The organism is Luteibacter sp. OK325, assembly GCF_003050935.1.
Taxonomy (GTDB): domain Bacteria; phylum Pseudomonadota; class Gammaproteobacteria; order Xanthomonadales; family Rhodanobacteraceae; genus Luteibacter.
Genome location: NZ_QAOX01000014.1, coordinates 1 through 55,146, shown reverse-complemented (window position 1 = coordinate 55,146; position 55,146 = coordinate 1). Strand labels below are relative to the sequence as shown.

Sequence of the window (55,146 nt, the reverse complement as noted above, 5' to 3'; positions counted from 1 at the left end):
TGGATCGCGCTCCGTGTAACTCAGGCGCCGCGTGCCACCCGCCGCATCGATCGGCGTTCTATGCAATGTGTCGAATTCATCACCGCTGAGGAACTCGATCAGTGAGGCGTCCGGAGCACTCGGATCGGGTATGACGGTGAGTTCGAGCGTGTTCCTGCGCGTTGTGAAAATGACGGCAACCTCGTTACCCACCGACAAGTCACTGGTCAGGACATGATCGGTGGGTTCGCCGCCTTCTGCTCGTGCGACTTTGATTGCACCTTCCCCGACGATGATGAAGTACTTCGGCTGGACGATCAGGTCGGGTACCGCGCCGAGTGCGAGTTCGTCGAAATCGACCTCCTCCACGCTCGAGTCGACCGGCGAAAGCATCTCGATGTCGTCAACATATGTCCCGAGAGGCATCTGCAGGGACACCCCATCGAACGCACCGCCCGAGGGCAGGCTCATCCCGAGACGGACCCGCTGTCCGCTTCGGTCGTGGTACACCGTGAGCGCCATGAGTGAGGCGCTGTCTGCACCGAGTAATGTGGCGACGGTCACGGTGTCGGCGAGGCCGGGCGGCGCTACGAGGGTGAACGTGATGCTTTTCCTCGGCCGCTTGAACCAAAGCGAAAGCGAGGTCGTTCCGTCACCTTTGACGATCCCAAGGTGGAGCCCCAGCGTGGGAATGGCCGGGTTCTCGTAAGCGAATGCCGCCGTCGTATGAGCATCTGTCTGCACGCGGAAATAGGTCCGATCCCTGGTTTCTCCGGGTGCGATTTCACCGGGGCTGGCATCGTCGAAGTCATCGATGTCCGGATCTTCGGCGGGACGCAGTACCTTGATTAGTGACGCTATCCGCTTCAATGAGGCGGACGATGTTCTTGGTGAATGGGTCATGTCGTTCATCCATGAGGTGGAGAGTATCTTGCTAAGGCGTTAGGCTGATCCGCGAGATCTGCAGCAAGCCGCCGCGCCAGAGAATGCCTTGGACCTCGTTCAACGGATCGGCGTGGTAGTCCAGGGTTGTCGAAAACCCACCGGCATCCCCACGTAGTCCTTGCAAGGGGCGGCAAAGGTTGAACGAGTGAAGTTCCCCAAGGCCCGGCGATTTCTGGCGCGGCGAACTGAGGAACGTGATGCGGGATTCCGCTGCCCCATTGGGAACGCGTACATCGCAGCGCACGCGTCTAAAGGCATGGTGGAAGATGAGTCGGCATTCGTTATTCCTTCCGAGCGTACCCGTCACCATGAAGCCCTTGTTGGTCTGCTCCAGGATGACATCGGCGCTCGCCGCCAGGATCATCATTCTCGGCAGCTCCAGCATCTCGCCGGCCCTGATCGTGCCGGGAGAGGCATCCAGGAAGACATCGTCCAGCGGACCCGGTGCAAGAGCCCCGAGTTCGACGCTATCGCCTTTCGGCGTCGTCATGAACGCCAGCAGGCGCTCGGTCTCGCGCGCCGGCCCAGGGCGAGGCCGCCTTCCGGGCAGGGACGGGGGTGTGGATTGAACGGCTGGTGCAGCGGATGTAGCGGACATCTGCGACGTCATGTCACGGCCCTCCAGGATGGATGGGCGCCGAGTTCCGGTCGGCGCGATGTCCTGCCAGAAAGCAACAAAAGGCTCCGCTTGGCAATATAACTTTCGTTGTAGGCGTCGCTTGCGGGGCTGCAGGGTGCCCTGTGGGAGCCGCTTCAGCGGCGAAGAGACCTCGGCGTCGCCGCTACGTTGGCTTCTCGCCGCTGAAGCGGCTCCCACAGGAGGGCGGCGTTATTCGCCGATGGTCAACAGCGAGGCATTACCACCGGCAGCCGTGGTGTTGATCGTGAGCGTGCGCTCACCGGCGAAGCGAAGCAGGTAGTGCGGGCCACCGGCCTTCGGGCCGGTGCCGGAGAGACCTTCGCCGCCGAACGGCTGCACACCGACCACCGCGCCGATCTGGTTGCGGTTGACGTAGCAGTTGCCGACGCGTGCGCGGCTCTGGATGTAATCGATGGTGTCGTCGATGCGGCTGTGGATACCGAGCGTGAGACCGAAGCCGGTCGCGTTGATCTGCTCGACCACCTTGTCCAGCTCCGAGCCCTTCCAGCGGATCACGTGCAGCACCGGGCCGAACACTTCGCGGGTGAGTACGTCGAGCGAGGGGATCTCATAAGCGCGCGGACCGAAGAACGTACCGTTCGCGGTGGCGTCGTTAAGCGGCACTTCGCCGATCTTCTTCGCTTCGACGTCCATGCGCGCGGCGTGGTCGACGAGGATCTGCAGTGCGTCGTTGTCGATCACCGGGCCGACGTCGGTCGAGAGCAGACCGGGGTCACCGATCTTCAGCTCGGCCATGGCGCCGGCGAGCATCGCGGTGACCTTGTCGGCGATATCTTCCTGCACGAACAGTACGCGTGCGGCCGAGCAACGCTGGCCGGCGGACTGGAAGGCCGAAGCGATCACGTCCTTGACGATCTGCTCGGGCAGCGCCGACGAGTCGGCGATCATCGCGTTCTGGCCACCGGTCTCGGCGATCAGCGCAGCGATGGGCGCGTTGCGTGCGGCGAGCGCGCGATTGATTGCCCAGGCGGTGTCGGTCGAACCGGTAAAGGCGACGCCAGCCACGCGCGGATCGCGCGTGAGTGCGGCACCGACGGTGGCGCCGTCGCCCGGCATGTACTGCAGGACGTCGGTCGGCACGCCGGCGGCGTGCAGCAGCTTCACGGCGGCGTAGCCGATCAGCGCGGTCTGCTCGGCCGGCTTGGCGATGACGGCGTTACCGGCGGCGAGCGCCGCAGCCACCTGGCCGAGGAAGATCGCCAGCGGGAAATTCCAGGGGCTGATGCAGACGAACACGCCGCGGCCGTTGAGGAACAGCTGGTTGCTCTCGCCGGTGGGGCCGGGCAGCTGTTCGGGCTGGCCGAACAGGCGGCGCGCCATGGTTGCGTAGTAACGCAGGAAGTCGGCGGCTTCGCGGATTTCCGCGATGGCATCGGGCAGGCTCTTGCCGGCTTCGCGCACGCACAGCGCGATGAACTCGGCGCGGTTGTGCTCAAGCTGCTCGGCGGCGTGCTCGAGAATCGCCGCGCGGCTGGCGGCCGGCAGGCGGTCCCAGGCGGGCTGCGCCTTCACCGCGGCCGAGAGGGCGCGATCGACCAGGGCCGGGTCGGTGTTCTCGACCGTGCCGACGATGCGGCGGCGATCCGACGGATCGGTCACTTCGACCTTCGTCCCACCTGTGGCTCCACCGGCGACCAGCGGGGCGGCGGTCCACGGACCGCTGTGACGGTTGACGGCGTCGGCGAGCTCGTGGAGCTCGTTGTCGTTAGCGAAGTTCATGCCCATGGAGTTCTTCCGAAGTTCACCGTACAGATTGACCGGCAGGGGGATGCGGGGATGGGGGATGGAGGCGAAGGCACGCACCGTCTCGCACGGATCGGCGACGAGGTCGCGCACCGGCACGCTCTCGTCGACCACACGGTTGACGAAGCTGGTGTTGGCGCCGTTCTCGAGCAGGCGACGCACGAGATAGGGCAGGAGGTCTTCATGCGTACCCACCGGCGCGTAGACGCGGCAGGGCACGTTGAGCTTGTCCTTGCCGATCACCTCGGCGTAGAGATCCGCGCCCATGCCGTGCAGGCGCTGGTTCTCGTACGGACGACCCTGGGCCAGGTGGTTGATCGCGGCAATCGTATGCGCATTGTGCGTGGCGAACTGCGGGTACACCGCGTCGCCGCCGGCAGCGAACAGACGACGTGCACAGGCGAGGTAGGAGACGTCGGTATTCGGCTTGCGCGTATACACCGGGTAACCGGTCAGGCCGTTTTCCTGTGAGCGCTTGATCTCGGCGTCCCAGTACGCCCCCTTGACCAGGCGCACGAACCAGCGACGGCCGGTGGCGCGGGCTTTCTCGGTGACCCAGTCGATGACGAAGGGTGCGCGCTTCTGGTACGCCTGGATGACGATGCCCAGGCCGTTCCAGCCGTCCAGCGACGCGTGCTCGAAGACATCACCGATGATGTCGAGCGAGAGCTCGAGGCGGTCGGTCTCTTCGGCGTCCACCGAGAGCGCGATGCCGTTCTTGAAGGCCAGCTGCGAGAGCTCGAGCAGCTTGGCACCGAGCTCGATGCGTGCGCGGGCACGGTTGGCCACTTCGTAGCGCGGGTGCAGCGCCGAGAGCTTCACCGAGATCGACGGTGCTTCGAGATTGCTCTTGAACGGGCCGCGGGCACCGAGTGCGTTGATCGCGTCGCGGTAGTCCTGCTGGTAGCGCTCGGCCGTTTCCTGGGTGAGCGCCGACTCGCCGAGCATGTCGTACGAGTAACGGTAGACCGCGTGTTCCTTCTCGGCGGAACGGTCCAGCGCTTCCTTGATGGTGCGGCCCATGACGAACTGATGGCCCATGATCCGCATGGCCTGGCGCACGGCGAGGCGCACGACCGGCTCGCCCGCGCGGCCAACGAGGCGGCGCAGGGCGGAAGTGAAGTCGTGGCGGGTCTCTTCGGCCAGGTTCACCAGATGGCCGGTGAGCATCAGGCCCCAGGTGGACGCGTTGACGAACAGCGACTCGCTCTGGCCCAGGTGCTTTTTCCAGTCGGCCTCACCCAGCTTGTCACGGATGAGTTTGTCCGCCGTTGCTTTGTCGGGGATGCGCAAGAGCGCCTCGGCCACGCACATGAGCAACACGCCTTCCTCGGAGGAAAGATCGTACTGGCGCATGAAGGACTCGACCGCGCTCTGGTCCTTGGCCCGCGCGCGGACGCGCGAGACCAGGCCGGCGGCGACATCGATGACGTGTTCGCGCTCGGTCGGGGGCAGGGTGGCCTGGACCAGGAGGTCGTTGACGGCCTCGGTTTCGTCGCGCAGCCAGGCGGCCGTGATACGCGCGCGCGCCGGCTCGGCGCCGGTCGGGAGTTCGGGACGGAGGATCGATGGGTTCACGGGGAGGTGGGCGACGTGGGAAGACCTCCCATTGTAGGGGAGCGCGGCCCCGGGTGCGTGTTGCATAGCGGGAGGGCGCCCCGCGCTGCGCCGCCTGCGACATCGCGTCCCTTTCCAACCTTGCCGCTTTTTGACCAGCGCCCTATCATCCGTCGGGTTCCAGGCACGCTGGACTTTCCATGAACGTGCTTCGACCGACCGTCGCGGGTCAGCCGCGCGTGTTGTGGCTCAAGCCCAACCGCGCGCTGGACAAGCTCGGTCTGCGTCGACTGATCATGGGTCTGGCGGTGATTGCCCTGGCGACGGCGTCGTTTGGCGCGTGGCAGGGGAATGTCTTCGCTCCCGTGTTCGCCCTGATCGAAACCTTCGTCGTGGGGTTCGCGCTTGGCGCGGCCTGGAAGGCTGGCGACAGGGGTGAACGTATCGCCATCGGGCCGGATACGCTGGAGGTGAGGGTCGTGCCCGGACGCCGGGTACAGCGCTTCCAGACGTATTGGGTCCGGGTGGGTCTGGCGCCGGGGGACGGACGCCAGCGTCTGTTGCTCAAGTCACACGGCAGCGAGCTCGAAATCGGCGCCTTTCTCGGGGAAGAGGAACGGGTCGAGGTGTCAAGGAAACTCATGGTGCTGCTGGCCGAGGTCTCAAGCCAGTCGCGCAGGTAGGTTCATTAAAGGTGCAAGACATGACATCTGGCGGCATCGGACGATCGGTTTCAGCATGGGCGGCAGGCGCGATGGCGCTGTTCGGTGGGGAGGCATGGGCCAATCCCGTCGCCAACCAGATGAACATGACCAAGGGTGTGAGCGAGTGGTCGCCCTATGCGATGCACATGGTCGCGCTGTGGGTTTGCGTGGTCATCGGCGTCCTCGTCTTTGGCGCCATGTTCATCGCGATGTTCCGCTTCCGTAAGTCGCGCGGCGCCGTCGCCGAGAAGTGGGCGCACAGCACGAAGCTGGAAGTCGTCTGGACGGTCGTCCCGGTCATCATCCTGATCTTCCTGGCAAACCTCGCCACGGGCGGCCTGACCACGTTCGCCGATACCACCGGCGCCGACATGACCATCAAGGTCACCGGCTACCAGTGGAAGTGGCGTTATGACTACGTCGACTACAAGGGTAAGGGCGTCGACAAGGTCGGCTTCGTATCCAAGCTGGAAGAGTCTTCGGACCGCACCCGCCAGCTCAAGTCCAACCTCGATCCGGAGAAGATCCAGGTCGAGGGCTACAACACCTATCTGCTCGACGTCGACAAGCCCCTCGTGGTGCCGGTCGGGGTCAAGATTCGCTTCATCATCGTCGGCGGCGACGTCATCCACTCCTGGTGGGTGCCGGCACTGGGCTGGAAGATGGACGCGATCCCGGGCATCGCCAACGCGGCCTGGACCAACATCAAGGAGCCCGGTGTCTACCGCGGCCAGTGCGCCGAACTGTGCGGCCAGGACCACGGCTTCATGCCGATCGTCGTGAAGGCCGTGCCGAAGGCCGAATTCGAACAATGGCTGGCGACCCAGGAAGACGAGGCCAAGATCCAGAAGGCCGCGCAGACCGCCCAGAACGCTCCCGCCCCGGCCCCCCAGGGTTAACCGAACAAGTTTGCAGGTAGAGGTGCAAGGCCATGGCGCACGCAGCCACCCACGACCACGACGATCATCACGGAGCCCCGAAGGGCTTCTTCCAGCGATGGGTGATGTCCACGAACCACAAGGACATCGGCACGCTGTACCTGATTTTCTCGCTGACGATGTTCTTCATCGGCGGCGCCTTCGCGATGGTCATCCGCGCGGAGCTGTTCAAGCCGGGCATGCAGCTGGTGCAGCCGTATTTCTTCAATGAAATGACGACGATGCACGCGCTGGTGATGATCTTCGGCGCGATCATGCCGGCCTTCGTCGGCCTGGCCAACTGGATGGTTCCGCTCATGGTCGGCGCGCCGGACATGGCGCTGCCGCGCATGAACAACCTGTCGTTCTGGATCCTTCCGTTCGCCTTCTTCATGCTGCTGTCCACCCTGTTCATGCCGGGCGGCGGCCCTGCTGGTGGCTGGACGATGTACCCGCCGCTGTCGTTGCAGGGCGAGTCGGTCGCTTACGTGATCTTCGCGATCCACCTGATGGGTATCAGCTCGATCATGGGCGCGATCAACATCATCGCGACCATCCTCAACATGCGCGCACCGGGTATGGACCTGCTGAAGATGCCGGTCTTCGTCTGGAGCTGGCTGATCACGGCCTTCCTGCTGATCGCGGTGATGCCCGTGCTCGCCGGCGCGGTCACCATGCTGCTGACCGACAAGTACTTCCACACCAATTTCTTCAACGCCGCCGGTGGCGGTGACCCGGTCCTGTTCCAGCACATCTTCTGGTTCTTCGGGCACCCCGAGGTCTACATCATGATCCTGCCGGCCTTCGGGATCATCTCGGAAATCATCCCGACCTTCGCCCGCAAGCCGATCTTCGGCTACCGCGCGATGGTCTTCGCGATCGCTTCCATCGCCTTCCTCTCCTTCATCGTCTGGGCCCACCACATGTTCGCCGTGGGCCTGCCGATGGGCGCGGAGATCTTCTTCATGTACGCGACGATGCTGATCGCGGTGCCCACGGGCGTGAAGGTCTTCAACTGGGTGTCGACGATGTGGGGCGGTTCGATGACCTTCGAGACCCCGATGCTGTTCTCGATCGCCTTCGTGATCCTGTTCACCATCGGCGGCTTCTCCGGCCTGATGCTCGCCCTGGCTCCGGCGGACTTCCAGTACCACGACACCTACTTCGTGGTCGCGCACTTCCACTATGTACTGGTGACCGGCGCCGCTTTCTCGATCATGGCGGCTGCGTATTACTGGATCCCGAAGTGGTCGGGTCACATGTACAGCGAGACCTGGGGCAAGATCCACTTCTGGTCCAGCGTGATCTCGGTCAATGTGTTGTTCTTCCCGCAGCACTTCCTCGGATTGGCGGGCATGCCTCGACGCATCCCGGATTACAACGTCGCCTTCGCCAACTTCAACATGATCAGCTCCATCGGCGGCTTCTGGTTCGGCGCCTCGCAGCTGATCTTCCTCGGCGTCATCATCCACTGCGTGTTCTTCTCGAAGAAGAAGGCAGCGGACCGCTCGTGGGAAGGTGCCAAGGGTCTCGAATGGACCGTGCCGTCGCCGGCACCGTTCCACACCTTCGACGTGCCGCCGGTCATTCACGACGACGAGCTCGCCCACGGCAATACGGACCACTGATCGATGCAGGACATGACGGACATCGGGATGGCGGCGCGCCGCAAGCGCGCTCGAGTTACCGCACTCATCGCGGGCGGCTTCGCGGTGTCAGTTTTCCTTCTCTCGATCGTGCAGATGCTGAACGTCTGATCGGCTAAACCAAGCGACATCCACGGGAAACCACCATGGGTCACCAGCAACAAGACGTCTATTTCGTACCGAGCAAGAGCTATTGGCCCATCGTCGCGGCGATCTCCATGTTCGTCACCGTGTACGGTGCCGCGCACTGGCTGAACTCGCAGCCGGGCGATAGCAGCGCCTTCGGCAAGCCGATGTTCTGGCTTGGCTTTGCCATGATCCTGGGCATGTTCTTCGGCTGGTTTCGCTCGGTCATCCGCGAGTCCCTTGCGGGCAGCTACAACGGCCAGGTCGATCGCTCGTTCCGCATGGGCATGATGTGGTTCATCTTTTCCGAAGTCATGTTCTTCGGTGCGTTCTTCGGCGCCCTGTTCTACGCGCGCATCTTCTCCGTGCCCTGGCTGGGCGGCGAAGGCCACGGCGTACTCACCCACCAGTTCGTCTGGCAGGGTTACGAGGCCTCGTGGGGCGCGAACGGCGGCGGCGGTCCGCAGAAGATCGGCGGTTCGTTCCAGACCATCGCGGCGTGGGGCCTGCCACTCCTCAACACGCTGATCCTGCTTTCGTCGGGCGTGACCATCACCATCGCGCACCACGCGCTGAAGGCCGGTCATCGCAAGGCGCTGCTGATCGGTCTCGGCGCCACCGTGCTGCTCGGCTGCTGCTTCCTGTGGTTCCAGGCCCATGAGTACGCCGAAGCGTACGAGCACTTCAACCTCACGCTGGGCAGCGGCGTCTACGGTGCCACGTTCTTCATGCTCACCGGCTTCCACGGCATGCACGTGACGTTGGGCACGATCATGCTGGCGATCATCTGGATCCGCTGCGCCAAGGGCCACTTCACCAAGGACGACCACTTCGGTTTCGAAGCCGTCGCCTGGTACTGGCATTTCGTCGACGTGGTATGGCTGGCGCTGTTCCTGTTTGTTTACGTGCTTTGACCTGACGTAGTCGACAGCTATGTAAATCGAAGAACCCGCTGTGAGGCGGGTTTTTTTTGGTTCATCGCTGAATTCCGGGGGCGCTGAACGCGTCGGACGTCGCGGCGCAGAGCCTTCGGTGCCCACCCTCGCTGCTCAGGCAGTCCTCCGCGTTTCGTATCGGAAAGTCCGCTGCGCGGACCATGTTCTTATTTGGCCTACGGCCGCTCCACTTGTGCGGAACTCGCCTCGAGGGTGGGCACCGAAGACTCTTCCCATCCCTGAGGTTCGTGTGGGCCGAGCCGACGAAGCGCCGCTGCTTCGGCTGCTGGCTCGTCGCCATCGTCATCGCAAGACGGTCACCCGCGTCGCGCCAGTCGCGATCGTCCTCGCGAGGCAGCGCAGCAGCTACGAAGGCGCTGACGGAGCCGGAAATGATGTGCCGGCAGGACCGCCGTAACGGTCCGCTTCGGCAACCACACCCACGCCAACGGCTCGCCTTACAGCTAACCGTCTCGTCGTGAGAGACCTGGGTGCCCACCCTCGAGGCGAGTTCCGCACAAGTGGAGCGGCCGTAGGCCAGATAGATACATGGACTGCGTTAGCGGTCTTTCCGGTACGAAACGCGGAGGACTGTCTGAGCAGCGAGGGTGGGCACCCAGGTCTCCCCCGCGAAACGCTCAAGTGTAGAGAGCGACGGCGAAGCCGAGCCCACGAGGCCGAAGGCGAGCGCCCGGACCCCGGTAATCCGCGATGAACCTTTTTTTGGCTCAAGCTTTTTTTGGGAGCCGCCGCCTTCCCACCGTGTTGAGCCGCGCCCACTGACCTTGCGCCTTGCGGGTGCGGATCCTTCCAGACGCGCAATTCGCGCGAGCTGAGGAGGGATCATGGAACACATCGTCCTGAGGAGTACGCCATTGACGCATGTACGTCAGGGGCGTACCTTCGTCACGTGATCTTCGTCGAAACGCCCGTCTTCACGAGGCGGATCACCGAGTTACTCGAAGACGACGACTACGCCCGACTCCAGTGCTATCTCGTCGAGCACCCGGAAGTCGGCGATGTGATGGAGGGTACGGGCGGACTCAGAAAGGTTCGCGTTGCGATGGCGCGTGGCGGCAAAAGTGCCGGGGCGCGGGTGATTTACTACCACTTCGTTCCCCGCTCTCACATTGCGATGCTGCTGATATTCGCAAAGAACGAGCGGGAAGACCTTTCAGCAGAACATCGGAAGGCACTCCGAAAGATCATCGAGACCTGGAAGCGACACTATGAGCAAGTTTTTTAAAGACCTGATGGCGAGCGTCCAGGAAATGGACGAGATCCTTCGCGGCGAACGGCAGGCATCCCGTGTGTTCTGGGTCGACCCGGCTGCTATCAAGGAGCTCAGGGAAACGACCGGCCTTTCGCAATCGAAGTTCGCTCTTCTTCTCGATGTCGACGTGGGCACGCTGCGCAACTGGGAGCAGGGCAGGCGGGCGCCGACAGGGCCGGCTCGGGCGCTTCTGCGTGCCATTCGTAAAGACCCCAAGCACGTGCTTGCTGCCCTGGCCTGACTTACCCGCGGGCAAGTGAGCCTATTCGCTCGTCGAGCGAGCCACTGATTCGTCGCTGCGCTCACGCGTCAGTTGCCAGATCCCAACGACGACAAGGAGCCCGTCCATGCCGGCGATCCACACGCCGAAGATGACGCGCTGATACATCGCAGGCGCGAGGCACGCGTATCCAACGAGGAACAAGGCCATGAACAGGACACACGCGTAGGGTCGACGGCCCCGGGCAAGCAGGGCGCCGGCTGCCATCGTGGCTGTGATGCCCCAACCGATAAGTAGCGCCGGCGACGCGTCGTGGAAGCTCTTCAGAGCAGCTGCGAAGCGAATGGGGAAGATGCCGAACACCCCTTCCAGTCCCGTCGCGACGACGGTGACGCCCAGCCAGGCAACAGGAATCAGCGCGAGGGATAGCGCTGTTGGCAACGGTTTGTGTGTCGCTGACGTCATCCCTGTTTCCCCCTATCGCTGCTCCACGGCACCAAATGCCGCACCGCGCCTTGGCCTCCCGGCCGGGCGCGTTAGAATTGGCCGACCCCATGGGGATGCAGCCAGCCCATGAAGATGCCCAGCGCGACCATGGCGATGAGCAGCAATGACAGACCAATGCGACGGGTAAGCGCCCACACGGTGCGTTTGCTCTGGCCTTTGTCGGTCATCATGAAAAACAGGGCCTGGCCGAGGTTGAAGAGCACAACCAACAGCAGGATCACCAGCGCGTACTTATAGATGGTTTCCACGTGACCCTTCCGCCTGATATCGACAATCCGAGTATAGCGGTGGCCGTGGGGCGTCTGGCATGAGCTTCTTGCGTCGTCCGACGTGGTTCGCTGTCGCACTCACCGTGGTGGGCGTGCTGGCCTTCGCGCGCCTGGGTGTCTGGCAGCTGGACCGCGCCGACGAGAAGGACGAGTTGCTGCGGCGCTACGCCGCATCCGCCGCCGCGGCGGTGGAGGACTTCGGCATGATCGCTGAAGCGCCACCAGTGGATCGCTACCCCCGCGTGGCCCTGCGTGGCCAGTTCGTGCCCGGGCACACCTATATCCTCGACGACCAGACCCACGCGGGACAGGTCGGTATCCACGTCTACGTGCCGTTCTCGCCGCACGGACTGGTTCCCTACGTGCTGGTGGACCTCGGTTTCCTGGCCAAGGAATCGGGCGCCAACCCGCGCCTGCCGCCGCTTCCGAAGGGCGAGACGAGCATCCGTGGTTTGTACGTGCCGTCGCCGGGTGTTGGTGTCCGCCTCGGCGGCAACCGCCTGCCGGAACAGCACGGTGCGGAGAAGTCCATGGTCTATGTCGACCTCAAGGAGATCGGCGCCGATGTCGGCCGTGCGCTGTATCCTCGCGTGTTGCTGCTCGATGCCGATCCGGCCAGCATCTACACGCGTGAGTGGACGCCCGGTTTCATGCCCCCGGCGCGGCACCGCGCCTACGCCTTCCAGTGGTTCACCTTTGCGCTTGCCGCAGTGGTGATCTTCGTCCTTCTGCATCGCCAGCGACGCCCGAAGCGGCCCGAGTAACCATGACCGATCCGAACGTCTCCACCAAGAACCTCCGTAGCAGCCGCCTCAAGCTGATCCTGATCATGCTGGTGTTCCTCGCGCCGATCATCGCCGCGGGTTTGCTTACCCTCAGCGGATGGCAGCCCGAGGGCAAGGGCAATGGCCGGCCGATCGTGCCCCAACGTAGCGTCAACGACGTGCGCGTCGATGTGGACGGCAAGCCCTGGGTGTGGCGTGACAGCGAGCCGCGCCTGACCCTCATTGCCCTGCCGGGCCCGGGCTGTGCCGACCATTGCCTGATGACGCTGGCACTGATGCGTAACGCGCGCATCGTGCTCAACGCCAATGCGGATCGCCTGCGCCTGCTCTATCTCGGAACGCCGCCGACTGCGCCGGGTGCCGACGGTGTGATGCCCTCCTGGAAAATAGGCAGCGACGCCGCCGACGCGTTCGGCGAGTTCCGTCCGACCGAGCCGGACAGCGTGTCTGCCGTCCTCGTCGAGTCCAACGGGACCGCGCTGTCCTACTATCCCGCCGGTTTCGACCCGAGCGGACTGCGCAAGGACATGCAGAAGGTGATCCGCTGATGCCACCGCGTACCGTGAAAATCCTGCGCACGCTCGCGCTTCTCGCCGCACTGTTCGCCTTCTGCATCGTGATGTTCGGTGCCTTCGTTCGCCTTTCCAACGCCGGCCTTTCCTGCCCGGATTGGCCCACCTGTTACGGCAAGGCCTCGTGGCCCGGACATGCGCAGGACATCGCGCAGGCGAACCAGGCGTTCCCGGATCGCCCCTACGAGACGCACAAGGCCTGGCGCGAGCAGGTGCATCGCTTCCTCGCCGGCGGCCTCGGCTTCATGGTCCTGGCGATCGCACTGATCTCGGCCTGGCGCCGGCGTGTGGCGGTGATTGCCGTACTGCTCGCTGCCGCGTTCGCGGTGGTCGGCGTGGTGATGTACATGCGCGGCGAGCATGTCGTCTCCTCATGCCTTTCCGCCTTCGCGATCGCCTTGCCGCTGATCGCCGCGGCAATGCTCGACCGGCCGGGCGCGTGGAAAATCGGTGTCGCGGCGCTGGCGGTGATCATCTTCCAGGCCATGCTCGGCATGTGGACAGTGACCCTGTTGCTGAAGCCGATCGTGGTGATGGGCCACCTGCTTGGCGGCCTGGCCACGTTCGCCTTGCTTGCGTGGGCGGCGCTGCGCTGGTGGCGCGTGGGTACGCTGGACGATCGCTTCGCGGCCCTGCGTACGCCGGTCGTCATCGGTATCGTCGTGCTGGTGTGCCAGATCGCCCTGGGTGGATGGACGAGCTCGAATTACGCGGCCCTCGCCTGCGGCACGGATTTCCCGAAGTGCCTTGGCCAATGGTGGCCACAGACCGATTTCCCCCAGGCTTTCGTGCTCTGGCGCGGCATCGGCGTTAACTATGAAGGCGGCGTGCTCGACATGGCCGCGCGCAGTTCGATCCAGCTCGCCCATCGCATCGGTGCCCTGGTCACGTTCTGCTATCTCGCCTGGCTGTCGCACAGGCTGGCACGCGCGGGGCTTCGCAGGATTGGCGTCGCCATCGGCGTCGTCCTGATCGCTCAGGTACTTCTTGGCATCGGCAATGTGCACCTCGGCCTGCCGCTGCCGGTGGCGACGGCGCACAATGGCGTGGCCGCGCTGCTTCTCTTCACCCTGCTCGCGGCCCTGGCCAGCACGCAGCGCCTGCCTGCGACGACGGAGTCACTGTGAGCAACCTCGGCCAATACTATGAACTGACCAAGCCGCGCGTCGTCGCGCTGCTGGTCTTCTGCGCGGTTATCGGCATGTTCCTCGCCGTGGATGCCTCCGGCCAGCGTGTGCTGCCAACCTGGCACGCGGCCGTCTTCGGTACGCTTGGTATCTGGCTGGCGTCAGCTTCCGCGGCGGCGTTCAACCACCTCATCGACCAGCGCATCGACAAGCTGATGGCGCGCACGTCGCATCGTCCGCTGGCCACGGGTCAACTCACGCCGATGCAGGTGTTCATCTTCGCGATGTCGCTTGGAATTGCGTCGATGCTGGTGCTCGTGTTCCTGGTAAACATGCTCACCGCGGTGCTGACGTTCTTCTCGCTGATCGGTTACGCGGTGATTTATACGGCGTACCTGAAGCGCGCGACGCCGCAGAACATCGTGATTGGTGGCCTCGCTGGTGCGGCGCCGCCCATGCTGGGCTGGACGGCGGTGACCGGTTCGCTGCATCCGTATGCGTTGCAGCTGCTGCTGATCATCTTTGTCTGGACGCCGCCGCACTTCTGGGCGCTGGCGATCTTCCGTGTCGACGACTACTCGCGCGCGCAGGTGCCGATGCTGCCGGTGACCCATGGCGTGGTCTACACGCGCTGGCACATCCTGTTCTATACGATTTTGCTTTGCGTGGTAACCCTGCTGCCGTTCTTCACCGGCATGAGCGGGCTGATTTACCTGTTCGGCGCGGTGGTCCTTGGCGCGGGTTTCCTCTGGTACGCCATCCGCATGCTCAACCCGCCGGATGAGTTGTTCGCGATGAAGATGTTCAACTATTCCATCGTGTACCTGATGGTGTTGTTCGCCTTCCTGCTGGCGGATCACTGGCTGGTGGATCCGATGGTGCAGCCGGCGTTTAGGCTGGATCCTGTGGTCTGACCGAAGAGCATCGCCGATGAATCGGCTCCCACAAACGGCACGGCAGACATGTGGGAGCCGCTTCAGCGGCGATGCCTCAAAGGCCCTGTGTAGGAGCCGATTCATCGGCGAAAGCTACAGCGCGCTACGCAGCCAACCGGCGACAGCTCCCGGATGCTCCAGATGCAAATGATGCCCCCCCTCCATCCGCGTCACGGTGATGTCGTCGACGCAGTCGATCCTCACCTGCAGCGCCTCGGGCTCCAGATACGGCGGATGCGGCCGCGCCAGTAACAGCGATGTCGGCGCTGCAAGACCGAGCAGTAGCGACATCACCTGCGTCTCGGCGAGGCGAATGGCCGTCGGCTTCGACAGGCGCGGATCGCTGCGCCAGCTGTACCCGCCCTCTACCTCGCGCAACCCGCGTTCGACGATGTGCCGGGCAAGCGAGCTATCCAGGCCGCTCGCCAGCGCGCGCGCGCGGGCAGCATCGTCGATCGACGGGAAGACGCGCAGAGGCCGGTTGCCGTCGTCCTTGATCGCCAGCGCGTCGCGGAAACGATCGAGCGTGCGCGAGCCGTCGTCGCCGAGCGGCCCTAGACCCTCGATCAGCGCTAGCGCGCGAATGCGTTCCGGTGCGGCGATCGCGACCATGGTTGCCACGCCTGCACCGAGCGAATGGCCGAGCAGGTGGAAGCGGGGCAGGGCGAGCGAATCCACCACTGCCAGGACGGCGCGGGTGTAGTCGACATGCTGGTAAATCGTACCCGCCGGCAGGTGGTCGGAATGGCCGTGGCCGGGCAAGTCCAGTGCGATGACATGGAAGCGCTCTGCCAGCAGCGGAGCCAGCAGCGCGAAGCTCGCCGCGTTGTCGAGCCAGCCGTGGATGAGTAGCAGCGGCGGTGCATCCGGTTCACCCCAGGTCAGGCCGGATAGCTCCAGTCCCGGAATGGAAATCCGCAACTCACGCATCGTCACGTACCTGTCGGGCGCGTTCGCGGCTGGCGGCAAGGCGCCGAGCTGCCTCGGCTGCGTCGTAATCCGCGGCGAACTCCGGCCAGCCCTGGGTATGGCGCAACACGAGATCGGCAATCGTCCCGACATGCGCAGGCGTCGCATTGAGGCAGGGAATGTAGTTCAACGTCTCGCCGCCGGCTTCCTTGAAGAAGTCGGCGTTCTGCATGGCGATCTCCTCGAGCGTCTCCAGGCAATCCACGGCGAAGCCGGGGCTGATCACGTCGATTCGCTTGATCCCATTGTTGCCGAACACTTTTACGGTCTCATCGGTATACGGATGCAGCCAGCGCTCGCGACCCACGCGCGACTGGAAACTGATCGGAGCCTCATCCTCGGACAACCCCAGTGCTTCACGCAGCAGGCGCGCGGTAGCGTGGCACTGGCAGAAATAAGGGTCGCCGTTACGCACGTAACGCTCGGGAATGCCGTGGAAGCTCATGAGCAGTTTCTCGCCACGGCCGTGGCTATTCCAGTGGGCGCGCACGCTGTCGGCGAGCGCGGCGATATAGCCGGGTTCCGCGTGGTAGTCGTTGATCTGGCGCAGCTCCGGCGGCCAGCGCAGGCTCTTGATCGCGTCCGCCACGGCATCGAAGACACTGCCGGTCGAGGTGGCCGAGTACTGCGGGTAGAGCGGCAGCACGAGCAGGCGGCGAACGCCTTCGCGTTGGAGCTGTGCGATCGTCTCGGCGACGGCCGGCCGACCGTAGCGCATGGCAAGCGCGACGCGGATCGGGCCGGGGCGACGTCGGCCCAGTTCGGCCTGCAGGGCGGCGGCAAGCGCTTCGCTGCCGACCCGTAGCGGTGAGCCCTGTTCCGTCCAGATGCGCGCGTAGGCGTGCGCAGAGCGCTTGGGCCGGACGCGCAGGATGACGCCGTGCAGGATCGCCAGCCAGAGCAGGCGTGGGTATTCGATGACACGCGGGTCGCCGAGGAACTCGGCCAGGTAGGGCCGCACGGCGGCGGCGGTGGGCGCTTCAGGTGTACCGAGATTAACCAGCAGCACACCGACCTGGGGCAGGGTGTCGTGGGAATACCCGGCAAGGCCGGTATAGTTTGGCGTACCTGGCATCGGCGTCGGGCACTCGCGGGAATTCCCGCAGTCTGCCATAGCGCGGTGTAACGCCGAAGCCGCCATGTGTATGAAAGGAGCCACGCGATGACCCCACGTCTTTCCCGCCTGCTTGTTCTCGGACTTCTTGCCTTGCTGCCCGTGTCGGCGGTCCAGGCCGCGGACCCGCCGAAGGAGCAGGCAGAAAACGCGGTGCGCGTGCTCAAGGAAATCATGGACGACGCGCCGGACAAGCAGCTCCCGGCCGACCTCCTTAAGAACGCGCGGGCGATCGCCGTCCTTCCCGACATGGTCAAGGGCGGCTTCGTCTTCTCGGGGGCTAAGGGCGAAGGCCTGATCTCGATCAAGAGTCCCGACGGCACCTGGTCCAATCCCAACTTCATCTCCATGGCGGGTGCCGGCGTAGGCTTCCAGATCGGTATCCAATCAGCCGACGTGATCCTGGTTTTCCGTACCGATCGGGGCGTGCAGGGCATCATTGACGGCAAGTTCACGCTGGGCGCCAACGCCTCCGCCGCCGCCGGCCCGGTGGGCCGCTCAGCCACGGCGGCCACCGACGGCCAGCTGAAGGCCGAGATTTATACCTATTCGCGCGCGCGGGGCCTGTTTGCCGGCGTGGCACTCGATGGCACCCATTTCAGCATCGATGACGACACCAACAAGCAGGTTTACGGCCCGGGCATCACACCCCGCCGTATCTTCGAGACAGGCGGTATAACTAACGCTCCAGCCTATGTCGTCAATTTCCGTGACACGCTGGAGGAGTACACTAACCGCTGAATCTGAACCATCCGGCGTCATGTAGGGCGCCGGTCCGTCCCATCGGTGCCCTGGCGGGCGCCTGCGAGGTTTTTCATGAGCATTACCCATATCGTCCTCCTGCTGCTCGTCGTCGTGCTGATCTTCGGCACGAAGAAGCTGCGCAACATCGGCTCGGATCTGGGCGGTGCCATGCGCGACTTCAAGAAAGGAATGGACGGCGACGAGGAGGCCAAGGCCGCCCGTGACCGCGAAGAGAAGCTGCGCGCCGATCCCCCGGTGACGGGCCAGGTGCCGCCGACCCATACCGAATCCACCGAGCCGCGCGACCGCGCTCCGTGATCCTGGCGGCGCCATGATCGAGATCAGCTTTGGTAAATTGCTGCTGCTCGCGGTGGTGGCGCTCATCGTTCTCGGCCCCGAGAAGCTTCCGCACGCCGCCCGTACCGCCGGGCTCCTGATCCGGCGCATGCGCAACGGCTGGGACAACGTGAAGGCCGAGGTCGAACGCGAGATCCAGGCCGAGGAAATCAAGCGCACGCTCCGCGAGACGGCCGAAACCGCCCGCTCCGCCCACGACAGCGTCCGCGCTGAGATCCGTGGTGCCGGCCAGGACATCCGGGACACCGGCGATCGCGTCCGCGACACCTTTACCGAAACGCAGACGGCTCGTATCGAGGGCCGTGAGCCCGACCCGGCACGCGACATGCTGCCGCTGGCCCACGGCGTGACCCCGCCGCCCACGGATGAACCGCATGACCGCAGCTGACCCCGATCCGTCCGCCGACGACGCGATCGAAGAGGGCCTGTTTTCCCACCTGATCGAACTGCGCACCCGGCTCCTTCGCGCCGTAGTCGTCCTGCTGCTGGTGCTGCTGGCCCTCGTGCCCGTCGCCAACCACCTCTACGCCGAACTGGCTAAGCCGCTGGTGGAGCGCATGCCGCAGGGCGCGCACCTGATCGCGACCGAAGTAGCCAGCCCGTTCGTTACGCCGCTGAAGCTCGCCTTCTTCGTCGCGCTTTTCATCAGCATGCCGATGATCCTCTACCAGCTCTGGGCCTTCGTCAGTCCCGGCCTGTACAAGAACGAGAAGCGCCTGGCGCGGCCCTTGCTGGTCGCCTCGCTGGTGCTGTTCTACTCCGGCTGCGCGTTCGCCTATTTCGTGGTGATGCCGGCGGCCTTCAAATTCCTCAACGCCGTCACGCCCGAAGGCGTCGCGATGATGACGGACATCACGCATTACCTCGATTTCGTCATGCTGATGTTCTTCGCGTTCGGACTCTGCTTCGAAGTGCCGGTGGCCGTGGTGATCCTGGCTGCGATGGGCATCGTCGACGCCGAGAAGCTCAGCAAGGGCCGTGGCTACGCCATCGTCGGCGCCTTCGCCATCTCCGCTTTCATCACCCCGCCGGATTTGTTGTCCATGGTGATGCTCGCCGTGCCAATGTGCCTGCTTTACGAAGTGGGCCTGCTGTCGGTGCGCTTCCTGCTGAAACCACCCGAAAGCGAGTGATGCCATGGGCGTGTCGATCGGCTGGCTGGCGGTAAGGGGCAAGGACGCGGACACCGTGCTAGGTGCCCTGGATCTCGTGCGCAACGGATCCACCGAATTGCACCCGCGCCGCGGCTTTGCGATCACCCTGCCGTCCGGCTGGTTTGTCGTGGTGACACGTTTCGCATCGCCGCTGATCGCCGAGGAATCGCTGCGGCCCCTGTCACGCGGTTGCACCGTCGTCACCTGTGAACAGGACGACCAGCAGCTGGTCAGTACGGCCGCGTGCTATGTGGACGGACTGCGCAGCTGGAGTGTCGAGCACGATGGCCAGCAGGACGACACGCGTCACCTTGCTTCCAAGGGCGGCCTCCCGCTCGCCTTCGACGCCATCCACGCCCGTATCGAAGCCCTGCAGGATCGCGCCGATGCGGAAGGCGACGATGTCGACCACTTCTATTTCCTGCCGCCCGAGCTCGCGCATAGCGTCACTACGTTCGACGAGGCGCTACCCGCCAGTGCATATGGCGTGGCGGCTTTCGACGGTTGGACACCGGCCGAGGCGCTCAAGCCGGGCCGAAAGGCGGAGCTGCCGTGGAGCGTCCGGCGGGCCATGGTGCAGGCCCGCGCGGATCGGCCATGGTGGAAGTTTTGGTGATCGTCGCTTAGCGACGAGACGCTACTTGTTCGCAGCCTGCCGATTCAGCGCCATCCCCTTAAGAACATTCAACGCCTGCGACAACGCGTAATCCTCGATCGCCAGCTTGCCATCATCGTCGGACGCATTCTTGTCGTCCTTGTCAGCCTTCTCGTTGACCAGGTGATTCGGCAGGTCAGCTTCCGAGCCAATCAGCTGCGGTGCTGTGTCGCTCTTGTTCACCGCAAGATCGGCAAGCGAGATATCCGGCTTGATGCCTTCGGCCTGAATCGACGTACCGTTCGGCGTGTAGTAACGCGCCGTGGTGATCTTGACCGCGTGGTCCTTGTCCAGCGGCAGCACGGTCTGCACGACGCCCTTGCCGAAGGTGCGGCGACCCATGATCAGTGCTCGATGGTTGTCTTTCAGCGCACCTGAAACGATCTCGGCGGCCGAGGCGGTGCCGTTGTCGGTGAGGATCACCATCGGTGCGCCCTTGAGCAGGTCGCCGGGGTGCGCATCGAAGTTGAGGTTGGCGTCCTGCAGGCGGCCCTTCGTCGTGACGATGACGCCGGAATCGAGGAAGGCATCGGCCACGGCAACCGCTGTGGTGAGCAGGCCGCCGGGGTTGGAGCGCAGGTCGAGCACGGCGCCCCTGGGCGCGCCGTTCTTCTTGATGAAGTCGCTGAGCTTCTTGTCCATGTCCGTTGCCGTGTCCTCCTGGAACTGGCTCAGGCGGATATAGACGTAGCCCGGATCGAGCTGGCGCACCTTCACGCTGGTGACGGCGATGCGCTCGCGCACCAGCGGCATGTCGATCGGCTTATCCGACTTCTCGTGCAGGATGGTGAGGGTGATCTTGCTGCCGGGGTCGCCACGAAGCTTCTTGAAGGCCTCGTCGATGTTCTGGCTGTCGACGACCATGCCGTCGACCTTGAGGATCGTGTCGCCCGGCTTGATACCCGCGCGAGACGCCGGTGTGTCGTCGATCGGCGAGACGATCTTCAGTGAGCCTTCCACCTGCAGCACTTCGATACCGAGGCCGCCGTACTGGCCGGTGGTGTCTTCGTCGAGTTCGTCGAGGCCTTCCTTGTCCAGGTATTCGCTGTGCGGGTCCAGGTTCTGCAGCATGCCGCTGATGGCGGCCTTCATGATCGTCTTGTTGTCGAGCTTCTCGACATAGGCCTGGCGGACGATCTGGTAGACCCGCGTGAAATTGCGAATGTCGTCGAGGTCGACGGTGTCGTCCGCCTTGCTGGCGATGGCCGCCGCTGACGTCGACGACGCGGCGGGTGCATCGGGCTGCTTCAGCGGCTTTTGCTGGGCCTGGGCGGTGGGAACCGCCGCGACCGTGCCGAGTGCCAGCGCGAGTGCGAAGCGAAGGGGGTGCTGGCGCATGCCTGTCTCCGGGGTCAATGCCGTTTACCGAGCCAGCCGCGCGCATCGATGGGTTTGCCACCCTGGCGCAGCTCGAAATAGGCGCCGTTGTCACCGGCGGGCGCCGCGGCCGTGCCGACGGTTTCGCCGGCCTCGACCATGTCGCCCACGCCGTGCAGCAGCGTTTCGTTGTTGCCGTACATGCTCATGAAGCCGTTACCGTGGTTCACGATGATCATCATGCCGTAGCCGCGCAGAAAGTTGGCGAAGACGACGCGGCCACGTGCAACCGCTTTCACTTCGCTGCCGCGCGCCGCGACGATGATCACGCCGCTGCCGTACGTATGCACCGGGCCGTTGGCCGGCCAGGGCAGGTTGCCGCGCAGGTTGCCCAGGGGCGCCGTGGGTGGCGTGCCCTTCGGCGCGGGTGCGGGTTCGGCGGCCTTGGCTGCCTCGTCGATCACCTTCTGCAGCCGGGCGACCAGGGCGTTCATGTCCTGCTCGTTCTGCTTGAGCGCGGCGATGCGTTGGGCCTGGTCCTTGTATTTGGAGTCCGCTTCGGCCACCAGTTTCTGCTGCTCGCTACGCTGTTTTTCCAGCTCGCCCGTACGTTTCTCGCGTTCGGCCCGGGTCGCCTCGAGCTTGTCCTGCTCGGCGGTGATGGCGGATTCGACCTCCTGCAGGCGGGAAAGATCCGCGAGCAGGCCGCGGATGCGCTCGACCCGGTTCTCCTGGAAGTAACGGGAGTAGGCCAGCGCTCGGGAAATCCGGTTGACGTCTTCGTCGCCGAGAAGGAGCTGGAGGTCGGAGCCGCGGCCGAGCGTGTAGGTGGCGCGGAGCAGATCGCCCAGTGCGCCCTTCTGTTTATCGAGGCCGGCCTGCATCCCGGCCCGTTGCTCGTTCAGCTGCGCGAGGTCGCGCTTGCGCGCTTCCAGATCGGCGTCCGTCTCGCGGACGGCCTTCGCGGCCGTCGAGACCTGTTCGGCCTGCCTGGCCAGGGCCGCGTTCGCGCTGTCGCGGGAGTTGGCGGTGTCCCGCTGCTCCTTTGTCAGCCCCTCGATCTCTTTGCGAACGCCGTCGAGCTTCTGCCGGGCGTCGTCCTGCTCGGACCGCGCCTTGGCGTCCTGCGCCGCGAAGGCGGGCGGGAAGGGGGCGGTGGCGAGGAGGGCGAGGGTCAGGAGGAGAGGGAGGCGGGAGATTGGGCGCATCGGGCGATTATTACCTATCCGGTGGTTGGGCCGCCTGTTGGCGGGCATCGCCGCTGAAGCGGCTCCCACAGGGGCGACGGCTTTGTGTGGGGGCCGCTTCAGCGGCGATCCGGCCGGAGCGAAGCCGCCCCCGCTGGTATGGCCCCCACCCCGCCCGCCACCCCGTTTCCACCAAGTGGTCTCGGCATCCGCGACGTAAGAATTCCGTTCTCTTTCCGTTTGGACGTCCGAACGCTTTGACGCAGCGCGGCAAATATGACTAAAGTGGGCCGCAAGCCCCTTCGCGTGCACGTGATGGTCGACCGTTCCAGGTCGCGGGGCCACGTGCTCGCCAGATTCCCAGCACAACCTTATGCCCCAGGAGGCGGATGGTGAAGCAAGGCACTCCGCGCCTCTACGACGAGGCGTTCGAACACGACAGCTGCGGCTTCGGTATCGTCGCGCAGATAGACGGCCATGCCAGTTCGGCACTGGTCGATACCGCCTTCTCGGCACTCGCCAAGCTTTCGCACCGGGGCGGCGTGAACGCCGATGGCATCAGCGGCGATGGTTGTGGCGTGTTGATCAGGCGGCCGGTCGAATGGCTGCGCGCGCTTGCGCGCGAATCCGGGATCTCGCTAGCCACGCACTTCGCCGCCGGCGTCGTCTTCCTCGATCCGGAAGGCGACGATAGCGCCGCCACCGTCCTCGAAGGCGAACTCGCCGCCGTGAATCTCAACGTGGCCGGCTGGCGCGACGTCATCGTCGATGTCACCGCCTGCGGACCGCTGGCGGCATCCTCGATGCCGCGCGTGCGACAGATCTTCGTCGACGCCCCGGCCGAACTCACGCCCGCGCAATTCGAGGCCAGGCTGTTCCATGCGCGTCGTCGTGCGGAACTCACCCTCGCTGGCGACCCACAGTTCTACGTCGTCTCCCTCTCCGGCGAGGTCGTCGGCTACAAGGCCATGGCCGCGCCCGGCCACCTGCGCGATGTCTACCCCGACCTGAAGCATCCAGCGCTCGTCGCGGACGCCGTGGTCTTCCACCAGCGCTTCTCGACCAATACCTCGCCGCAGTGGCGTCTCGCCCAGCCCTTCCGTCTGCTCGCGCATAACGGCGAGATCAACACCATCCGGGCGAATCGTCGGTGGATGCAGGCCCGCACCTCGGTGATGCGCTCGGAGTTGGTCGACCTCTCCGACATCGGTCCGCTGGTTCGCCAGAGCGGCTCGGACTCGGAGAGCCTCGACAACGCGCTTGAAGTGCTCCTGATGGGCGGCATGGACCTGCTTACCGCCATGCGCGTACTCGTGCCACCGGCATACTCGGCGCGCGAGAACATCGACGAGGATCTCGCCGCGTTCTATGAGTACTACGCGCTGCACAGCGAGCCATGGGACGGTCCGGCTGGCCTGGTGATGTGCGATGGTCGCTATGCCGCCTGCACGCTCGATCGCAACGGGCTGCGCCCGGCACGCTGGGCGCTGTCCGATGACAACCACCTGATCGTCGCTTCCGAAGCCGGCCTGTGGGACGTGCCGTCGGCACGCATCGTGGCCAAGGGCCGTCTCGCACCGGGCGAGATGATCGCCGTGGATTTTCGCGAACACCGCCTGCTGCGCGACGCCGACATCGATGCGATCAATCGCAAGCGCGCGCCTTTCCGTGACTGGCTGCGTGACGGCGTCACCTACCTCGAATCCGATCTCATCGACCCGAGCCTCGCGGCGGAGCCATTGCCCGCCGAGGAACTGCGTCGCTACCAGAAGTTGTTCGGCCTTTCGCGCGAAGAATGCGAGTCGGTACTGAAGGTGCTCGCCGAGACCGAAGCGGAAGCCACCGGATCCATGGGCGACGACACGCCCATGGCCGTGCTGTCGCGACAGATCCGTCCGCTGTTCGATCGTTTCCGCCAGGGCTTCGCGCAGGTCACCAATCCGCCGATCGATCCGCTGCGTGAGCGCCTGGTGATGTCGCTCGTGACGCAGATTGGCCAGGAGCGGAACATCTTCGATCTCGGTCCCGAGAACGCGAAGCAGATCCTGCTCAATTCGCCGATCCTCTCGCAGCGCAAGCTTCGGCAGATCCTGGCGAACGCCGAGTATGCGGACACTCCGCGTTTCGATCTCATGTACGGCGCCGACGAGACGCTGGAACAGGCGCTGCTGCGTATCTGCGACGCCGTCGAGGCAGCGGTGCGTGGCGGCGTGAAGATCGTCTTCCTGAGCGATCGTTATCCCCGCCGTGACCTGCTACCGATCCATTCGCTCCTGGCGACCGGAGCCGTGCATGCGCGCCTGGTGGATCGGGGCCTGCGATGTCAGTGCAACATCATGGTCGAGACGGCGACGCCGCGCGATCCGCACCACTTTGCCTGCCTGCTCGGCTTCGGCGCCACGGCGATCTACCCCTGGCTGGCCTACCAGAGTCTGTTCGACATGGGCCGCAGCGGACACATCCGCAACGGCGAAGGCGCACCGCGTGAGATCGGTCGCAACTACCGTCGTGGCATCCGCAAGGGCCTGCTGAAGATCCTGTCGAAGATGGGTATCTCCACCGTCGCCGGCTACCGCGGCGCGCAGCTGTTCGAGATCGTCGGCCTCTCGCGCGACGTCGTGGATATCTGCTTCCCGGGTACGCCCTCGCGCATCGGCGGCTCGACCTTCGACGACCTCGAGAAAGAACAGCGCCTGCTTGCCGCCGAAGCGTGGGACGAAGCGCAAGCGCTGCGCGCGGGCGGTCTGTTCAAGTACGTGCACGGTGGCGAGTTCCATATGTACAACCCCGACGTGATCGCCAGCCTGCAGGTGGCGGTGCGCACGGGTGACTGGGACGACTACGCCAAGTACGCGCACTACGTGGATGCACGGCCGCCATCGGCATTGCGCGACCTGCTCGTGCCGCGTGAAGGCACGCCGATACCGCTCGACGAGGTCGAGTCGGTAGAGAGCATCCTGAAGCGTTTCGACTCGGCCGGCATGTCGCTAGGCGCGTTGTCGCCGGAGGCGCACGAAGCTCTGGCCATCGCCATGAACCGTCTCGGTGCGCGCAGTAATTCGGGTGAGGGCGGTGAGGATCCTGCGCGCTACGGTACGGACCGCGCCTCGAAGATCAAGCAGGTCGCCTCGGGGCGCTTCGGCGTCACACCGACTTACCTGGTCAACGCCGAGGTGTTGCAGATCAAGATCGCCCAGGGCGCCAAGCCGGGCGAGGGCGGCCAGCTGCCTGGGCATAAGGTGGACGCGACGATTGCCCGGCTGCGCTATGCCAAACCGGGTATCGGTTTGATCTCGCCGCCACCGCATCACGACATCTATTCCATCGAAGACCTCGCCCAGCTGATTCACGACCTCAAGGAAGTGAATCCGACGGCGCTCATCTCGGTGAAGCTCGTCTCGCACGCGGGTGTCGGTACCGTGGCGGCCGGCGTGGTGAAGGCAGGCGCAGACCTGATCACCGTATCCGGCCACGATGGCGGTACGGGTGCGAGCCCGCTCACCTCCATCAAGTACGCCGGCACACCATGGGAGCTTGGTCTGGCCGAGACGCAGCAGACGCTGCGCCTCAACGGCCTGCGCGGCCGTGTTCGCCTGCAGACCGACGGCGGCCTCAAGACCGGCCTCGACGTGATCAAGGCGGCCATGCTCGGTGCGGAGAGCTTCGGCTTCGGCACCGGCCCGATGGTCGCGCTGGGCTGCAAGTACCTGCGTATCTGCCACCTCAACAACTGCGCCACCGGTGTCGCGACCCAGCACCCCGTGTTACGCCAGAAGCACTTCCTCGGCCTGCCGGACATGGTGATGAACTACTTCCGCTTTGTCGCGGAAGACGTGCGTCGCCACCTCGCGCGCCTCGGCGTGCGTTCGCTCGAAGAACTTGTCGGCCAGAGCGGTCGCCTCGAGCAGCGCGATGGTGTCACCGCCGTGCAGGATCGCCTCGACCTCACCCCGCTCATCGCCGAAGACGGGATGGGCGAGAAGGTCGACTTCGCCTGCACGCTCGCGCGCAATCCCATGCGCGATCCCGCCACCCTGGCCAGCCGTATCTCGGCGGACACGCGTGCCGCTGTCGCCGATGCACTCGGCGGCAGCTTCCGCTATGACATCGCGAACACGGACCGCGCCATCGGTGCACGGCTGTCCGGCGACGTCGCGCGTCGCTGGGGCGATGTCGGCATGGCCGAGAAGCCGGTGCACCTGCAGCTCAACGGTTCGGCCGGGCAGAGCCTCGGTGCCTGGAACGCTTCCGGCGTACACATCGACCTCACTGGCGAAGCCAACGACGGCGTCGGCAAGGGCATGGCCGGTGGTCGCCTTATCATCCGGCCGCCGGCGGATTCGCCGTTCGCCAGCCAGGAGGCATCGATCATCGGCAATACATGCCTGTATGGCGCGACGGGCGGCGAGCTGTTCGCAGCGGGCCAGGCCGGTGAACGCTTCGCCGTGCGTAACTCCGGTGCGCTGGCTGTCGTCGAAGGTGCGGGCGATCACTGCTGCGAGTACATGACCGGCGGCGTCGTCGCCGTGCTGGGTCGCACCGGGCTCAACTTCGGTGCCGGCATGACCGGTGGCTTCGCCTACGTACTCGACACCGAGCGCAACTTCGTCGATTGCTACAACCACGAACTCGTCGACATCGTGCGTATATCGCATGAAGGCATGGAACATTACATGCAGCACCTGCGCCAGCTCATTGCCCGCCATGCTGAACTCACCGACTCCGCCTGGGGCCGCAAGGTGCTTGGCGATTTCCGCGGCCTGCTGCAGCGTTTCTGGCTGGTGAAACCGAAAGCCGCCAGCCTCGATGCCCTGGCCGAAGAACTGCGGAGTGCCGCATGAGCGCCAAGGATTTCCGTTTCCTCGAGGTGCCCCGGCAGACCCCGCGCACCGTGCCCGTCGCGGTACGCGTGCTCGGCTACGGCGAAATCTCCGGCGAGTTCGCGCCGTCGGAGGCGGCATCCCAATCCGAACGCTGCATCGACTGTGGCAACCCGTATTGCGAACACGCCTGCCCGGTGCACAACTACATTCCGAACTGGCTGAAGCTGGTGCAGGACGGCCGCCTGTTCGAAGCGGCCACGTTGATGCACGAGACCAATCCGCTACCCGAGATCTGTGGTCGTGTCTGCCCGCAGGACCGTCTCTGTGAAGGTGCCTGCACGCTGGAACAGGGTGACTTCGGTGCGGTAACGATCGGTAGCGTTGAAAAATGGGTCACGGACGAAGCGATTCGCCAGGGCTGGCGTCCCGACCTCTCGCGCGTGCGTGAGACCGGCCAGCGTGTCGCCATCGTTGGTGCAGGTCCGGCCGGGCTGTCCTGCGCGGACCGCCTGCGCCGTGCCGGCATCGCCGCGGATGTTTACGACAGCCAGCACGAGATCGGCGGTCTGCTCACCTTCGGCATCCCGCCTTTCAAGCTCGACAAGTCCGTCGTGCGCACCCGACGCATGGTGCTCGAAGGCATGGGCGTGCGTTTCCACCTCGGCGTGGAGATCGGCCGCGACATCGCTTTCGACGAATTGCTCGCCGACTACGATGCCGTGTTCGTTGGTACCGGTGCCTATACCTATGTCGACGGCCAGCTCGAAGGCCGCGACCTCGGCGGCGTGCACGATGCGTTGCCGTTCCTCATTGCCAATGTCGAACGCTTGCTGCGCGACGAGGAGCCCGCTGCGGCGTACGACCTCGCTGGCAAGCACGTTGTCGTGCTCGGTGGCGGCGACACCGGCATGGACTGCAACCGCACGGCCATCCGCCTCGGTGCCGCGTCGGTCACCTGCGTCTATCGTCGCGATGAGGCGAGCATGCCCGGTTCCCGGCGCGAGGTCGGCTACAGCCGGGAGGAAGGCGTGCGCTTCCTGTTCCAGCAGCAACCCATCGCGCTGGTCGGCGAAGGCGGCAAGGTCACTGCGGTTCGCGTCGTCGAGACCCAGCTTGTCGATGACGGTGACGGGCGTCCGCGCCCGCACAACGTGGAAGGCAGCGAAACCGATCTGCGTGCCGACGTAGTCATCCAGGCATTCGGTTTCCAGCCTAGTCCGCCGGACTGGTGCGACGCCTTCGACGTCGATCGCGACCGTAGTGGTCGCATCGTGGCGGGTGGCGAAGGGCGCTTACCCTTGCAGACCAGCAATCCGCGCATCTTCGCCGGTGGTGACAACGTGCGCGGCGCCGATCTCGTCGTTCGTGCCGTCTACGACGGGCGCGAGGCGGCGGGGTCCATCGCACTCATGCTGGCGAACTCGAAGCTTGCCTTGAAGGTGGCGGTCTAGCCGACCGCCTCCATCTCGGGGCATTTCTGCAGAACCTTGCGGTAGCGGGTAGGGCACAATAGGCCGATGCTCCTCCGGGCCATTCCCCACCCATGTGCCTGATTGCCTTCGCCTGGCATGTCCACCCGCGCTGGCGGCTGGTGCTCGTCGGTAACCGCGACGAGTTCCACGCGCGTCCGACCGCGGCCTTGGCTCCGTGGGACGAAGCGCCTGACGTGATTGCTGGCCGGGACCTGGAAGCCGGCGGCACCTGGGCCGGGGTGGCGCCGCATGGCCGGGTCAGCGTGATCACCAACGTGCGCGACATGACCGCGGATCACAGTGGCCTGTCGCGAGGTCTGCTGGTCGCGGATTATCTCGGCTCCAACGTGCCCGCCCGCGCCCATGCGATCGAACTGATGTCGAGCGCGAAGGGCTACCGGCCCTTCAACCTGCTGACCTTCGACCACGACGACGCCTATTACCTGGGCAATCATCCGAATGCGCGCGCCCAGCGGGTCGAGCCCGGTGTGCACGGCCTGAGCAATGCGGATTTCAATGCGCCGTGGCCGAAGACGCGGGCACTCGTCGGGCACCTCGCGGCCTGGGTGGCCAATGACACGGACACCGATGTAGATGCGCTGTTCAACCTGGTTGCCGACAAGGGTGCGTGGCCGGACGATGTGCTTCCCGACACAGGTGTCGGCATCGAGCGCGAGCGCTTCCTCTCCAGTGCCTTCATCGTCGGCGAGACCTACGGAACCCGCGCCAGCACCGTCATCCTGGTCGATCACGACGATCGTGCGGTGATCGCAGAGCGCCGCTTCGGACCCCACGGCGTACCGCAGGGCGAGAGCCGCTACGAGCTCGCCGGCGTGTAACCGGCCCGGTTGTTGGCCTGGCGGCGAGAGTCTTTTGCCCGAACGACGATTGATCCCCGCCTGCCCAGCCCCGACGATGAGGGGGTCAGACATCGATTCCCCCTCCTTAGGAGCTTTCCCATGAACATCGATCTCAGCAAGCGCAGCGCCATCGTCAGCGGTTCGACCGCCGGCATCGGCCTGGCCATCGCCACTGGTCTCGCCGCCGCCGGCGCCGAAGTGGTCGTCACCGGTCGTACCCAGGCTCGCGTGGACGAAGCCCTTGCCACCATCCGCAAGGACGTACCCAACGCGAAGCTCAAGGGTGTCGCCGCTGACCTCGGTACGGCGGAAGGCGCGGCTACTCTGATCAAGGCCGTGCCGGAGACGGACATTCTGGTCAACAACCTCGGCATCTTCGAGCCCAAGGGCTTCTTCGACATCGACGACGCGGAGTGGACACGCTTTTTCGAAGTGAATGTGAACTCGGGCGTGCGCCTGTCGCGTCACTACGCCAAGGGCATGGCCGAGCGCGGCTGGGGTCGCGTGCAGTTCATCTCGAGCGAGTCGGCGGTCCAGGTGCCGGCCGAGATGGTCCATTACGGCGTGACCAAGACGGCTCAGCTCGGCGTTTCGCGTGGCCTGGCTGAAGTCATGTCGGGCACCGGCGTCACCGTGAATGCGATCCTCCCCGGACCGACCCTCTCCGAAGGCGTCAGCGAGTTTTTCGGCAAGATTGCGAAGGATCAGGGCAAGTCGCTGGAAGAGGTCGAGCGTGACTTCATCCAGACCCACCGCCCGACGTCGTTGATCAAGCGCCTGCTGAGCGTCGAGGAAGTGGCTAACGTGTCGGTCTACCTGGCGTCGGAGCAGGCTTCGGGGACCACCGGCGCCGCGATCCGCGTCGACGGCGGCGTGACCCGCTCGATTATCTGAACGTGCTTGGCGATCGCCAGGGACGGCGATTGACAATAATGAACGCGACACCTAGATTGCCGCCATAGCCGACCCTGCGTCGGCGCACAGGGATCAAAGGAATGTTCAGTGCTCTCGCGGCGTTCGTTGTCGCCTGCCTTATGCCGTCCTTCGGGCGCTGGTACCGGATGCGCCGGAAGAAAGATCAGTCGAGCGTGCCGTCAACGTAGAACCAGCGGCCGCCTTCGCGCACGAAACGACTGGTCTCGTGCATGCGCTCCGCACTTCCGCCACCCATACGTAACCGCGCCACGAACTCCACGATCGCCGTGTCCGCCGTCGGGGTTTCGTAGCGTTTTATGCTGAGGCCCAGCCAGGTTGGTTTCGGCGACTGCATCGCTAAACCGAGCGATGCTGGCCGCGTGCTTTCGTGCCATGTCGCCAGCAGGTAGTCCTCGAGGCCGAGAACGTAGGCGCAGTAGCGGGAGCGCATCAGCGCTTCGGCTGTCGGCGCCGCTTCGCCGGCATGCGAGGAGCCACAGCAGTTCGTCAAGGTCTTGCCGGAGCCACAAGGGCAAGGCGCGTTCGGTGAAGTCGACATGGGGACAGCGGTGAGCGAGGCGAAGGACGTATCCTAGCCCAACATCGTGATCACTCCACGGGCGTCTGGCGCGCGCCCGGCGACCGCGCATCGCTGATCTATGCTGATGATGGAAGCGCGGTCTTGAAGATAGGCACATTCAAAACTGACGTGGCCGAAGCTGCTGGTCGTCCAGATGGTTCCTAACAGCACTGGAACGCCGACTTGCCTACTCCACCTTCCCCGAAACAATAAGCGGTGCCAGGTCATAGCCCATGGTCGTGGCCGTCTTCTTGAGCGACTCGAAGATCGCCCGATCCATCGACGGCTCGCGCGCGAGGATCCACAGGTACTTCCGGCCAGGCTGGCCGACGAGAGCCCATTGGTAGTCGTCATCCAGGGCGAGCACCCAGTAATCCGCCCAGACCAGCGGCAGCCACGACAGCCATGCCGGCGCGAAGCGCACTTCCAGCTTGCCGCGGGCGAAATTATCCGGCCGGCGCGCCACGCCATCACTGGCGATGGTCTTCCCCTCGGCCGTGACGCAGGCGTTGTGTACGGCGACCGTGCCGTCCGGCTTCGGCTCGTAATGGGCGGTGACACCGCTGGCGCACTTGCGCTGGAACCACATCGGCAGGCGGGCGATTTCGTGCCAGGTGCCGGCGTACCGGGCCAGATCGAGGTCGGGCACGGGCGCAAGGGGAACGGTGGCGACGGCGGTGGACGTGGCCATGGCCAGAGAAAGGGCGACGAAAAGATCGCGCATGGCGGTGCATTCCTGTGGAGCGGATTCCCTACGATGCCCTGCGGCGGTGAACTACAACTAAACCGCTGAACTCCCTGGCGCATTCAGGGAACGCGCTCGCGCTCCTCGACCAGGCCACGGACTATCTCACCCGCCTCGAGAAGGTCCGCCGCGTATATCGCACCGGCGAGCTCACCACTAAGCCGCTCCCCCGGTCCCAGGGCGATCGTGACAACGCCTGCGCCTAATGCCGAACGAATGCCCGGCAGGCTGTCCTCGATCACGACGGCGTCTGTCGGCAGAACCCCAAGTCTATCGATCACTGCGCGGTAGAAGGCTGGGTCGGGTTTCCAATGCCCCAGTTCGTACGCACTGAAGATCGAATCCCTTCCTGAAAAGTAACCTTGCAAGCCGGTCACATTCAAACTGTTCTGAATCTTCTCGCGTGGACCGCTGGACGCGATATATACGGGAAGCTCAAGAGAGCTCAGTAGTGCGTCCGCGCCCCTGACAGGACGGAGCCTATCGGCAAATGCCGAAGTCATGCGCTCTCTGTAAACATCTATGAAGCGATCGGGCATGGGAGTTCGAAAACGACGTTCAAGATCTGCCACGCACTCAGCCATCTTTATGCCGGTGTAAGCTCTCACGGCGATCTCGACGGTCATGACGTGGCCGCACTCTGCGAGGTAATCAACAAGCACTTCGTTCGCCAATACCTCGCTATCGACGAGCGTGCCGTCGCAGTCAAAAATGATTACTTTAATGGTCAATTATTCAGATTCCTTTCAAGGAAGGTCGCTTAGAGAAAGCGATCGATTGGTTCGCGATGATCTCGTCGCTATTCCACGTCTCGCTGAGCCTAAAGCTGCGTCCGCAGTGGTAGTACCAATGGTCAACTACGATCTCCACGCTGATTCCAGTGCTGTGCGATCCTCCCGAGAGATGAAGCAGGCGAGCACGGCCACGAGCACGAAGTGTTTCTTCTCGCCCCGATATGATGAAAAGCAAGCTAACGCGGTCATTCACCAGTATATTTCTGTGTGACTCCATTAGGTTGTTTCCCACGAGGTCATCAAATTGAAGCGTGGTTTCGCTTGTTACCCTTACGAAGCCAGCGTGGCCACCATGGGGCGAGATGGATACGTGTGCCGCGTGTGCAGCCGTAATCTGTAGGACAGTGCTGCTTGTCGTGGGGAGCGGATTCTAGTGTTCGCTCGAAAACTTCTTGCACGATTTCGGCCAGAGTTAATTTGGCGGTGTTTCGCAGAGATGGCGTGCGTTGTTACAAGCGCTTTTTGAAAGCGACGAAGACTACGATCTTTTGAAAGACATCATCGCGATGTCGTCGCTCGCTTGTTACTGCGCGCCGTTGCCGTAGAGAAATTACTCAAGGGAGCTCGCGTCTGCATATACGTCATCACGACATGCTGAAGACTGAGAGATGATTGCGGTGGGCAATGCATTGCGTGCCTTGTTCAGCCGGTCGCTCGGTCCCGGAGACAATTTCGAAGGCGCCTACAGACAACTCAATGTTGTTTTGCTACGGTCTTGTCGTTGCCTGCGTCGTCGATCGAATACGCCTCGCGGGCAACCATCGCTACATGCGGTGAGAAGCGTCGACGAGAGGTGCTGACACACCTCCCGCCGACTGACCAAACCAACTGATAGGAAGTTAGTATGGCTGCGCCACATCATACGGCACTGACTCGTCCGCCGAATCCCTTCGGCGTTGCACCCAACGGTAACCGGGATGTCTGCCTACATCGCAGACGCGGTTGAACGACTGCGGCGGCCGCTTTTCATGAGTGATTTCTCAGTCGGCTCATCCGGCGCGTAGCCGCGTGGGTCAGCCTGGGCTGACGCCGCAATCCACTTCATCAAACCACGCCATCCGGCGCCCGGTCATCGACCGTCGGGAAACCGCGAGTCCGTATGATCGCGGCACGTTGCGCTCTGCGTGGCGTGCCGCACCTTGGGTAGCGTTGCGGTGGCCGGCAAGGACAAATCCGATGACGGATTCCAACACACGCTGTACTAGCTGCCAGTTCGGCGGCGACGGTGGGCGGGCCGACACCCACGATCTACTCAATCAGGCGAACCAGTGGCTTCAGTACGCACGTGGTCTCATCGAATTGCTCGCTGAATTCGTCCATGAGTCCGACGCCGTCGACTGCCCCAGGATGGCGCTTGCTCTGGAGGCGATCGGTTCTCTGACGAGGCTCGCGGCGCAACGTACGGCGGAGGCGCACGCCCAGATGACGTGGGAACGAGCGGCAGTCCCGCGAACGTGAGCCAACGGCCATGCCTGGTTGGGTTTCGGGCGAGGGTCAGACGTGGCCGTCAGCCGAAGGCGCTAAATCCTGCGGCCCATCGGCCGATAACGAGGTGGAGCCGACCAGAGACACCGCCGCGATGGGCCCCAAATCAACGCCCCGACCCCTATGGACCCGCCTGCGTGAGAACCTCACCTGGCGGCCGAAGGTCCATTTTGACCAGGAGTCAGGTGTCGTCGTGGTTCACCTGGGGCCGTTTCGCACGCGCGAGGTGGCGATGGAGCGCATCCGGCGCATCGAGGCTGGCAACCGCGACAACACGACGGCCGACACGGTGTGCGTGTTCTTCCACATCGACGGTGAGCCCGTGTTGGCCGTGTCCGAACTGGACAGCGGCTTCGCGGTCTTGGTCGCGGTGATGCGCGAGTACTTCCCGGGCATCGAGAAGTGGGAGGAGGGGGTGCCGCCGGCCCGCTTCCAGCTGGCCTCGGTGGAGCTGTGGAAGCGGCCAACGATCGATAGCGACCCGATCGACGACGACCCGATCGACGACGACCCGATCAGTCCACCGCAGGCCTGACCCGGACGAGCAGGGCCGTCGCGCCTGCTGCAAGCGTGATCTCGCCCACGCCACGCACGCTGTCACCGGCATGCACGGGCCGCGATGCCTTGCCGTCGATATGCGCTTCGCCCTGAGCCAGGTAGACCAGCGCGGCGTCGCTATCGAGCGTCAACGTCAGGGGTCCGCGCATCACCTCGATGACGCCCCGCCCCGCACCACGCCGAACCATCAGGTTGAAATCGCGCGTCGCGCCACCGGCCAGTGCGATCTCGACAGCTGTCTCACCCGCGAAGGCGAACGGCAGGCAAGGCGTCGTCAGCGCATGCTCGCGCTCGCCGTCCAACCTCATCGTGAAGCCATCGCCCTCGAGCAGCACGATGGTCCGATCGATACCGGGAAAACGCGAAAACGGCGATGCCGTGTCGACATCCGCAATGCTCACGCGCCAGATGAAGTCATCCATCGTCGCGCCACTGGGTTCAACGGCGATCTCGCGCGTGATACCCAGCCCGTTCTTCCACGGCACGGCTTTCAGTTCGGCAAACGGGACGACGTTCATGCGACGCGCTCGATGTTACGGGCGAAAGGCGGCAGGGCGCGAAGCATGCCCGTGCCGTAGCGTTTGGTGATCACGCGGCGATCAAGCAGCACGATGCGACCGGTGTCGGTTTCCGTACGGATGAGGCGGCCGCAATACTGCGTGAGGATGCGCGTGGCGTCCGGCACGCTGACTTCGATGAAGGGATTGCGCCCGCGCGACTCCAGCCACTCCGCGTAAGTCGCCCCGACCGGGTCCGTGGGCACGGCAAACGGCAGCTGCGTCACGACCACGGTTTCGCACAGCTTGCCGGGCAGGTCGAGGCCTTCACCGAACGAAGCCAGGCCGAACAGGGTGCTGCCCTTGCCGGCTTCGATGTCTTCCCGATGCTCGGCGATCAGCTGCGCTTTCGACAGCGAGCCCTGCGCGCGTACCTTGCGCACGAACTCGATTGGCAGGATCTGCAGCACGCGATCGAGCTTGGCTCGCGAGGTGAACAGGACAAGGTTGCCTGCGTCCCAGTCGAGATTCTTCGCCAGCCAGCCCGACACTTCGCGCGCATGGCCTTCGCGATCGTCCGGCATGGCCGTCAGCGCGGGCACGGTGAGTGTCGCCTGCTTTTCCAGGTCGAACGGCGAAGGCAGGCTGAGTGTCACCGCTTCGTTGGGCAGGCCGACCGAATCGGCGAAGCCGCGGAAATTACCGCCCGCGCTCAGCGTGGCCGAGGTCATCACCACGGCCGAGGCGTTGTCCCAAAGCACGGTACGCAGCAGGCCGCCGGCGGACACGGCGGAGGCATGGCAGACGAGTTGCTGCTCGGGCGTCATGGTGACCCAGCGTGCGAGCGGCGGCGCGTTCTCGCGATCGTCGGCGGACCAGGCGTACCAGGTGCGCACCTGCCGGTCCAGTCGCTCCAGCGCCACGCCAAGTTCACGCGAAAGGGCTTCCTGCGTGGGACCGCCGGCCTCCATCTCCACCACCGTACGGCGCACCGTGCGCAGCCAGCGCTGGATGTCCTTCGTCACCAGGTGCAGGTGCTCGGCGTGCATCTTCCAGTTTTCCGGAAGTTGTCCCAGCGAGGCGCGGAACACCGGTTCGGTTTCGCTGGACGACGGCGTCCATGACATGCGGATCTCGCGCTCGATCTCTTCGAGCGAGGCGGACATCAACGTGAGCTTCTCGTCGCCCGCTTCGAGCGAAAGGTTGCCGATGCTTTCCTTGTCGGTCAGCGAATACGCGGCGTGGATCTGGTTCTGCAGGCGGCCGATGCGACGCACGGCGGTAGCCAGGTGTACGTCGGCGGCGCCGCGATCGATCGCCTTGGCGGGCACGTGGTGTGCCTCGTCGAAGATGTAGAGGGTTTCTTCCGGCTTGGGCAGGATCACGCCGCCAAAGGTGTCTTCGTCGCGCGGCATGGTCAGGTCGGCGAGCACGAGATCCTGATTGGCGACCACGATGTCGGCTTCACCGATGAGCCGGCGGGCGACGAAGAAGGGGCAGACGGCAAAGGCGCCGCACTTGCGACCCGTGCAACCGCCGGCGCTCGTCGTCACCATGCCGCGGACAAGGTCGGACAGGGGTTCGGGACTGGTATCGATGTCGCCGTTCCACTCGCGCGACTCGAAGGCCTGGCTGAGCTTTGCCACGGCCTTGGTATCGCGCTCGGCAGGCGGACGCGCCCACAGCGCCACGTCGGCGTCGAATTCGAAGCCACCCTGGGCCGTCGGTTCCGCACCGGCCATGCGCAGGTTGCGCGGGCACAGATAACGGGCGCGGCCCTTGGCCAGGGCGATCTTCGCCTCGACACCGCAAAGGCTGAGGTACTGAGGGATATCGCGCTGGACGAGCTGTTCCTGCAGGGCCACCGTGGCGGTGGCGATCACCAGCTTCTTCTTCTGCGCGCGGGCCACCTCCAGGCCGGCGATCAGGTAGGCCATGGACTTACCGGTGCCGGTCGGCGCCTCGATCACGGCAGCCCCACCGGGCTCGGCCAGTGCCTTGGCTACCTCGGCGATCATCTTCAGCTGCGAGGCACGCCCGCGGAACCCCGCAAGGCCGTCCTTCAGCCGCGCATACGCCGCGCGGATCGCGGCTTTGGTATCGTCGGTGAGCATAACCGGCCAAGGTTACCTCATACCTGTCTCACCTCACGACGCTCAGGCGTGACGGTTGATTCCGACGGGAGGTACCGGGGTACCAGCAACGAGACCAGCGACGACGTAGGTGTGTTCTTCCCACGTGCCATCGGCTTGCTGGACATGGATCTCGACCGGACGACCCAGGCTGTCGGACAGGCTGGGCGCCAGCGCCTCCGCGGCGGCGATCGCCATGGGCTGCGAGGCGTAACGGCCGAGGGGCATGGAGGCACGGCGTACGATCCACGGTCCCTGTGTCGATTCGCTGTACGGAATAAACAGTTGGGCGGAGCTCGAAGCCATGGAAACCCTCGCTATCGGTGGGTAGACCTGACAACGCCGGAGCGGCGTTGAGCCCACGCTACGCCGGTCCGGTTAAAAAACCCGTTAACCCTTGGCGCGCAAGGTTTTGCGAGCTATTTCGTCGCGCCGGAAGCAGTCCGGGGCGTGCGAATTGATCAGGCCGGTGGCCTCCAGCCAGGCGAAGACGATGGTTGGCCCGACGAAGGTGAAGCCGCGCTGGCGCAGGGCTTTCGAGATGTCCTCCGACAGAGGGCTGTTCGGCGGCACCGGGCCCTCCCACGGAATCGGCTGGCCTCCGACGGCATCCCAACAGAACCGTGCAAAGTCCTCACCTGCGTCGCGCATGGCGAGATAGGCCTTCGCATTGTTGATCGCCGCGCCGATCTTGCTGCGCGAGCGGATGATGCCGGCGTCGCCGAGCAGGCGGGCGACATCGTCGGGTCCATACGCGGCCACGCGCTCGGGATCGAAACCGTCGAAAGCGCGCCGGAAACCCTCGCGGCGGGCGAGGATGGTGCGCCACGACAGGCCGGCCTGGAAGCCGTCGAGGATCAGCTTTTCCCAGAGCTTGCGTCCGTCGCGCTCAGGCACGCCCCACTCGGTGTCGTGGTAGGCACGCATGAGCTCGTCGGCGTCACCCCAGGCGCAGCGGGCCTTGCCATCGGTCATGCGTTGAAACCGAGGTAATCCAGTTTGCCGATAGCGACACCGTTGTGGCGGAGGATGTCGTACGCCGTCGTCACGTGGAAGAAAAAGTTCGGGATGGCGAACGTCAGCAGGTACGAGGCCGCGGTGAAGCTGTGCTCGGTGTCCTTGAACTTGCGCGACAGGGGGCGCGCTTCACCGGCCTCGATGACCGCGCGGTCCACCGATTCGATCCAGGCCACCGTGCCGTCGATACGCTTGCGCAGTTCGGCGAACGTGGTCTCGTTGTCGTCGAAGGACGGCGGCTGGACCTCGCCAATGCGGGCAATGGCGAACTTCGCCGTGTCGCTGGCGCGCTGCACCTGGCCAGCCAGGGTCAGCATGTCCGGGGCGAGACGCGCGTCGATCAGGCGGGCGCCATCGGCCTGGGCCTCGGCCTTGTCCAGCAGTTCGGCCAGCACGCGGAAACCGCGGATGAAGACAGGTACCGACGCGTCGTAAGCGGAAATGGTCATGGCAGGCAGGGCCTTCTGGTTGGGCAATCCGCTCAGATCTGGGGGTGGCCAGGGCATCGGACAAGGCGGGCAGTCTTCGTCCAATCGGTCTACCATCGGCCGCCTTACCCATCGATACGCGGGTCCCCATGTCGCCACTCGACGCTACCACTTCCGCGCCCGACGCCATCGTCTCGGTGCGCGGGCTATCCAAGCACTACAAGAGCGGCCTGCGGGCGCTCAATAACGTGGACCTGGAGATCCGCCGCGGCGAGATCTTCGCCCTGCTCGGCCCGAACGGTGCCGGCAAGACCACCCTCATCAGCATCATCTGCGGCATCGTCAACGGTAGCGAAGGCAGCGTGCATGTGGACGGCCACGACATCGTGCGCGACTACCGCGCGGCGCGCGGCCTTATCGGCCTGGTGCCGCAGGAGCTCTCCACCGATGCGTTCGAAACGGTCTGGGCCACGGTGAAGTTCAGCCGCGGCCTGTTCGGCAAGGCGCCGAACCCGGTGCACCTGGAACGCATCCTGCGCGATCTCTCGCTATGGGAGAAGAAGGACTCGAAGATCATGGCGCTGTCCGGCGGCATGAAGCGACGCGTCCTGATCGCCAAGGCGCTTGCGCATGAACCTCGCGTGCTGTTCCTGGATGAGCCCACGGCCGGCGTCGACGTGGAATTGCGTCACGACATGTGGGAAATGGTCCGCCGCCTGCGCGAGTCGGGTGTCACCATCATCCTCACCACGCATTACATCGAGGAAGCCGAGCAGATGGCCGATCGCATTGGCGTGATCAACCGCGGCGAGATCGTGCTGGTGGAAGAGAAGAACACGCTGATGCAGAAGCTCGGCAAGAAGCAGCTCACACTGTCCTTGCAGAGTCCGCTCGAATCCGTGCCCGAAGGCCTGCGTGAGTGGCCACTGGAATTGTCCGGCGACGGCCAGTGCCTGACCTATACCTTCGACACCCAGGGCAACGACACCGGCATCGCCATGCTGCTGCGCAAGCTGGGCGAACTCGGTATCGACTTCAAGGACCTGCACTCCAGTGAGAGTTCGCTCGAGGATATTTTCGTGAGCCTGGTGAGGGGCGGCGTATGAACATCCATGCGATCCGCGCGATTTACCGCTTCGAAATGGCCCGTACCTTCCGCACGCTGATGCAGAGCATCGCCTCGCCGGTGCTGTCGACCTCGTTGTACTTCGTGGTCTTCGGCGCGGCGATTGGTTCGCGCATGGGTGCGATCGGCGGCGTGAGCTACGGCGCCTTCATTATTCCCGGCCTGATCATGCTGTCGTTGCTCAACGAGAGCATCTCCAACGCATCGTTTGGCATCTACATGCCGAAGTGGGCCGGCACGATCTACGAGTTATTGTCGGCGCCGGTTTCGTACGTGGAAGTGGTGATCGGGTACGTCGGAGCGGCCGCGACCAAGTCGGTGATCCTTGGCCTGCTTATCCTGCTCACTGCACGCTTCTTCGTCGCGTATGAGATCCAGCATCCGTTCTGGATGCTGGCCTTCCTCATCCTCACCGCGGTCACCTTCAGCCTGTTCGGTTTCATCATCGGCCTGTGGGCGGACGACTTCCAGAAACTGCAGGTGGTGCCGTTGATGGTGATCACCCCGCTCACCTTCCTCGGCGGCAGCTTCTATTCCATTTCCATGCTGCCACCGGTGTGGCAGAAGATCACTCTGTTCAACCCGGTGGTGTATCTGGTCAACGGTTTTCGCTGGAGCTTCTACGGACAGGCGGACGTGAACGTGCTGGTCAGCGCCGGTGCGACGATAGGCTTCCTGCTGATCTGCCTTGGCGTGGTCTGGTGGATCTTCCGCACGGGCTGGAAGCTGAAGTCCTGATAAGGACCATGTGGGAATAAGGACCATGTGGGAATAAGAACCATGTGGGAGCCGCTTCAGCGGCGATAGCCAGATTGCCTCAGGGCCATCGCCGCTGAAGCGGCTCCCACAACGAGCAGTCCCGGCACACGCAGTGCCGGGCCCAGCCATAGCGCTTACGGCTTGCCGATGAAGTCCGACTTACCCAGCACCACACCCACGCCGCGCAGGATCGCGTAGGCCGTGGTGGTGTGGAAGTACACATTCGGCAGCACGAAGCCGAGCAGGTAATCCTGGCCGCGGAAGGTGATCTCGCCGCTGCGCTGCTTAAGCACCACGACGCGATCCTCACTGCCGTCGATCTGCGCCGGCGTATACGCCTCAAGCTGCTTGATCACGGTGGCGATGCGTGCCTGCAGTTCGTCGAAGGTGGTCTCGTTGTCTTCCATCTTCGGCGGCTCGACACCGGCGAGGCGCGCGCCTGCACCCTTCGCCATGTCCGTGGCGATCTGCACCTGGCGGATCAGGGGGAACATGTCGGGAGTGATGCGCGTGTTGAGCAGCACTTCCGGCGCGATGTTGCGCTCGGTGGCGTGGGCGGCGCCCTTGGCGAGCACCGCGGAGAGGTTGTTCAATGCACGCACGAGGACGGGCACGCAGGTCTGGTACATGGAGATGGACATGGAGGGACTCTTGTCGTGGGTAGCGGCCGGACGGCCGCCGCGGCGTAGTTTGCGGGTTCGTTGGCGACGCGTCGACGGGGTGTGCGGTTACGATGTCGCCATGAGCCCTCCTGAACCCCATGAAGGCCCCCGCCCCAACGAGGTTGCGCCCGATGCTCAGGCCTAAGCACCGCGAACACCACCGGCTGGATCGCATTGGCTGGCTGCGCGCAGCCGTGCTTGGTGCGAACGACGGCATCCTGTCCACGGCCAGCCTGCTCGTCGGCGTCGCATCCGCGCAGGCGGCGTCGGGTAGCGTCCTGCTTGCCGGCGTCGCCGGGTTGGTCGCCGGCGCCATGTCGATGGCGGCGGGCGAGTACGTGTCCGTACGCTCGCAGGCCGACAGCGAGCAGGCCGAACTGGATCTGGAATCGCGCGAACTGCGCGACGACCCGACCGGCGAGCACAAGGAGTTGACCGAGATCTACGTGCGGCGCGGCCTGGAGCGGACGCTGGCGCACGAGGTGGCCGAGCAGCTCATGAAGCACAACGCCCTCGAAGCCCACGCGCGCGACGAGCTCGGGCTGTCCGTGACCACGTCGGCGAAGCCGCTGCAGGCGGCCTCGGCCTCGGCGGTGAGTTTTGCTTCCGGCGCCATCCTGCCGATTCTCGCGGCGGTGTGGTCGCCACGGGAGCGGATGGCCATGGTCACGGTCGCGGTGTCGCTGCTGGCCCTCGCGATCCTCGGCGCCATTTCCGCGCGGCTCGGTGGCGCGAACCTCACGCGCAGCGTCGCACGCATCGTCTTCTGGGGGGCGCTTGCGATGGCCTTGTCGGCCGTGGTCGGTCGGCTCTTCAGCGTCGCCGTCTGAGCGGCGCCATCTGGGGCGTCTTACCCGACGACGCAGCGGTTACGGCCGCCATTCTTTGCCGTATACAGCGCGAGATCCGCGCGATCGAATACGGTCTGCGGGGTGTCGCCCGGCTGGAACTGCGCCAGGCCGATGGATGCTGTCACACGGACTGGCTGGCGGCTGGCGTGGAAGGCGAGGTGCTGGATCTTGCCGCGCAGGCGTTCGCACACCTGCATGGATTCCACTTCGTCCGCACCGTCGAACAGCACGATGAACTCCTCGCCGCCGTAACGTGCGACGAAATCGCAGGGTCGCACGTGCTTCACCAGCGCCTGGCCGATGATCCGCAACACCGCGTCGCCCGCGGTGTGACCGTAGGTATCGTTGATGCTCTTGAAGTGATCGATGTCGATCGCAGCGATGCTGAGCGGGCGCGTCGTGGTCTGCCAGCTTTCGAACGCGGCTTCGATGCGTTTCTCGTAGGCGAGCCGATTGGGCATGCCGATCATGGTGTCGGTCTGCGCCAGTTCATGCTCGCGTTCCAGCGAGCGCTGCAAGGTGTTGCGTTCGGTTTCCAACTGCTCGATGCGCTGGCGCATCTTCTCGGCACGGTCGCGGTACGCGGTAAGGCGTGAGCCTTCGCGGTCGCGGAACTCGCTGAAACAGCGGGCGATCGTCTCCAGACTGGCATTGACCCGCTCGCGCAGGTCGTGCACGTCGTCGTATTCGAGTGCGGCTTCGCTGAGCAGGCGCATCTCGTGGGCGACCGATGCGTCCAGGGCCTGTCCATTGGCCTCGCCGGTGGATTGGTCGGCCAGCTCGCGCGACATGTATTGGCTCAGCTCGTCCAGCCGGCCGGTGACGTGGCGAAGCACGGCCTGCAAGGCATCGATTTCGCGCTGCAGGCCGAGGCGCTGTTCGTTGATCAGATCGGCGAGGCGATCGCCGCAGGTGGCGAGGGCGACCAGGTCGCTTGCGTCAGCCACATCGTGGCGCAGTTCGTTGGCGCGGTCCGCCAGGCGTGGCAGCACGATGATGCGATCGACCAGACGGCTCAGTGCGGACTGCACGGACGAACCGTGCTCCGTGCGCGGCGGGCGGGTGATCGGGATCGACCTCTCCGCGTGCGTGCCGCGCGGGCTCGCGCCCAGGTTGCTCATGGCTTCGCTCAGCCCGTTCACCAGCGGCTCGAGCGTCATCGCGTCCATCGGACCCTGCAGGGCGCCGGAGAGGCGTTCGATGTGTGGATCGACCTGGTCGTGGGCGCCATGGGCGGCGCGACCGAGACAGCCGACAAGCTGGCGCAGCAGGGACTCGGCCGTCCGCCACTGAGCTTCTTCACGGCTCAACCGTTCTACGGCCTCGTGATACTTGCTTTCCCAGACCTGGTTGTCCAAACGCACGCCCCAACGGTCGCGTTAACTGCCGAATACCAGGGCCATACTACGAGAAATCACGAGGGTTAGCTCGCAATTCGCTGGGTCGACGGTGCCTTTGCCTGGTGCCGGGTGGCGCGGGCGGCGACAGCCATGCCGACCGCCAGCAGACCCGCGGCGAGCAGGAACGGAACGCCCGGCAGATGCACATTGCGGTCGGGCGCGATCGCAAAGGCGAAGATCTGGGCGAACAGGTAAGGGCCGAAAATACCGGCGAAGCTTCCCAGGCTGGTCACTGCTCCCTGCAGCCGGCCCTGTTCGTCGGGAGCGACGTGGCGGGTCATGATCGACTGGATCGGAGGGCCCGCCAGTCCCCACAGCGCCATCAACGGAATCCCGATCAGGAAGGCCCAGCCCACGGGTGCCAGGCCCATCACCGCGAATGAGGCCGCGCCAAAGGCCATGCCGGCCAGCAGCACGGGCCGTTCCCCGAAACGCGTCGAGAGCCGCCCGCTTAGGAATGCCTGCACGGAGCCGTCGCACACGCCTACCAGGGCCAGCACGTAGCCGACCTCCTGCGGGCCCCAGTCGTACCGGTAGTCGGCGTAGAGGACGAATACGGTCTGCAGCACGTAGTGCGCGAGGTAAAACAGGAACATCACCACCGACAGGCCGAGCACTTCGCGGTGACGGCGGAGCATCTTCAGGGCGCCGAGCGGGTGCGCCGTGTGCGGCTCGAAACGGGTCGCGCGCTTTTCCGGCGGCAACGACTCCGGCAGGATGAAAAAGCCGTAGGCGAAATTGGTCAGTGCCAGGCCCGCGGCCACCCAGAAGGGCAGGCGCAGGTCGATGCCACCGAGAAAGCCCCCCAGTGCCGGCCCGATGATGAAGCCGATGCCGAAGGCGCCACCGAGCATGCCGAAGGCGCCCGCGCGTTTCTCCGGTGGCGTCACGTCGGCGATATACGCATTGGCGGTGGTGAAACTGGCCGCGGTGATGCCGGAAATAATGCGGCCGACAAAAAGCAGCCACAGCGACGGCGCCACCGCCATCAGCACGAAATCCAGGCCCAGGCCCAGGTTTGACAGCAGGATGACCGGACGGCGACCGAAACGATCGGATAGTGCCCCCTGGATGGGTGAACAGATGAACTGCACGGTCGCGAATACCGTGCCGAAGATCCCGACCCACCACGCCGCGTTCGACACCGTGCCGCCGGTCATCTGTTCGATCAGGTGCGGAAGCACCGGGATGATGATGCCGAAGGCGAGGATGTCGATCAGCACCGTGATGAAGATGAAAATCACGGCGGCGCGGCGTACCGGAATGTGCGAAGTCATGTCGTCAGGTGTTTGAGTCGGGGCGCCACGATGGGCACGGTGAGCATGGTGCTCGCCACGGCCATGAGCAGCAGGGCGGTGAAGGTCTCGCTGGTGATGATGTGACGATCGAGCAACACGTTGACGAAGATGATCATGATCAGTGCCTTCGTCTGCAGCAGCCAGCCCACAGTCCACGCGTCGCCGCGCTTCCAGCCAAGTAGCTTACCGGCTATGCCCACGCCGGCAAGCTTGCCCGCGACCGAGGCCACCAGCAACAGTGCCGCGGCGATGAAGACAGCTGTGCCGCCGATCTGCCAGTTCGTGCGCAGGCCGGTGGAAAGGAAGAACACCGGCATCACGACGAGCAGGACGTTGTGACGGAGACCATCGAGGCGTTCGATGTTGAACCAGTCGCGCTCCATCACCGCACCGGCGAGGAAGGCACCGACCATGAAGTGCAGTCCGCACCAGTCCGCGCCGTAGCCGCAGGCGGCGAGCCAGATCAGGCCGACGAAGTAGCGATCCATCTCCGGCAGGCGTGCCATGAGGCGGCGGAACAGCCACGCCACCACGGCGAAGCCGGCGAGAAAGGCGGCCTGGTGGCCGACGCGTTTCCAGTCGAGCAGGATGATCGCCAGCACGGCCCAGATGGCCAGGTCATCGAGGCTGGCGTAACGCAGCACGCGCTGGCCGAGCGGTTCGCGCAGGATGCCCATCTTTTCCATCAACAGGATGAGGATGGGCAACGCAGTCACCGCGCAGGCCATGCCGATGCCGAGGATGAACTGCCATGTGCTCGCCGCGTCGCCCATCCAGCCGGCCCGCCAGGCCAGCATGCCGGCGGCGACCAGGGAGCCGGTGACCAGCGGCACGGCGAGCGCGAAAGCCGCCGTGGTGCCACATTCACGACGCTTTTTCCACACCTCGCGCAGATCCAGCTCGATACCGGCGATCCAGACGAACACCATCACCGCCCACCAGGCGATGCCATTCAATGCACCGATCACCGGTGGTGTGAAAACGGTCGTGTAGTAGTCGGGAAAGACTTTCCCAAGCACGCCGGGCCCGAGCAGGATGCCGGTGAGGATCTGCACCACCACCAGGGGCGCCCAGTAGTCGGTTCGGAACACGCGCCAGATCAGATAAGGCACGCCAAGGATGATCGTCATCGCGATCAGGAACAGTTCCGTCGTACTCATCCGCTCTCCCCAAGCCCGGCCAAAGCGTACAGGACCGCACACTCTTACGAACACCATGGGAACCGCCCCCTGTAGGAGACGCCCCCTTTAGGAGCAGCCCCCTGTAGGAGCAGCCCCCTTTAGGAGCAGCCCCCTTTAGGAGCAGCCCCCTGTGGGAGCCGCTTCAGCGGCGAAGGGCGCTCGCCACTTCCTCCAAAGACAACCGCAAAGCCCGCGCCATCGGCTCAACATCCCCCTCAACCACCGTCCACACCGTCGCCCCCTCCAGCCGCGCAATCGCATCTCCCGCCAGCTCACGCGCACGAACGCCACCCACCGACGGCTCAATCAGAGCCGCCAGGCGATCCCGCTGCCCGGTGAAAAATCCACGCACCGCCACAGCCGCATCGGGCGTATCCGGCCCCGACGCGCCATAGGCCAGGTGCAACCCCACGCAACGGGTCTGATCAGACAACGCACGCGCAATCCGTTCTAGAGCCATCGCGTACGCAGCGAGACCATCGCTTTCCGGCAGCTCGGCGAACACCTCGTCATTGGTGAGGGTCAGCACTTCGGGCACCAGCGACTCCTTGGTCGGGAAGCGCGTGTAGAGGCTGGCTTTCTTCAGGCCCACCTTCGTGGCGAGGTCCTGCATGGAGGCGCCGTCGTAACCGTGGTGGCGAAAAAGCTCCCGCGCCTCACGAACGATCGAACCCAGGCTTGCTTTCATCGAACACTCCCAATAACCTACCGACCGGTCGGATCTATTTTAACAGATCACCCACCGAAATTCATTCCCGGAGACCTGCCATGAATGCTCCCGCTCCTGTCCTTCCGACCGTCCACTACCGCAGCCAGGCTGTCGGGGACGTCGATGTCTTCTACCGCGAGGCCGGCCCTGCGAACGCTCCGGTGATCCTGCTCCTGCACGGCTTCCCGACTTCCAGCCACATGTTCCGCGACCTGATCCCGCTGCTGGCCGACCGCTACCGCGTGATCGCCCCCGACCTGCCGGGCTATGGCCAGACCAGGGCGCCAAAGCGGGGTGACTTCGACTACACCTTCGACAACCTGGCCAAGGTGATCGGCGGCTTCGTCGACGCTATCGGCCTGACGAAATACGCGCTGTATATCTTCGACTACGGCGCGCCGACGGGCCTGCGCCTCGCCCTCGCCCACCCGGAGCGGGTCACCGCGATCATCACGCAGAACGGCAATGCCTACCTCGACGGCTTCAGCGCCGGATGGGAATCGTGGCAGCGTTACTGGCGCGAACCCACGCCGGAAAATCGCGAGGCCACCCGCGATGCGCTGGCCCCGGCCACCATCCGCGACATCCAGTACGGCACGGGTACGGACCTGAGCCGGTTGTCGCCCGATGGCTATACGCTGGATATCGAGTACATGGGCCGCCCTGGCGCCGACGAAATCCAGCTCGACCTTATTCTCGACTACCGCAGCAACGTGGCGCGCTACCCGGACTTCCAGGCCTATTTCCGTGAACACCAGCCGCCGCTGTTGGCTGTCTGGGGCAAGCACGACCCGTTCTTCATCCCGCCGGGTGCCGAGGCCTACAAGCGTGACCTGCCGGAGGCCGAGCTGCACTTCCTGGATACCGGGCACTTCGCACTGGAAACGCATGCGAACGAGATCGCCGGTTATATCCGTGACTTCCTCGGTCGCAAGCTGAAAGCCTGAAGCGAAACGCAGCCGCTCGGTTCACATAGGCGGCTGCGCGAGTTCCTTCGCATTGAGGTAACCGTCCTTACTCCGGTCCAGTTTGTGGAACTGGTGGATCAGGTTGCGTTGAAACTCCTCGAGGTGGATCGGGCGGGCGCCGGGTCGCATCGGCCCGTCGTTGGCATCGATGACGCCGTCGCCGTTCACGTCCATGCGCAGGAAACCCTGGCTCATGTAGCGAACGTATTCGGCTTCGTCGATCCGGCCGTCGCCGTTGGCGTCCATGCGTTGCAGGTACTCGGCCGGGGTGCGCGGGTAATCCTGGGCCAGTGCGCTGCCGGCCAGTAACGTGAAAGCCACGAAGGCATATGGACGTCGATTCATGGGGCGGCAGTCTGCGGGATCGGCCGGCGTTTGTCGCCCCGTGCACGGTGGGAGTACCTTTGGCTTCTTGCCTTCCAGTCCAGGGAAACGCCGATGATCCACGACAGCATCCTCGACACGATCGGCCGCACGCCCATCGTCCGCCTGCACCGCCTGGCACCGTCGCACGTCACCCTCTATGCCAAGGTCGAGTCGTTCAATCCGGGCGGCTCGGTGAAAGACCGCCTCGCCATCGCGGTGATCCTCGACGCGGAACAGAAAGGCCTGCTGAAACCCGGCGATACCGTGGTCGAGGCAACCTCGGGAAACACCGGCGTGGCCCTGGCCATGGTCTGTGCCGCGAAGGGCTACAAGTTCGTCGCAACCATGGCCGACAGCTTCTCCGTCGAGCGCCGCAAGCTGATGCGTGCCTATGGCGCCAGGGTGATCCTCACGCCGGCCGCCGAACGCGGTAGCGGCATGGTTCGTCGCGCCGAGGAACTCGCCGCGAAACACGGCTGGTTCCTGCCGAGGCAGTTCGCCAACCCTGCCAATCCGGCCTATCACCGCAGCACGACCGCAGCGGAGATCCTGCAGGACTTCGCGGGCCGTCGTCTCGATGCCTTCGTTACAGGTTGGGGCACGGGCGGCACGCTCACGGGCGTCGGTGAGATGCTCAAGCTGGCCCGGCCCGAGGTGAAGATCGTGGTCGCCGAACCGACGGCCGCTCCGTTACTGGCCGACAAGCCCTGGTCGCCGCACAAGATCCAGGGCTGGACGCCGGATTTCGTGCCCGAGGTGCTCAACCGGAAAGTATTCGATCTCAATCTCCCGGTAGACGAAGTGGTCGCACGCGACACGGCACGCCGGCTGGCGAAAGAAGAGGGGCTGTTCGTCGGTGTCTCGGCGGGTGCCACGGTGGCTGCCGCGCTGGCATTTGCCGAGAGCGCCCCGAAAGACAGCGTCATCCTGGCGATGCTCCCCGACACCGGCGAGCGCTACCTCTCTACCTTCCTGTTCGAGGGCGTGGAAGAAGGTTCTGATACCGAGTGGCTCGAAAGCCTGGGTTGATCGCCGGGCGGCGGCAGTGGTCCCGTTAATCGGTCAGAACGGGATCGCTGCGTTCTCATCACGTCGTGGACGTCACGGTGGTCTCCTGAATTCTGAGGAGACTCCCATGACCTATTTGCGCCGAAAGACCATTAGCGAGGAACTCCTCGCTCACGCCCGGCAACTTGTCCAGGATTACCCGCCGCGTGAGGCCTACGACCTTGCGCGCGGTTACGCGCGCGACTATGCCGGGCGTGCCGGTACGCTGGCCGGCAACGCGCTGACAACGACCCATGAGTTGGTCACTACCGGTCGGCAAGCACGAAGCCGTAAGGGGATGAGCATCGCGATCGGCGTCGGCCTCGGGGTGGCTGCCCTCACGACGGCGTGGTTTCTCAACCGCCGCAAGGCGCTTACGCAGGACGAGTACGACGAGCATGATCCCACTCGTTACCGCGCTACCACTGCGAGCGGCGATGCGCTCGACGGCACCGGTGAAGACAACCCGGTGCCGGGCGAGACAGGCCTGTACTGAGACGCACCTGCGCTGTCTCGCGCTGTCTCGCGCTGACTCAGGCAGCGCTGGCGCGCCGCCGCAATACGGCCAGGGGCTGCGCCCAGGTCTCACCCGGCCGGCGCTTGCTCGTTACCAGTGTCAGATCCGACGGCTGGAATACGTTCACGTTGTGCGTGGCCGGAGTGGTCAGGATGTACTGCGCACGTGTCGACTTCAGGAACGCACCCACCTTGTCGATGTTGAAGATGTCCAGATGCGCGAAGGGTTCGTCGATGAAGACGAAACCGCCGGGGCGATCTTCATCGCGCATGAGTGCGACCAGGAGCAGCAACGACTTCATGACCTGCTGACCGCCGGACGCCTCACCGTCGTCCATGCCGATCCAGCCCTTCTTGTCGAACTCGAAGCGCACGTGCAATGCAGCCGAGGCGAGCGTCAGGTCGTCGTTGCTGAGCTCGGGCAGCTCGACGTCGACACCGATACCGGCCAGTTCAGCGAGCACCTTGAGGTTCTTCGCGTAGCGGCGGACGGTATTGCGCAACACCTGGATGTACGCGCCGCGCGCTTCGTGAGTAATCCGCGAGGCTCGCTCGAGGTGAATGCGGCGCTTCTCCAGATCGAGCTTGAGGCCATCGTGGTCGGTCCACAGCTTCTCGCGGAGAGCCACTACGCTGGCGTCCTGCTCCCAGTGACCTTCCTCGAGGCGGCGCTCGATGCGCTCGATTTCCCGACGCACGGACGAAGGCGATTCGTAGCGTTCGCGTAGCGCCGCCATCGCGGCGCGGCTGCGCTGGGCGAGGCCGACGTGTGCACGCCTGGTGCGGAACGCTTTCAGACGGTCGATCTGGTCGTTGCGCAGCTGGTGATGCTGACGCACGGCGTCGGCAAGCTGGTTCTGTGTCGCGCGCTGTTCGCGTGCGGCGTTGTCACGCGCGTTGGATGTTTTCAGGCGCTTTTCGCGCACGGCCTCGTAATGGTTCTCGGCAGCGACATGGCTGTCCGCCGTACGCTGCACGTCTTCGCGCAGGAGCGCCTGCTGCTCATGCGCTTCGCTGAACTCATCGGCACGGTCGGCGAGCTGGCTGCTCGCGCTGGCGCCGCGCAGTACGCCCTCGGCATCGGCCGCGCGGGCCAGGGCTTCCTTGCGCTCGCTCGCGATGTCACGAAGGCGGCCTTCGATGTCGCGTAGCTTCGCCTCGCCATCGCGCAACTGCCGGTCACGCGCGCCGGCGCCGAAATACATGTCGTCGACGCCGAGATGGCGGCCGCCGCGACGCTCGCGAAAGTAACCCTGCGGGGTGATCCAGTCCTGCTCGCGTCCGAACTTCGAACCGTCGGCGATATCCTCGACGCGGCGGATGCGGTCGAGGTTGCGCAGCAGCCAGTCCGGCGCCGCGGCGGAAAACTCGACGACTTCGAGCAGGGAGCCGCGCGTGGCACTTTCCGCAGGTGCGCGATCCGCAACGACGAAGTGCTTGTAGCGATGCTGTTCGCCCAGCTTCCATGCTTTCTCGCGGTCGCGGGGATCGTCCAGGAGGACGACATGGCGATAGCCCGCCAGGACAGCTTCCACGGCGGGCTGCCAGCGCGGTTCGACGATCTCGACGATCTCGCTGAGCATGCTGTGGCGGATACCGGCGTTCTCGAGCGCACGGCGGAAGTCGGCCTCGAAATCCGGCGTGTAGCGGCGGCCGCTGCGCCATGCCGAGAGCTGGCTGGTGAGCGTGGTCAGCTGCTGGCGCAGCGTGGTTTCTTCGCCTTGCAGCGCATTGACACGGGCGCGCGCATCGCGCGCCACGTCGGCCAGACGCTCGTGGTCGGCGCCACCTTGTGCGGCGACCATTTCGCGCAGGCGCAGCTCCTGCTTGATCAGCAGGTCGTTCTGGGCAAGCTCGGCGCGGGCGGCGTCGAGGCTCTTCTGTGTTTGCTGGCGCGCGAGGTCGGCTTCGTGTTGTTCGCCTCGCAGGGTTTCGCCACCGGCGTCGAACTCGCCGAGTTGGCGCGTCAACTCGACGTCGCGTGCCTCGAGCTCACCGACGCGACGCTTCACGCCGGTCAGTGGGGGGCGCGCGCCGCGGACGCCGGCACCAAGCTCGGCCAGTTCCGTCCGCGGCAGGATGTCCGCGACCAGGTCCACACGCTCGCTCTTGAGCGCATTCCATTCCTGGAACGAACGCGCCCGGGCCTCTGCTTCCTGCAGGCTCACGCCGATCAGTGAGAGCTGGTGCTCGAGGCCGTGCTGCTCGCGATCGGCCTCGTTCTGTTCGTTGCGCGCGCGCTGGTAATCGTCGAGCACGGCTTTGTCGCCGAACACGTCGAACACCAGGTCGAGCAGCGCCTTGGGTGGCATCTGGCAGAGCTTGTCGGTGGCGCCCTGTTCGAGGGTAAGTACGCGACGGATCGCCTGGGACAGGCCGGCACCTTCGAGGCGCACGCGGTACTCGCGCAGGCCAAGGAAGTCGTTGCGGGCTTCGATCTCTTCCACGCTCACGTCACCGCCGACCACGGCGTACTGTCGCGTCCACTCACCACCCTTCTTCTGGATGCGGCAGGCGAGGGTGACCTCGCGATCCATCAGCGGGAAGAAAGGACGTTCGCCGCTGGGTCCCGGAACATTTCCGACGCGAGCCCGAAGCCACGCGAAGGGTTTGCCGTTGTGCCGAAGGTAGCTCTTGTAATCGCGATTGCCCGCGCAGTCGATGGTCAGCAGGGTGCGCAAGGCGTCGAGCAGGGTCGTCTTGCCGGAGCCGTTCGGCCCAACGACGGTCACGATGTTCGTGTCCAGCGGGAGGATGAAGCGCTGCCAGTAATCCCAGTGGACGACTTCGAGGCTGCGAAAATCAAACATCGGCGTTCTCCTCGATCTCGTCCATGGGTTCCTCGTCGTCGTCGAGGTCGTCCATCGGTGCAGACGGTGGGCGCGCGGCAGCTTCGGCGAGCAAGTCGCCGAGTGCGCCATCGAGGATGCGTCGCGCGGTGCGTTCGTAATCGAAAGCGAGGTCGAGCAGGGGACCTTCCGCGACCTCACCCTTGCGTCGGATGATGAAGCCGAGGCGATTGAGCGTGCCCAGGTTGAAACCGACGCGTGTCTTGCCACCGAGCTTTTCGCCGAAGTCGGCCAGTAGCGTGCGCTCGGCGATCACCGGCGACATGGTCGGGTCGCGCGGGATGGGCTTTTGCTCGGCGAACATCTGGCTTTGCGATGCGGCGGCTTCGACATCCTGGCGCTCGACCTGCCGCTGCCGCTTCGGCAACACGATCAGTGCCCAGATGACGACAAGCAACGCGACGCCATCGCGATCCAGTTGCAAGGTATTCGAGATCCAGCTGTCGCTGCCGCCAAACACGGCGCGTTCGCTCTTTCGCGCCACGGCCAGGCCGATGTACGCGGCATAGGGATGCTCGCGCAGTTCCAGACCAACGGATTCGAGGCGGCGGTCGAGTTCTTCGCGGAACGCTTCATCGAGCAGCGCTTTGCGCGCCTGGATATCGTCGCGCGGCAACCAGCGCTGGGCGAGCAACCGGGTGACCAGGGTGGCGGTTTCATCATGCATCGGTGGTGTCCTTCGCAGTGGTTCGCGGACGCAGTCGTCCGGCGCTCACCAGCGCGATCTGGGGCAGGTCGATCTCGATAAGGATCGGCTCGATTTCGAGCGCGAGCGGCAGTCGCGCAAGCTCGGCCGTGCCGCCTTCCAGCGCCGCCGACTCGGGGTCACCGAGCAGGCCGAGCAGGGAGAGGCGATAGGCGGACAGCGCATAGTCGTCACCGATGAGCGTGTCGGCGAGCTCGCGCGGGGTCACGATGGCGGCGAGTTCGGCGTGCCAGTCTTCGAGGAAGCGAAGGTCTTCCTCGTCCATCGGCAGGTCGGCTGTGTCCGGCGGTTCTTCGGCGCCGGGCAGGGCCGTGCTTTCGGCAGCCAGGCGCTCGCGCTCGAGCAATTCGAACTCCGCCACGTCGAGGGCGATCTGGTCGTGGATGAAGGACGCCGGCAAGGGCATCAGGAGTTGGCCATCCTCGAAGGAAGCGAGTGCATCGACATCCAGCGCCCGCAGCCAGCCGACCAGATCGGACGAGGACAGGCCGGTGCGCCCCAGATGCACGCGATGCTGGTCGATCTTGTTCAGTTCGCGCTGGAAAATGCCGGCCTGGCGGAGCAGGGCACTCTGTGCGCGACCCACAGCCTGCGCGAGGCGGTGTGCCGCGGGCTCCAGTTCTTCCTTCTCGGTAATGCCGGCGACCACTTCAGTGCCTTTTTCCACCCACGTCCAGACCGAATCCAGGCGCTCGGCGGCGCGGCGGATTCGGTGCTCGGAACCGGAAAGAACAGCGCGATCGAAGTCTTCCTTCAGTTCGCTCAAGCGCGACAACAGGTGGCCGAGCTCGTCGACCGACACGCGACCGACCGCCTGGCCGGCGGCAAGCTGGGCGGTGAGATAGCCGAGGCCATCGTCATCGTCGTTCTCGAACTCCAGCATGACCGCCAACGCGCTGAGTGCCTTGCGGCCGAGCGGCCCGACGCGATAACGCTGCGTTTCGCCGTCGTAGACGAGGAGCTCGTGATCCTTCAGTCGCTGGACCACGGTTTCCAGCTTCACCGTGTCGACGAAGGCAAGGTGGTCGCGGATTTCCTGCGGCGTCCATTCCGTAGCGTGCGAGCGCGCGCCCAGCGTGCGCAGCACCAACAGGCGTAGCAATACCTGGGCTTCGCTGCCGTGGAACAGCGCGGAAAACGCGCGCAGCAGTCCACGTCCGCGCAGCAGCGGGAAGACGGCAGGAAGGTCCTCGGCGACGAAGCCGTCGCGGAAGAGATCCTGCAGGCGTTCGTCGTGGAGGGTGGTGTCGGTCGGTCCGCTCAATGTCAGCGACGGTCGACGCCGACGAAGCGGAGGAACTCGCTACGTGTGCGGGGATCTTCGCGGAAGCTGCCGAGCATCTGGCTGGTGACCATGGACACGCCGCGCTTGTGTACGCCGCGGGTGGTCATGCACTCGTGGCTGGCATCGATGACCACGCCAACACCGCGCGGTCGCAGGGTGTCTTCGATGCAGTGGGCGATCTGCGCGGTGAGCTTTTCCTGCACCTGGAAGCGACGGGCGAAGCCGTCGACCACGCGAGCCAGCTTGCTGATGCCGACGACGCGGTCGGTGGGCACGTAGCCGACATGGGCACGGCCGATGATCGGCGCCATGTGGTGTTCGCAGTGGCTTTCGAACTCGATGTCGCGCAGGACGATCATCTCGTCGTAGCCGTCCACTTCCTTGAAGGTGCGGCGCAGGTACTCGGCGGGGTCTTCGTCGTAACCCTTGAACCAGTCCGAGTAGGCCTTGACCACGCGCTTGGGCGTATCCAGCAGGCCTTCGCGTTTGGGATCCTCACCCGCCCAGATCAGCAGCGTGCGCACCGCTTCTTCGGCCTGTTCGCGGGTGACCGGACGGGACTTGGCGTCGTCGCTCATCGGGAGGGATTCCTTGGGGAGTTCAAACGCCCATTCTATAAGGAAATGTAGATGCTCTCTTGGCGGTCAAGCGTTCTTGAGATGTTCGGGGCTAAAGAGCTTCGAGGTATCGAAGCTCTCGTCGTTGCGGATGCAGGCCCA

Annotated in this window: 55 protein-coding genes (1 of these 55 only partly in view); 28 read left to right on the top strand and 27 right to left on the bottom strand. The window is 64.7% G+C overall.

Annotated elements, in window-relative coordinates; translation table 11 throughout:
* From C8J98_RS21110 to putA, 3 genes are all read right to left on the bottom strand, one after another.
* Nucleotides 1–882: the 5' portion of a hypothetical protein gene (locus C8J98_RS21110; protein ID WP_146171693.1), read on the bottom strand. Its footprint begins 75 nt before the window's first position; the window shows 882 of its 957 coding nt (coding positions 1–882); it begins with the start codon at nucleotides 880–882; the stop codon falls past the left edge of the window.
* Nucleotides 883–913: 31 nt separating this feature from the next.
* On the bottom strand, nucleotides 914–1,534 hold the full coding sequence (locus tag C8J98_RS21105) for a hypothetical protein (RefSeq protein WP_146171692.1): 621 nt from the start codon (nucleotides 1,532–1,534) through the stop codon (nucleotides 914–916).
* A gap of 219 nt (nucleotides 1,535–1,753) precedes the next feature.
* Nucleotides 1,754–4,906, bottom strand: coding sequence for a bifunctional proline dehydrogenase/L-glutamate gamma-semialdehyde dehydrogenase PutA (putA, locus tag C8J98_RS21100; RefSeq protein ID WP_107915791.1), 3,153 nt, complete (start codon nucleotides 4,904–4,906; stop codon nucleotides 1,754–1,756).
* A 179-nt stretch (nucleotides 4,907–5,085) separates the two neighbouring features.
* On the opposite strand from putA, the gene C8J98_RS21095 reads away from it, so the two are divergent.
* The 7 genes from C8J98_RS21095 to nadS all read left to right on the top strand — a co-directional run bounded on the left by C8J98_RS21095 (nucleotide 5,086) and on the right by nadS (nucleotide 10,727).
* Nucleotides 5,086–5,568: a DUF2244 domain-containing protein gene (locus tag C8J98_RS21095; protein ID WP_199229981.1), complete on the top strand. Its 483-nt coding sequence runs from the start codon at nucleotides 5,086–5,088 to the stop codon at nucleotides 5,566–5,568.
* A 20-nt stretch (nucleotides 5,569–5,588) separates the two neighbouring features.
* Nucleotides 5,589–6,488, top strand: coding sequence for a cytochrome c oxidase subunit II (coxB, locus tag C8J98_RS21090; RefSeq protein ID WP_107915789.1), 900 nt, complete (start codon nucleotides 5,589–5,591; stop codon nucleotides 6,486–6,488).
* Between the two features lie 32 nt (nucleotides 6,489–6,520).
* A complete protein-coding gene (gene ctaD / locus C8J98_RS21085; protein WP_107915787.1) occupies nucleotides 6,521–8,134 on the top strand; it encodes a cytochrome c oxidase subunit I in 1,614 nt (537 codons plus the stop codon).
* 3 nt (nucleotides 8,135–8,137) lie between these two features.
* Nucleotides 8,138–8,263, top strand: coding sequence for a hypothetical protein (locus C8J98_RS22505; protein ID WP_255417757.1), 126 nt, complete (start codon nucleotides 8,138–8,140; stop codon nucleotides 8,261–8,263).
* Nucleotides 8,264–8,298: 35 nt separating this feature from the next.
* Complete coding sequence (locus tag C8J98_RS21080; protein WP_107915785.1) at nucleotides 8,299–9,192, top strand: cytochrome c oxidase subunit 3; 894 nt, start codon at nucleotides 8,299–8,301, stop codon at nucleotides 9,190–9,192.
* A gap of 931 nt (nucleotides 9,193–10,123) precedes the next feature.
* On the top strand, nucleotides 10,124–10,459 hold the full coding sequence (locus tag C8J98_RS21075) for a type II toxin-antitoxin system RelE/ParE family toxin (protein ID WP_107915783.1): 336 nt from the start codon (nucleotides 10,124–10,126) through the stop codon (nucleotides 10,457–10,459).
* Nucleotides 10,443–10,727 carry a NadS family protein gene (gene nadS / locus C8J98_RS21070; protein WP_107915781.1) on the top strand — a complete coding sequence of 95 codons (285 nt, stop codon included), beginning with the start codon at nucleotides 10,443–10,445 and terminating at the stop codon, nucleotides 10,725–10,727. The genes C8J98_RS21075 and nadS overlap by 17 nt, the downstream gene beginning before the upstream one ends.
* A 21-nt stretch (nucleotides 10,728–10,748) precedes the next feature.
* On the opposite strand, the gene C8J98_RS21065 is transcribed toward nadS, so the two are convergent.
* Entirely contained in the window at nucleotides 10,749–11,171 is a 423-nt protein-coding gene (locus C8J98_RS21065; RefSeq protein ID WP_107915779.1) for a hypothetical protein, read from the bottom strand.
* A 71-nt stretch (nucleotides 11,172–11,242) separates the two neighbouring features.
* Nucleotides 11,243–11,461, bottom strand: a complete 219-nt coding sequence (locus tag C8J98_RS21060; protein ID WP_036139356.1) for a twin transmembrane helix small protein — start codon at nucleotides 11,459–11,461, stop codon at nucleotides 11,243–11,245.
* Between the two features lie 59 nt (nucleotides 11,462–11,520).
* Between C8J98_RS21060 and C8J98_RS21055 the strand changes: the two genes are divergently transcribed.
* The 4 genes from C8J98_RS21055 to cyoE are packed head-to-tail and all read left to right on the top strand — an operon-like array spanning nucleotide 11,521 to nucleotide 14,880.
* Nucleotides 11,521–12,246, top strand: coding sequence for an SURF1 family protein (locus C8J98_RS21055; protein WP_107915777.1), 726 nt, complete (start codon nucleotides 11,521–11,523; stop codon nucleotides 12,244–12,246).
* Between the two features lie 2 nt (nucleotides 12,247–12,248).
* Entirely contained in the window at nucleotides 12,249–12,815 is a 567-nt protein-coding gene (locus C8J98_RS21050) for a hypothetical protein (RefSeq protein WP_107915775.1), read from the top strand.
* The gene (locus C8J98_RS21045; protein WP_107915773.1) at nucleotides 12,815–13,966 is read left to right on the top strand and encodes a COX15/CtaA family protein; all 1,152 of its coding nucleotides are present in this window, start codon (nucleotides 12,815–12,817) and stop codon (nucleotides 13,964–13,966) included. Before C8J98_RS21050 ends, C8J98_RS21045 begins: the two co-directional genes overlap by 1 nt.
* Nucleotides 13,963–14,880 (top strand): heme o synthase, encoded by a 918-nt coding sequence (cyoE, locus tag C8J98_RS21040; protein WP_107915771.1) that lies wholly within the window; start codon nucleotides 13,963–13,965, stop codon nucleotides 14,878–14,880. The genes C8J98_RS21045 and cyoE overlap by 4 nt, the downstream gene beginning before the upstream one ends.
* 114 nt (nucleotides 14,881–14,994) lie before the next feature.
* Here the strand turns inward: cyoE and C8J98_RS21035 are convergent, their stop codons facing one another.
* Both C8J98_RS21035 and hemH read right to left on the bottom strand, forming a co-directional pair.
* Nucleotides 14,995–15,831 carry an alpha/beta hydrolase gene (locus C8J98_RS21035; protein WP_107915769.1) on the bottom strand — a complete coding sequence of 279 codons (837 nt, stop codon included), beginning with the start codon at nucleotides 15,829–15,831 and terminating at the stop codon, nucleotides 14,995–14,997.
* Nucleotides 15,824–16,945: a ferrochelatase gene (hemH, locus tag C8J98_RS21030; RefSeq protein ID WP_107915766.1), complete on the bottom strand. Its 1,122-nt coding sequence runs from the start codon at nucleotides 16,943–16,945 to the stop codon at nucleotides 15,824–15,826. Before hemH ends, C8J98_RS21035 begins: the two co-directional genes overlap by 8 nt.
* Nucleotides 16,946–17,032: 87 nt before the next feature.
* On the opposite strand from hemH, the gene C8J98_RS21025 reads away from it, so the two are divergent.
* The 5 genes from C8J98_RS21025 to C8J98_RS21005 all read left to right on the top strand — a co-directional run bounded on the left by C8J98_RS21025 (nucleotide 17,033) and on the right by C8J98_RS21005 (nucleotide 19,855).
* Nucleotides 17,033–17,725: a lipid-binding SYLF domain-containing protein gene (locus C8J98_RS21025; RefSeq protein WP_107915764.1), complete on the top strand. Its 693-nt coding sequence runs from the start codon at nucleotides 17,033–17,035 to the stop codon at nucleotides 17,723–17,725.
* Between the two features lie 75 nt (nucleotides 17,726–17,800).
* A complete protein-coding gene (gene tatA, locus C8J98_RS21020; protein WP_107915762.1) occupies nucleotides 17,801–18,046 on the top strand; it encodes a twin-arginine translocase TatA/TatE family subunit in 246 nt (81 codons plus the stop codon).
* A gap of 13 nt (nucleotides 18,047–18,059) precedes the next feature.
* The gene (gene tatB / locus C8J98_RS21015; protein WP_107915760.1) at nucleotides 18,060–18,473 is read left to right on the top strand and encodes a Sec-independent protein translocase protein TatB; all 414 of its coding nucleotides are present in this window, start codon (nucleotides 18,060–18,062) and stop codon (nucleotides 18,471–18,473) included.
* Nucleotides 18,460–19,218: a twin-arginine translocase subunit TatC gene (gene tatC, locus C8J98_RS21010; RefSeq protein ID WP_107915758.1), complete on the top strand. Its 759-nt coding sequence runs from the start codon at nucleotides 18,460–18,462 to the stop codon at nucleotides 19,216–19,218. Before tatB ends, tatC begins: the two co-directional genes overlap by 14 nt.
* 4 nt (nucleotides 19,219–19,222) lie before the next feature.
* On the top strand, nucleotides 19,223–19,855 hold the full coding sequence (locus C8J98_RS21005; protein WP_107915756.1) for a hypothetical protein: 633 nt from the start codon (nucleotides 19,223–19,225) through the stop codon (nucleotides 19,853–19,855).
* 21 nt (nucleotides 19,856–19,876) lie between these two features.
* Here the strand turns inward: C8J98_RS21005 and C8J98_RS21000 are convergent, their stop codons facing one another.
* Together C8J98_RS21000 and C8J98_RS20995 are read right to left on the bottom strand one after the other, a co-directional pair.
* Nucleotides 19,877–21,232: a S41 family peptidase gene (locus C8J98_RS21000; RefSeq protein ID WP_107915754.1), complete on the bottom strand. Its 1,356-nt coding sequence runs from the start codon at nucleotides 21,230–21,232 to the stop codon at nucleotides 19,877–19,879.
* A gap of 14 nt (nucleotides 21,233–21,246) precedes the next feature.
* Nucleotides 21,247–22,419: a peptidoglycan DD-metalloendopeptidase family protein gene (locus C8J98_RS20995; protein WP_107915752.1), complete on the bottom strand. Its 1,173-nt coding sequence runs from the start codon at nucleotides 22,417–22,419 to the stop codon at nucleotides 21,247–21,249.
* Nucleotides 22,420–22,787: 368 nt separating this feature from the next.
* On the opposite strand from C8J98_RS20995, the gene gltB reads away from it, so the two are divergent.
* From gltB to C8J98_RS20970, 4 genes are all read left to right on the top strand, one after another.
* Nucleotides 22,788–27,239: a glutamate synthase large subunit gene (gene gltB, locus C8J98_RS20985; protein ID WP_107915750.1), complete on the top strand. Its 4,452-nt coding sequence runs from the start codon at nucleotides 22,788–22,790 to the stop codon at nucleotides 27,237–27,239.
* Nucleotides 27,236–28,672, top strand: coding sequence for a glutamate synthase subunit beta (locus C8J98_RS20980; RefSeq protein ID WP_107915748.1), 1,437 nt, complete (start codon nucleotides 27,236–27,238; stop codon nucleotides 28,670–28,672). The genes gltB and C8J98_RS20980 overlap by 4 nt, the downstream gene beginning before the upstream one ends.
* 92 nt (nucleotides 28,673–28,764) lie before the next feature.
* A complete protein-coding gene (locus C8J98_RS20975) occupies nucleotides 28,765–29,532 on the top strand; it encodes an NRDE family protein (RefSeq protein ID WP_107915746.1) in 768 nt (255 codons plus the stop codon).
* Nucleotides 29,533–29,652: 120 nt separating this feature from the next.
* On the top strand, nucleotides 29,653–30,447 hold the full coding sequence (locus C8J98_RS20970) for an SDR family oxidoreductase (protein ID WP_107915744.1): 795 nt from the start codon (nucleotides 29,653–29,655) through the stop codon (nucleotides 30,445–30,447).
* 184 nt (nucleotides 30,448–30,631) lie between these two features.
* Here the strand turns inward: C8J98_RS20970 and C8J98_RS20965 are convergent, their stop codons facing one another.
* The 3 genes from C8J98_RS20965 to C8J98_RS20955 form a co-directional block, all read right to left on the bottom strand.
* Complete coding sequence (locus C8J98_RS20965; protein WP_107915742.1) at nucleotides 30,632–31,027, bottom strand: YchJ family metal-binding protein; 396 nt, start codon at nucleotides 31,025–31,027, stop codon at nucleotides 30,632–30,634.
* A 208-nt stretch (nucleotides 31,028–31,235) separates the two neighbouring features.
* Nucleotides 31,236–31,772, bottom strand: coding sequence for a lipocalin family protein (locus C8J98_RS20960; protein ID WP_107915740.1), 537 nt, complete (start codon nucleotides 31,770–31,772; stop codon nucleotides 31,236–31,238).
* Nucleotides 31,773–31,855: 83 nt separating this feature from the next.
* The gene (locus tag C8J98_RS20955; RefSeq protein ID WP_107915738.1) at nucleotides 31,856–32,524 is read right to left on the bottom strand and encodes an HAD-IA family hydrolase; all 669 of its coding nucleotides are present in this window, start codon (nucleotides 32,522–32,524) and stop codon (nucleotides 31,856–31,858) included.
* A 1,239-nt stretch (nucleotides 32,525–33,763) separates the two neighbouring features.
* Between C8J98_RS20955 and C8J98_RS20945 the strand changes: the two genes are divergently transcribed.
* Both C8J98_RS20945 and C8J98_RS20940 read left to right on the top strand, forming a co-directional pair.
* Nucleotides 33,764–34,045 (top strand): hypothetical protein, encoded by a 282-nt coding sequence (locus C8J98_RS20945; RefSeq protein ID WP_107915734.1) that lies wholly within the window; start codon nucleotides 33,764–33,766, stop codon nucleotides 34,043–34,045.
* 121 nt (nucleotides 34,046–34,166) lie between these two features.
* Nucleotides 34,167–34,607, top strand: a complete 441-nt coding sequence (locus tag C8J98_RS20940; RefSeq protein WP_146171691.1) for a hypothetical protein — start codon at nucleotides 34,167–34,169, stop codon at nucleotides 34,605–34,607.
* Here the strand turns inward: C8J98_RS20940 and C8J98_RS20935 are convergent.
* The 5 genes from C8J98_RS20935 to C8J98_RS20915 form a co-directional block, all read right to left on the bottom strand.
* Nucleotides 34,588–35,148: a HutD family protein gene (locus C8J98_RS20935; RefSeq protein ID WP_107915730.1), complete on the bottom strand. Its 561-nt coding sequence runs from the start codon at nucleotides 35,146–35,148 to the stop codon at nucleotides 34,588–34,590. The genes C8J98_RS20940 and C8J98_RS20935 overlap by 20 nt on opposite strands.
* Nucleotides 35,145–37,241, bottom strand: a complete 2,097-nt coding sequence (gene dinG / locus C8J98_RS20930) for an ATP-dependent DNA helicase DinG (RefSeq protein ID WP_107915728.1) — start codon at nucleotides 37,239–37,241, stop codon at nucleotides 35,145–35,147. Before dinG ends, C8J98_RS20935 begins: the two co-directional genes overlap by 4 nt.
* Nucleotides 37,242–37,283: 42 nt before the next feature.
* Nucleotides 37,284–37,565, bottom strand: a complete 282-nt coding sequence (locus C8J98_RS20925) for a DUF2188 domain-containing protein (RefSeq protein ID WP_107915726.1) — start codon at nucleotides 37,563–37,565, stop codon at nucleotides 37,284–37,286.
* Nucleotides 37,566–37,649: 84 nt separating this feature from the next.
* The gene (locus tag C8J98_RS20920; RefSeq protein ID WP_107915724.1) at nucleotides 37,650–38,234 is read right to left on the bottom strand and encodes a DNA-3-methyladenine glycosylase I; all 585 of its coding nucleotides are present in this window, start codon (nucleotides 38,232–38,234) and stop codon (nucleotides 37,650–37,652) included.
* Nucleotides 38,231–38,725 carry a DUF1993 domain-containing protein gene (locus tag C8J98_RS20915; protein WP_107915722.1) on the bottom strand — a complete coding sequence of 165 codons (495 nt, stop codon included), beginning with the start codon at nucleotides 38,723–38,725 and terminating at the stop codon, nucleotides 38,231–38,233. The genes C8J98_RS20920 and C8J98_RS20915 overlap by 4 nt, the downstream gene beginning before the upstream one ends.
* A gap of 128 nt (nucleotides 38,726–38,853) precedes the next feature.
* Between C8J98_RS20915 and C8J98_RS20910 the strand changes: the two genes are divergently transcribed.
* Nucleotides 38,854–39,810 (top strand): ABC transporter ATP-binding protein, encoded by a 957-nt coding sequence (locus C8J98_RS20910; RefSeq protein ID WP_107915720.1) that lies wholly within the window; start codon nucleotides 38,854–38,856, stop codon nucleotides 39,808–39,810.
* A complete protein-coding gene (locus C8J98_RS20905) occupies nucleotides 39,807–40,568 on the top strand; it encodes an ABC transporter permease (protein ID WP_107915717.1) in 762 nt (253 codons plus the stop codon). The genes C8J98_RS20910 and C8J98_RS20905 overlap by 4 nt, the downstream gene beginning before the upstream one ends.
* A gap of 155 nt (nucleotides 40,569–40,723) precedes the next feature.
* On the opposite strand, the gene C8J98_RS20900 is transcribed toward C8J98_RS20905, so the two are convergent.
* Complete coding sequence (locus C8J98_RS20900; RefSeq protein ID WP_107915715.1) at nucleotides 40,724–41,230, bottom strand: DUF1993 domain-containing protein; 507 nt, start codon at nucleotides 41,228–41,230, stop codon at nucleotides 40,724–40,726.
* 152 nt (nucleotides 41,231–41,382) lie between these two features.
* Between C8J98_RS20900 and C8J98_RS20895 the strand changes: the two genes are divergently transcribed.
* Nucleotides 41,383–42,081, top strand: coding sequence for a VIT family protein (locus C8J98_RS20895; protein ID WP_107915712.1), 699 nt, complete (start codon nucleotides 41,383–41,385; stop codon nucleotides 42,079–42,081).
* Between the two features lie 20 nt (nucleotides 42,082–42,101).
* On the opposite strand, the gene C8J98_RS20890 is transcribed toward C8J98_RS20895, so the two are convergent.
* The 4 genes from C8J98_RS20890 to C8J98_RS20875 form a co-directional block, all read right to left on the bottom strand.
* Nucleotides 42,102–43,466 carry a diguanylate cyclase gene (locus C8J98_RS20890; RefSeq protein WP_107915710.1) on the bottom strand — a complete coding sequence of 455 codons (1,365 nt, stop codon included), beginning with the start codon at nucleotides 43,464–43,466 and terminating at the stop codon, nucleotides 42,102–42,104.
* Nucleotides 43,467–43,525: 59 nt separating this feature from the next.
* Entirely contained in the window at nucleotides 43,526–44,779 is a 1,254-nt protein-coding gene (locus C8J98_RS20885) for a TCR/Tet family MFS transporter (protein WP_107915708.1), read from the bottom strand.
* Nucleotides 44,776–45,960 (bottom strand): cation:proton antiporter, encoded by a 1,185-nt coding sequence (locus tag C8J98_RS20880; protein WP_107915706.1) that lies wholly within the window; start codon nucleotides 45,958–45,960, stop codon nucleotides 44,776–44,778. The genes C8J98_RS20885 and C8J98_RS20880 overlap by 4 nt, the downstream gene beginning before the upstream one ends.
* Nucleotides 45,961–46,123: 163 nt before the next feature.
* Nucleotides 46,124–46,669: a TetR/AcrR family transcriptional regulator gene (locus tag C8J98_RS20875; protein WP_107915704.1), complete on the bottom strand. Its 546-nt coding sequence runs from the start codon at nucleotides 46,667–46,669 to the stop codon at nucleotides 46,124–46,126.
* Nucleotides 46,670–46,749: 80 nt separating this feature from the next.
* Here C8J98_RS20875 and C8J98_RS20870 point away from each other — a divergent pair, with 80 nt between their 5' ends.
* Entirely contained in the window at nucleotides 46,750–47,637 is an 888-nt protein-coding gene (locus C8J98_RS20870; protein ID WP_107915702.1) for an alpha/beta hydrolase, read from the top strand.
* 21 nt (nucleotides 47,638–47,658) lie between these two features.
* On the opposite strand, the gene C8J98_RS20865 is transcribed toward C8J98_RS20870, so the two are convergent.
* Entirely contained in the window at nucleotides 47,659–48,003 is a 345-nt protein-coding gene (locus C8J98_RS20865) for a hypothetical protein (protein ID WP_107915700.1), read from the bottom strand.
* A 93-nt stretch (nucleotides 48,004–48,096) separates the two neighbouring features.
* Between C8J98_RS20865 and cysK the strand changes: the two genes are divergently transcribed.
* Both cysK and C8J98_RS20855 read left to right on the top strand, forming a co-directional pair.
* Nucleotides 48,097–49,053 carry a cysteine synthase A gene (cysK, locus tag C8J98_RS20860; protein WP_107915698.1) on the top strand — a complete coding sequence of 319 codons (957 nt, stop codon included), beginning with the start codon at nucleotides 48,097–48,099 and terminating at the stop codon, nucleotides 49,051–49,053.
* A gap of 106 nt (nucleotides 49,054–49,159) precedes the next feature.
* Complete coding sequence (locus C8J98_RS20855) at nucleotides 49,160–49,567, top strand: hypothetical protein (protein ID WP_107915696.1); 408 nt, start codon at nucleotides 49,160–49,162, stop codon at nucleotides 49,565–49,567.
* A gap of 37 nt (nucleotides 49,568–49,604) precedes the next feature.
* Here the strand turns inward: C8J98_RS20855 and C8J98_RS20850 are convergent, their stop codons facing one another.
* The 4 genes from C8J98_RS20850 to folE are packed head-to-tail and all read right to left on the bottom strand — an operon-like array spanning nucleotide 49,605 to nucleotide 55,005.
* Nucleotides 49,605–52,397 (bottom strand): AAA family ATPase, encoded by a 2,793-nt coding sequence (locus tag C8J98_RS20850; RefSeq protein WP_107915693.1) that lies wholly within the window; start codon nucleotides 52,395–52,397, stop codon nucleotides 49,605–49,607.
* The gene (locus C8J98_RS20845; RefSeq protein WP_107915691.1) at nucleotides 52,390–53,103 is read right to left on the bottom strand and encodes a hypothetical protein; all 714 of its coding nucleotides are present in this window, start codon (nucleotides 53,101–53,103) and stop codon (nucleotides 52,390–52,392) included. The genes C8J98_RS20850 and C8J98_RS20845 overlap by 8 nt, the downstream gene beginning before the upstream one ends.
* Complete coding sequence (locus C8J98_RS20840; RefSeq protein WP_107915689.1) at nucleotides 53,096–54,406, bottom strand: hypothetical protein; 1,311 nt, start codon at nucleotides 54,404–54,406, stop codon at nucleotides 53,096–53,098. The genes C8J98_RS20845 and C8J98_RS20840 overlap by 8 nt, the downstream gene beginning before the upstream one ends.
* A 2-nt stretch (nucleotides 54,407–54,408) precedes the next feature.
* Complete coding sequence (gene folE / locus C8J98_RS20835) at nucleotides 54,409–55,005, bottom strand: GTP cyclohydrolase I FolE (RefSeq protein WP_107915687.1); 597 nt, start codon at nucleotides 55,003–55,005, stop codon at nucleotides 54,409–54,411.
* Between the last annotated feature and the right edge of the window lie 141 nt (nucleotides 55,006–55,146).

Excerpts from the sequence above, each read along its gene's own strand:
- C8J98_RS21080 (WP_107915785.1), top strand. The coding sequence starts at position 8,299 with ATGGGTCACCAGCAACAAGACGTCTATTTCGTACCGAGCAAGAGCTAT.
- C8J98_RS20975 (WP_107915746.1), top strand. The coding sequence starts at position 28,765 with ATGTGCCTGATTGCCTTCGCCTGGCATGTCCACCCGCGCTGGCGGCTG.
- C8J98_RS20960 (WP_107915740.1), bottom strand. The coding sequence starts at position 31,772 with ATGCGCGATCTTTTCGTCGCCCTTTCTCTGGCCATGGCCACGTCCACC.
- C8J98_RS20875 (WP_107915704.1), bottom strand. The coding sequence starts at position 46,669 with ATGAAAGCAAGCCTGGGTTCGATCGTTCGTGAGGCGCGGGAGCTTTTT.
- C8J98_RS21025 (WP_107915764.1), top strand. The coding sequence starts at position 17,033 with ATGACCCCACGTCTTTCCCGCCTGCTTGTTCTCGGACTTCTTGCCTTG.
- C8J98_RS20870 (WP_107915702.1), top strand. The coding sequence starts at position 46,750 with ATGAATGCTCCCGCTCCTGTCCTTCCGACCGTCCACTACCGCAGCCAG.
- C8J98_RS20910 (WP_107915720.1), top strand. The coding sequence starts at position 38,854 with ATGTCGCCACTCGACGCTACCACTTCCGCGCCCGACGCCATCGTCTCG.
- C8J98_RS20845 (WP_107915691.1), bottom strand. The coding sequence starts at position 53,103 with ATGCATGATGAAACCGCCACCCTGGTCACCCGGTTGCTCGCCCAGCGC.
- ctaD (WP_107915787.1), top strand. The coding sequence starts at position 6,521 with ATGGCGCACGCAGCCACCCACGACCACGACGATCATCACGGAGCCCCG.
- C8J98_RS20980 (WP_107915748.1), top strand. The coding sequence starts at position 27,236 with ATGAGCGCCAAGGATTTCCGTTTCCTCGAGGTGCCCCGGCAGACCCCG.
- C8J98_RS21035 (WP_107915769.1), bottom strand. The coding sequence starts at position 15,831 with ATGCGTGAGTTGCGGATTTCCATTCCGGGACTGGAGCTATCCGGCCTG.
- C8J98_RS21045 (WP_107915773.1), top strand. The coding sequence starts at position 12,815 with ATGCCACCGCGTACCGTGAAAATCCTGCGCACGCTCGCGCTTCTCGCC.
- C8J98_RS20995 (WP_107915752.1), bottom strand. The coding sequence starts at position 22,419 with ATGCGCCCAATCTCCCGCCTCCCTCTCCTCCTGACCCTCGCCCTCCTC.
- C8J98_RS20945 (WP_107915734.1), top strand. The coding sequence starts at position 33,764 with ATGACGGATTCCAACACACGCTGTACTAGCTGCCAGTTCGGCGGCGAC.
- tatA (WP_107915762.1), top strand. The coding sequence starts at position 17,801 with ATGAGCATTACCCATATCGTCCTCCTGCTGCTCGTCGTCGTGCTGATC.
- C8J98_RS20915 (WP_107915722.1), bottom strand. The coding sequence starts at position 38,725 with ATGACCATTTCCGCTTACGACGCGTCGGTACCTGTCTTCATCCGCGGT.
- C8J98_RS21105 (WP_146171692.1), bottom strand. The coding sequence starts at position 1,534 with ATGACGTCGCAGATGTCCGCTACATCCGCTGCACCAGCCGTTCAATCC.
- C8J98_RS20855 (WP_107915696.1), top strand. The coding sequence starts at position 49,160 with ATGACCTATTTGCGCCGAAAGACCATTAGCGAGGAACTCCTCGCTCAC.
- C8J98_RS20895 (WP_107915712.1), top strand. The coding sequence starts at position 41,383 with ATGCTCAGGCCTAAGCACCGCGAACACCACCGGCTGGATCGCATTGGC.
- gltB (WP_107915750.1), top strand. The coding sequence starts at position 22,788 with ATGGTGAAGCAAGGCACTCCGCGCCTCTACGACGAGGCGTTCGAACAC.
- hemH (WP_107915766.1), bottom strand. The coding sequence starts at position 16,945 with ATGCCAGGTACGCCAAACTATACCGGCCTTGCCGGGTATTCCCACGAC.
- C8J98_RS20940 (WP_146171691.1), top strand. The coding sequence starts at position 34,167 with ATGGGCCCCAAATCAACGCCCCGACCCCTATGGACCCGCCTGCGTGAG.
- C8J98_RS20905 (WP_107915717.1), top strand. The coding sequence starts at position 39,807 with ATGAACATCCATGCGATCCGCGCGATTTACCGCTTCGAAATGGCCCGT.
- C8J98_RS21095 (WP_199229981.1), top strand. The coding sequence starts at position 5,086 with ATGAACGTGCTTCGACCGACCGTCGCGGGTCAGCCGCGCGTGTTGTGG.
- cysK (WP_107915698.1), top strand. The coding sequence starts at position 48,097 with ATGATCCACGACAGCATCCTCGACACGATCGGCCGCACGCCCATCGTC.
- C8J98_RS20925 (WP_107915726.1), bottom strand. The coding sequence starts at position 37,565 with ATGGCTTCGAGCTCCGCCCAACTGTTTATTCCGTACAGCGAATCGACA.
- C8J98_RS20970 (WP_107915744.1), top strand. The coding sequence starts at position 29,653 with ATGAACATCGATCTCAGCAAGCGCAGCGCCATCGTCAGCGGTTCGACC.
- C8J98_RS20850 (WP_107915693.1), bottom strand. The coding sequence starts at position 52,397 with ATGTTTGATTTTCGCAGCCTCGAAGTCGTCCACTGGGATTACTGGCAG.
- C8J98_RS20965 (WP_107915742.1), bottom strand. The coding sequence starts at position 31,027 with ATGTCGACTTCACCGAACGCGCCTTGCCCTTGTGGCTCCGGCAAGACC.
- dinG (WP_107915728.1), bottom strand. The coding sequence starts at position 37,241 with ATGCTCACCGACGATACCAAAGCCGCGATCCGCGCGGCGTATGCGCGG.
- C8J98_RS21065 (WP_107915779.1), bottom strand. The coding sequence starts at position 11,171 with ATGACGTCAGCGACACACAAACCGTTGCCAACAGCGCTATCCCTCGCG.
- tatC (WP_107915758.1), top strand. The coding sequence starts at position 18,460 with ATGACCGCAGCTGACCCCGATCCGTCCGCCGACGACGCGATCGAAGAG.
- C8J98_RS21000 (WP_107915754.1), bottom strand. The coding sequence starts at position 21,232 with ATGCGCCAGCACCCCCTTCGCTTCGCACTCGCGCTGGCACTCGGCACG.
- C8J98_RS20920 (WP_107915724.1), bottom strand. The coding sequence starts at position 38,234 with ATGACCGATGGCAAGGCCCGCTGCGCCTGGGGTGACGCCGACGAGCTC.
- C8J98_RS20880 (WP_107915706.1), bottom strand. The coding sequence starts at position 45,960 with ATGAGTACGACGGAACTGTTCCTGATCGCGATGACGATCATCCTTGGC.
- coxB (WP_107915789.1), top strand. The coding sequence starts at position 5,589 with ATGACATCTGGCGGCATCGGACGATCGGTTTCAGCATGGGCGGCAGGC.
- C8J98_RS20885 (WP_107915708.1), bottom strand. The coding sequence starts at position 44,779 with ATGACTTCGCACATTCCGGTACGCCGCGCCGCCGTGATTTTCATCTTC.
- C8J98_RS21055 (WP_107915777.1), top strand. The coding sequence starts at position 11,521 with ATGAGCTTCTTGCGTCGTCCGACGTGGTTCGCTGTCGCACTCACCGTG.
- folE (WP_107915687.1), bottom strand. The coding sequence starts at position 55,005 with ATGAGCGACGACGCCAAGTCCCGTCCGGTCACCCGCGAACAGGCCGAA.
- tatB (WP_107915760.1), top strand. The coding sequence starts at position 18,060 with ATGATCGAGATCAGCTTTGGTAAATTGCTGCTGCTCGCGGTGGTGGCG.
- nadS (WP_107915781.1), top strand. The coding sequence starts at position 10,443 with ATGAGCAAGTTTTTTAAAGACCTGATGGCGAGCGTCCAGGAAATGGAC.
- C8J98_RS20935 (WP_107915730.1), bottom strand. The coding sequence starts at position 35,148 with ATGAACGTCGTCCCGTTTGCCGAACTGAAAGCCGTGCCGTGGAAGAAC.
- C8J98_RS20865 (WP_107915700.1), bottom strand. The coding sequence starts at position 48,003 with ATGAATCGACGTCCATATGCCTTCGTGGCTTTCACGTTACTGGCCGGC.
- C8J98_RS22505 (WP_255417757.1), top strand. The coding sequence starts at position 8,138 with ATGCAGGACATGACGGACATCGGGATGGCGGCGCGCCGCAAGCGCGCT.
- C8J98_RS21050 (WP_107915775.1), top strand. The coding sequence starts at position 12,249 with ATGACCGATCCGAACGTCTCCACCAAGAACCTCCGTAGCAGCCGCCTC.
- C8J98_RS21005 (WP_107915756.1), top strand. The coding sequence starts at position 19,223 with ATGGGCGTGTCGATCGGCTGGCTGGCGGTAAGGGGCAAGGACGCGGAC.
- C8J98_RS20900 (WP_107915715.1), bottom strand. The coding sequence starts at position 41,230 with ATGTCCATCTCCATGTACCAGACCTGCGTGCCCGTCCTCGTGCGTGCA.